The organism is Changpingibacter yushuensis, from assembly GCF_014041995.1.
GTDB lineage: Bacteria > Actinomycetota > Actinomycetes > Actinomycetales > Actinomycetaceae > Changpingibacter > Changpingibacter yushuensis.
Genome location: NZ_CP059492.1, coordinates 2,420,612 through 2,478,282, shown reverse-complemented (window position 1 = coordinate 2,478,282; position 57,671 = coordinate 2,420,612). Strand labels below are relative to the sequence as shown.

Here is a 57,671-nt window from a genome sequence, read left to right as displayed (position 1 = left end):
GCTACGCCGTTCCACTGGTTCAGACCGTGCGCGGCAACTTCGTATCCAGCTGCTTCGAAAGCAGCACGGGGGAACTGTTCAGGTTTGCACTTGGTTTCCTGGAGGAGGAGCACATCGAGGTCCCAACGGTTGAGGACTTCGAGGGCGCGATCTGCCCGAGCTCGGATCGAGTTGATGTTCCACGTGGCGATTCTCATGGCACCAGCCTAGCGGTGGGAGGTGGAGGAGTGGTCTGAGTGCAAACAGGTGCAAGCTAGGCTTGGAGCATGGGAAGTGCACTGGTTACAGGAGCCACCTCGGGTATCGGGCAGGAGCTAGCCTGGGAACTCGCGGCGGAAAACAACGACTTGGTGCTTGTGGCTCGAAACCGCGAGCGCTTGGACGAGGTGGCCGAACGGATTCGTCAGGTGGCCAACGTGCAAGTTGAAGTTCTGCCTGCCGACCTTTCTACTCTTCAGGGTGCGGAGTTGGTGGCGCGCCGGGTCCGGGCTACAGACAAGCCGATTGGTCTGCTGGTGAATAATGCCGGGTTTGGGCTTGGCCAGGATTTTGTAGGTGGTGAGCTGGACCGCGAACTTTGCGCACTGGATACGATGGTCCGGGCGGTGCTCATTACCTGCCATGCGGCAGCTGCAGAGTTCTCTGGGCGTGGATACGGTGGCATCATAAACATCTCATCAATGACATCGCTGACTGCCCAAGGCACATACTCCGCTCACAAAGCATGGGTGCGCACATTCTCAGAAGGATTGGCAGCAAGTCTCAAGGGGAGCGGTGTCACCGTGACTGCAGTTTGTCCTGGGCTTGTGCACACGCAGTTCCATGAACGATCTCAGGTGGACTCCACCCAGTGGTCTGAGCTTGCCTTCACTTCCGCGAATTATGTTGCCCGCACGGCCCTCAATGCGGCACGCCGTGGCACGGTTATCGTGACTCCAACTATCCGCTACAAGATCGCGGCGGCGGCAATAAAGTTTGCACCGCGATCCGTGGTGAGGGCGGTTGCTGGCCCGAAGTTATCGGGGCGCAACTGAGGTGGGGGATTCCCAAGCGACGCCGGCGCGGGCGTCCATTCTGCCGCCCGCTCCGTCCACGATCGACACCGATCGTGGACGGACCGTCCGCATACAGCTCGACCCTGTGGGCAAGTGGGATTCTGTTGTTGCCTGTGTGGCTGGTGGGGGCCCAGACAAACCTACTCAGATCATCGGGCATTGTTCATACATCTTTCTTACGCCTGAGTCACTCACCGCCACCCTTGGGCGCCCTGACATGCTTGGTCGGTTCGGTCTGAGTATGCGCAGGGCGCGGCTTCTCACTCTCCTCATTGATGGGCTTGAGGCGCAGAGCGCTTGCAGCGGTTTCTGGATCTTCGGGTTGCCCAATGCCCAGGGGCCGCAGTTCCTGCCATGTTCAGACCTGATGCCGATGGCAGATCTCTTAGAAACGATTCTGACCCTGGCTCGGGCAATGAGTGGCACGGCCGAATCTGGCCAGATTCTCAGTGCCCTCTCGGATCGCCGGTTCTATCATGGCGGCGGCTGGGAAGGCGGTGTGGCTAGCACCAGCAATAATGCTGACCAGAAGGAGTATTTTCCGTTGTATCTTTCACCGGTCAGCTTGGTGAAATCAGGTGTGATTGGTCAGGTTGCCACGGTGCGGCTCTCAGAAGTTGGCCCAATGCTTGGCGAATACTCCGGAGTGATCATTGAACCTGATGCCGGCTACGCATTGGTGATTCCTAAGGACCAACTTCCCTAGGAACTCACTTCCCTAGGAACTCACTTCCCTAGGAACTCACTTCCCTAGGAACCAGCCGACCTTTCGAACTTGATGTAAGCGTAGATATGGTCAATGCGTTGCTGCACGATAGGGGCAAGTTCACGAAGCAGCCGTTCGCGCGGCATGGAGGCCAGTGGCTCGAGCTTGATGATGTAGCGCATGGTTGCAACACCATAGAGCATTGCCATGGCCAGTTCGATATTGCCTGCTATTTCGTTCTTGCCGCCCAGCTCTTCGCCTACCCGGGAGATAACGTCCGACCGCATATAGTTGCGGAACCGCTGCACCGTAGCGGTATCAGTGATGAGTGCTCTCATGAGCGCCCCCATGGTTTCGCCAGTCAGATGCTCCTCATACATGGTGAGCATGAAGTCAACAAGTCGTTCTCCGGCGCCTTCCCTTCCTGGCAGGATTTGTTCCAGTACTGCTTGTGCGGGGTCCATAGGTAAGTTGAAGCACTCGCGGAACAGGCGTTGCTTGGCCCCGAAATAGTACGCCACAAGTGCCGAGTCGCATCCAGCTCTCCGGGCCACGTTTCTAACTGTCGCGCCTTCGTATCCTTTTTCTAGAAACTCCTCGCGTGCCACCTGAAGAATCCGGCTCCGCACCTCACCGCGCTTAGCCTTTGGGCCGCGGTCTGCCACCCGTGGCTTGCGGCCTTGAACGGGTTCTTGTGGTGTGCCTGGACGTTCAGCTGGAGCGTCCCCTAGGACCGCTATTTTCGCAACGATTTCCTCACGTTTTTTGTCCATGACTTAAGTCCTATGTTTGAGAAATGGCTTGTTTTCAACGATTGTGGGTGCCAATCCAGCAATTCTCGATTCCAAACAAGTCTAATTTCATCATTGTAGAAATTCCAAAAACACTCCCATACGATGAACTTGTCAATCAAAGTCTGGGAGGAATCATGGACAAAACTGGTAACACCAACGTGAGGCTCGGCATCGACGTCGGTTCCACCACGGTGAAGGCGGTAGTCCTTGATGAAAACAAGGTAATCTTCTCCGACTACCGCCGCCACAACGCGGATGTACGCGGCGAACTTGCCCGCCTCCTGTTGGACATTGAAAAAGCACATCCAGGGCTGCGCGCGCATGCAGCCATCACAGGATCAGGCGGCCTATCCACTGCGCATGCCATCGGTGTGCCTTTTGTACAAGAAGTCATTGCGAGTACGGAAGCAACGAGCCGCCTGCACCCGGATGTCGACGTCGTCGTCGAACTTGGCGGTGAAGACGCCAAAATCACGTACTTGCATCCCACTCCGGAACAACGGATGAATGGAACCTGCGCGGGCGGAACAGGTGCGTTTATCGACCAGATGGCCACCTTGCTCCACACTGACGCCTCGGGTCTGGATGAGCTGGCCAGCCGGCACCAGCAGCTCTATCCGATCGCGTCCCGCTGCGGAGTATTCGCGAAGACCGATCTCCAACCGCTCATCAACCAAGGCGCAGCACATGAGGACCTGGCGGCCTCGATCTTTGCCGCAGTGGCAACTCAGACTATTGCGGGCCTCGCGAATGGTCGCCCGATTCGCGGCACAGTGATGTTCTTGGGCGGTCCGCTCCACTTCCTGCCCCAGCTACGCAGGGCTTACGAGGACTTACTGCCAAAAGCTGATGCCTTTATTACCCCCGAAAACGCACAGCTGTACGTGGCGATCGGTGCTGCCCTTCTTGCCGACGACGTCCGCGTCACCAGTTCTGCCACGGTCACGGTGATGGACCAAGACTTGGAGGGAGCCTCACCACTCAAGGGCGATCTGGCAGTGCGCACTCACCAGGAAGCTGCTCCTGAGAAGCCTGTGGGCGGCGAACGGTTGCTCACGGATCTTATTGATGCGCTGACTAACGCTCACGTTGTAGCTGAGTCCAAGCGGATGCGGCCTTTGTTTGTTGACGCCGCCGAACGTGAAGAGTTCCATGATCGTCACGGCCAGGAAGTCATCCCGTCGGCACCAATTTCCGAAGCGCGTGGCCGGTGCTGGCTGGGCATCGACGCCGGATCCACAACTATCAAGGCCGTCATCATTGATGAGGATGAACGAATAGTATTCACCCATTACGCCTCTAATGAGGGTGACCCGGTGCAGGCCGCTGTAGATATCGTGACGAGGATTCGCACAGAGCTGCCTTCCGGAGCAGTGATCGGGCGTGCGTGCTCTACGGGATATGGCGAGGGGCTGGTAGCCACCGCACTCAAGATGGATGAGGGCGAAGTTGAGACAATGGCCCATTTCCGGGCAGCGGAACACATTCTGCCCGGAGTCACCTCGGTGATCGACATTGGTGGCCAAGATATGAAGTACGTGAAGATACGCGATCACGCAGTGGATTCGATCTCCGTGAATGAAGCCTGCTCTTCTGGCTGTGGGTCTTTCCTCCAGACCTTTGCGCAAACCATGGGTACAGACGTCAAGAACTTCGCGCGCGAGGCGATGGAATCTACCAATCCCGTTGATCTAGGAACGCGCTGCACGGTGTTCATGAATTCCTCGGTCAAACAAGCCCAGAAGGAAGGCGCAGACGTACGCGATATATCTGCCGGGTTGTCATACTCAGTGGTGCGCAACGCCCTGTACAAAGTCATCAAGTTGAAGGATCCCTCGGATCTTGGCGAACGGGTTGTGGTCCAAGGGGGAACGTTCCTCAATGATTCGGTTCTGCGTGCCTTTGAGCTTCTTACAGAACGGAAGGTGGTTCGGCCAGACATCGCAGGGCTCATGGGTGCCTACGGTGCGGCGCTGACCGCCCGGATGCACGATTCCGGAGTGGGTGAATCTTCGTTGGCGAGCATCGAGGATTTAGCTGGTTTCGAGGTGACCACCACCCGCAAGACGTGCCGGCTCTGCCAAAATCACTGCAACATGACGATCTCAACCTTCTCCAACGGTGAGCGCCACGTCTCAGGCAACCGCTGTGAACGTGGCGCTTCACTCGAACGCATTCCCAAGAAATCTGAGCTCCCCAACATGTTTGATTGGAAGTTCAAGAGGATGTTCGGCTACCGCCGCTTGACGGAGGCCAAGGCGTTCCGTGGTGACATCGGCATACCGCGTGTGCTCAACATGTACGAAAACTACCCGTTCTGGTTCACCATGCTCACCGAACTGGGATTCCGCGTCATGATTTCCGGCAGGTCTGATCACGATCTGTTTGAAAAGGGTATGGAATCGATTCCATCTGAGAACGTGTGCTATCCAGCCAAGTTGGTTCACGGTCATATCGAATCGCTACTGGACAAGGGAATCACAACGATCTTCTATCCCTGCGTCAGCTACGAGCAGCAGGAGTTCTCCGGTGCAGACAACCACTTCAATTGCCCAGTTGTGGCCACCTACCCCGAAGTAGTCCGAAACAACATGGAAAGGCTTGCTGGGCCAGACATCACTTTCGTCTCTCCGTTCGTCAATCTCGGCAACCGCGAATATCTACCCAAGCACCTAGCAGAAGCCTTCTCCGTATGGAACATCCCCGAAGATGAGATGAAAGCGGCTCTGGACAAGGCGTGGGAAGAGGACGCTACGGTCAAACGCGAGGTTCGCGAGAAGGGTGAGGAATCGCTCGCGTGGATGCGTGCGCACGGAGTTCGGGGGATCGTTTTGGCTGGCAGGCCGTATCATCTTGATCCAGAGATCAACCACGGTATTCCTGAAGTCATCAATGGGCTGGGGATGGGCGTGCTCACAGAGGATTCAGTGTGTGATGGGCGCTTGGAGCGTCCGCTGCGCGTGCGCGACCAGTGGAGCTACCATTCTCGGCTTTACGAAGCTGCGGCTCGCGTAGGCGACGAACCTGACCTAGAGATGGTTCAGCTGAACTCATTCGGGTGTGGCGTAGATGCGATTACTGCGGACCAGGTCCAAGAGATCCTTGAGGGGCGTGGAGACGTCCATACAGTCCTCAAGATTGATGAAGTTTCTAACCTAGGTGCCGCGAAGATCCGCCTCCGTTCCCTAGATGCTGCGCTCGCGGAGCGAGAGAACGTGAGTGTTCCTGCAGGATCGAATGGTGCTGGCGCTGTCTCCAAGCTTGTCGTCCCGGGTGTAAGCAAAGCGGGCAGTAGGACGGGTGGAAGCGGCCCAGGGGTGGAAGTGGCTGCCAGTACGGCAACAGTTCTGACGTATGCCACCAATAACTCAGCCGGCAACGCTGATGCCGAGCCGGTGCGTGTTTCGGATCATGGCGCCACCCGTGCAGCAGGCTCCACGGCGGCTAAGTTCACCAAGCAAATGCGGGCAGAGGGATGGGAAGTTCTTGTACCTCAGATGGCTCCCATTCAGTTCCGCCTCCTGGCCCCTGTGCTGCGCAAGTCTGGGCTCAATGTGCGTGTACTGGAACATACTGATGCGGTTTCGATGGAGACTGGGCTGAAGTACGTGAACAATGACGCCTGCTATCCGGCAATCGTAGTGATTGGGCAGCTTATCGAGGAGTTCATCTCCGGGCGAGCAGATCCGGACCGAACGGCGGTGGCGATTACCCAGACGGGTGGAATGTGCCGTGCTACCAACTACACTGCTCTGCTTCGCAAGGGCTTGAAGGACGCGGGGTACGAACAGGTTCCCGTGATTGCCGCTTCATTGCAAGGTATCGAGGATAATCCAGGTTTTGAGCTGACTATGCCACTGATTCATAAGGCCATTCAGGCGGTCGTGTTGGGTGATATGTTGCAGGCAATGCTGCTGCGTGTACGCCCGTATGAGTCGGAGCAGGGAGCATCGATGGCGCTCTACCAACGTTGGGATGAGATCTGCCAAGAATGGGTCACCGGCGGCGGATACTCGGCAACCTGGGGCGGAAAACTCTCCTTCCACTCACTCGTCAAGAGGTGTGTGGCAGAGTTTGATGCACTCGAGCTGCGCGATATTCCTCGCAAACCACGCGTGGGATTGGTTGGTGAGATCCTCGTCAAGTTCCATCCAGATGCCAACAATCACGCTGTGGACGTCATAGAAGCCGAGGGGTGTGAGGCTGAGCTACCCGGACTCATGCAGTTCTTCCACAACGCGATGGCTTCAGCAAAGTGGAATGAACGTAATCTGGGAATGGGTGGCAAAGTCCGGTGGCTCAAACCACTAGGACTGTGGGCAATGCAGAAGTACGAAGCCCCCGTTATGGCCGCCTTCGAGCGGACCGATGGGAAGTTTGAACCGCATCGATCCATTCAGGAAATGGCATCCCGTTCCACCGAGATAGCTCGCATGGGTAACCAAGCAGGCGAAGGCTGGTACTTGACGGCAGAGATGGTGGACATGATCGAACATGGCTGCCCGAATATTATCTGTGCACAGCCATTTGCCTGCTTACCTAACCATATCGTTGGCAAGGGAATGTTCCGCGCGTTGCGCAACAAGTATCCGCAGGCGAACATTGTGGCAGTTGACTACGATCCCGGCGCTTCCGAGGTCAACCAGCTTAACCGGATCAAGCTCATGCTCTCCACTGCCATCATGCACAAAGATGGGGTTCTAGCATCTGGTGTGGATGGGATATCCGAATCGGAGCACATTGTGTGGGACGCCGCCGCCGAGGTACCCGACACCAATGCGTCATCCTGTGGTTGTGGCGGAGGTGCTGGACCCTTCGACTCGGATAGTTCGGGCGCACCGCAAAGAGGCAGTCGAATCCCGCTTCCGCTCAACATCGCCTGATTAAACCCTCTCCCGTTTCTGTGGAGACACAGAAACGGGAGAGATGTCCCCGAACGATATGTCGCGGTAGTGCATCACTCTCAATCAATAAAGTGCATAGAGCCCTATCGACGCTGCGAATATCAAAGGATATGCGCGTCGACCACGAGAACTATATGGATTGCAGGTGATGTGAGTGCGCGAGCTTTTTAGGCCAGCATTGGTGCTAGCCACGGTAGTAGCTCTAACAGGATGTGCCGGGGGGGTCTCGCTTCGGATGGAACCGATTCACGTTCAGGTCTTGAGGAGATTGGGGTAAACCTCGGCGCTGACGTCGATGTTGATACTGGCGTAGTCACGTTGCCAGCTGACAGGTTCCGCATCACAAATGTGGAGAGTGACATTCTGGGGGCGGCGCGTAGTGGCGCTGTGGCCGCCTGTGCACGGAACAAGGGTCTCACATGGACGGGGTGGGACATTAGGGGGCGGGGACTATTCTGCGAGTCATATTTGGCACGTATTTGGGCCCTGGCGGCAGCAAGATGCTGAGAAGTTTGGGTTCATGGTTCCAATGAGTGATGCAGGCTTAATGGCGCGGGGCCTGATTCCAAAATCTGAGGACTACACGGAACCAACTACTCCCAATACTCAGCTTTCACAAGCACAGATTGAAGAGGTAGGTAGTACCTGTTCATCTGATCCTCAGGCCAAAGAGTTTGCTGAGGAAGATCTGGTCGTATCGAGTCCATGGTCGGATGAAATGGCTCAGGTTGATGTCGCAGTCAATCGCGACCCTCGGTCCCTCGAAGTGTTTGATGAGCTCGCACAATGCTATTCCGGTCAAGGATTGACGTTTGATGAGGATTTTCCTGGTTATGTGATTGGTGCTGACAGGGAGACGATCAGCGAAGACCAGATCACGATGGCTCTTTAGGTAGCAGATTGCCAGAGTCAAGTGGATTCCACTCGTCGTCTGGCAGATATTTGGGCAGATCTCCAGGCCCCCATCATCACGAAGTACGTGAGCGAGCTAGCCTCTGCGAGACGGGACATTGACGAGGCAGTTTCTAAGGCCAAAACATTCATCTCTACCCATCCGGAGCTCTACGTTGACCAGTGAATATTCCGAAGGTGAAGAAGTAGCTTTTCAGGGTTTAGCAACTGGAAACAAGCGGCGCTTTGTGTGGATTCTCGCCACAGTATGCATATGTGCTGCGCTGACCTTGGGCGCATTTGTTGCCGGGAGCAGGATACATTCGGCCAATGAGGCTGCAATCGCCAATGCGCAACATATACCTGTTGTCAGCGCTGAGGTTGAGGAACGAACGGTGGCTCTTCCGCAGCCGGCGGTTTCCGGAAAAGTTGCCCTTGGTACATCGTGGTCCGTAACCATGACGGAATCGGAAGGAAAGCTTCCAGTTGTCACAGGAGTGGCAACATCCGCTGGTGGCACGTTGGCAAGTGGCTCGGTGCTCGCGTCCGTTTCAGGGCGCCCCGTCTTTGCGCTTGAGCTTCCATTCGATCTGTACCGGGATATAGCTGGAGGATCCTCTGGAGACGATGTTGCTGAGCTCCAACGCGCTCTTATGCGCCTTGGTTTGTGTTCCGGTTCGATCGACGGCGAGTACGGTGCAAGAACTGCCAGCAGTGTTGAAGCCTTGTACAAACGTGCAGGGCTGAATGCGCCGAGCCCGGACGCTCTTGCGCTCACGGACCTTGCAACAGCCAAGAGTACGCTGGCTGAAGCACAAGCAGCCGCAGCAGCTGCCCCGGAAGATACGAGCGCGCAAAAGACCGTCACGGCTGCACTGGCGGATGTGGCCGCGAAGCAGCTCGCGGCGCTGACTCCTGTGAGGATGGCTGAGATTGTCTCCCTACCCGGATCTTCGGCCACCGTGGTATCGGTGGCCGCGGTGAATACTCGAGTTGGTGAGACCCCGTTGGCTGAACTTCGTAGCGGCGCCACCACTGCCAGCGCTCGCATCTCCGTGGGTGACAAGGAAACCTTCGCCGTGGGCACGAAGGTTTCTGTGGTGGCTACCAGCGACGAAGCTCTTGTGGCATCAGGAACAGTCACTGCGGTGGGTAGCTATGAGCAGGCTGATCCCGATGGGGGCAAGGATGTGCCCGGCTATGACATCACCATTGCTGTGGATGAGTCAGGGGAGTTCAGCGATGATCAAGAGGTTCAGATCACTACCGGTGAGGCTGAAGAGGCATCTGGCATCGCAGTTCCGGTCACGGCGTTGCGCCAAGATGGTGATACCACGTATGTGATACTCACGGAATCGAATGAACACATAGCGGTTTCGGTATCGCTGACTTCTGACTGCTATGCATTGGTGGAGAACACCAGGTTGAAGGTTGGTGACAAGGTGGTTGTCTCACAATCATGAACCTCATTCATATGGAAGAGATTTGTAAGACGTACGAGGTGCATCCGCCCATAGACGTGCTCAAAAGCGTGAACTTGGATGTTGCTGCAGGTGAGCGAGTTGCAATTGTGGGCCATTCAGGGGCTGGAAAGTCCACACTTCTCAACGTCATTGGTCTTTTGGATACGCCATCTGGCGGATCATACGAGCTGGCTGGCGAGGCCACAGCGGCCATGCGAGCCCGTGGGCGCGATCGGATGCGAGCATCCCTCATCGGTTTCGCTTTTCAGGACTTTCACGTGTTGGGCCACCGAACAGTCCGGGAGAACCTCGAACTCAAGCTAGCGATTAGCTCGATGCCCCTAACTCAGCGAAGCGAAGCTGTGAACAGCGTTTTAGATGCAGTTGGTCTGAATCACCGCGCTGAGGCCTTGACTCGGTTGCTCTCTGGTGGTGAGAAACAGCGCGTTGCCATTGCGCGGGCCATCATCGGCAGCCCACAGGTTCTGCTTGCCGATGAGCCGACGGGAAACCTCGATGAGGCCAACGCCCGCGGTGTACTCGATCTATTTGACGCGCAGGCGGAACGTGGGGTCGCCGTCGTGGTCATCACGCACGACGAACGTATCGCCCACTGGGCGGATCGTGAGTTGCACTTGGTGGATGGAGTTATCCGTCCATGAGGAGTCGCAAAACAGGCGAATACAGCCAGAACAACGAACGGGCGGCCACGAACGTACGATCGGGAGGGTCGGGGCATATGCGCTCGTGGACGCGACGCCTTCGGGACCAGATAGTTGACGTGGCGATTGAGCTCTCCTCGCGCATGTCGCGCACGATGCTCATGACCAGCGCCGTGGCCTTTAGTACGGGTGCCATGTTGATGTCAGTCGGAATCTCGGAGAATGCGGCCTTTCAGGTGGATGCGGATATAGCCGCATCCGCGGACCGTGACGTGGTGGTAGCGCCAGCGGAAACTCAGCATGGATGCTTGATGGTGAACTCAACGTGGCTCTGGTAGGAGAGACCGCCGCAAGAAAACTTGGCATTACGCAGTCCGTGGATCTGCGCGGTATCAGTGTGATGATAAACGGCACAGACTATTCGGTAGTTGGTTTCATATCGGGTGAGAATGCATTTTCGGACGCCTTGGTTATTCCATACTCCTGCGCGCTTCAGCTAGTTGGTGGAGACAAATGGTCTGAAGTACTCATCCGCTCAGCTTTGGGAGCCGGAAGTCAGATTTCGAACGTGGCTCGCGTGGCTATTCTGCCAAGCAGTCCTGAGAAGTTGACCGTCTCACAAGTAGTAGCCCACGGCGAGATGCGGGATACCGTTTCTGATCAGTTGACTAAGCAAGCCACCTGGATTGGTGGCTTTCTCCTGATTCTGACGATTCTTCTGATAACTAACTCAATGATCGTCTCAGTGACCGCGCGAACTACCGAGATCGGCGTGCGAAGGGCACTGGGTGCCTCGCGATCCTCTGTGGCCGGCGTATTCTGGGTGGAAGGAGCACTGATCGGCGCGCTGGGAGGTTTAGCTGGAGCAGCCGTGGCGTTCATTGCTGTGGACGTAGTCGCAATCCTCAACCAATGGACTGCCCACCTCAACCCCGTGTGGATCGCTATTGGCCCCGGTCTAGGAATGATGGTTGGCATTCTCGCATCCGCCTATCCCGCGCTTCGGGCGGCGGCCATTCAACCGGCAATTGCGGTTCGCTCAGACTAGGCGCTTCTCACGTCCGCATTGGTTCGGAGAAGAGAACAACTCCTCGTGGAGGCCATCCAGCCACCACTTTCCCAGTATGTGTGTTCTACTACCGAATCCGTGCTCGCATTCCCGACCTTGCCATTGAGTTGTATGTGGGCGCCTGTGACTCTGTGCCGCACTGTGGATGGACGTGGCAAGTTCGCGGATCCGATTCAGCTAGGCTGGGACCGTGAACGATTCCCACATCAAGCGCCTCATTGAACTTGTAAGCGAACTTGCCATCCAGCGTGGCGAGTTCACGCTGGCCTCTGGTCGCACATCAAGCTATTACGTGGATATGCGCCGGGCCACCCTTCACCACGAAGCAGGTCCGCTCATTGGGCATGTCATGCTCGATATGCTTGAAGAAGCAGGCTTTGGCGCTGGGGAAGTGGATGCGGTAGGTGGCCTCACGATGGGCGCGGATCCTGTAGCGGCCGCGATCATGCATGCCGCGGCCTCCCGTGGCCTAGACATCGACGCATTCGTTGTGCGCAAAGAAGCCAAGGATCACGGTATGAAGCGCCAGATTGAGGGCCCAAGCATTGAAGGCCGCAACGTGGTCATTCTTGAGGACACCTCCACCACAGGTGGTTCGCCCATTCAGGCTTTGGAGGCGGCGCGTAACGCGGGTGCCAACGTGCTCGCGGTCGCCGTCGTCGTTGATCGGGCAACCGGGGCAAAGGAGAAGATCGAGGCGCACGGGATCCCCTATTTCGCGGCCCTGCACCTCGAAGATCTTGGACTTGAACCACAGGTCTAGTTTCAGCGGGAGGCGGGTGCTGACGTGGTTGCTCTAGAGGCTATCCACGCCAGCGATCTTGATGTCTGAGTGTGTTGTGCACTTTCTTCCTTGCCTTGCTTCTTGCCCCGGTTCAAGCGTCTGATTCTGCGCTTGCGGCCTTCGCTCTTGCGGCCCTGATGTTTCTAGCCGTCGGAAGCGCAGCAATTGCCACTTGGGTGGCTGTGGTTCACGACCGTTTTGTCCTCATTTCTTTCGTCTCGACTCTCGTCCTTACACTTGGGGCGTCATTCGTGCCTGTGGATTCCCTTCCACACGGGCTTGAAGTAGTGGCACGGTTGAACCCCTTCACCTACGTTATTGATGGCGTGCGTGCGCCTCTTCTGGGAGATTCCACGCTTTTACGTTCGTTGCATGAGTTGGGTGTTATTGCCGCACTGTGCTGCGCAGTCTGGCTGGCAGCGTGGGCTCTGACGCGGCGAAATGTTGATTTGTCGCAGGTGAGCCGTAACCTGTGACCTATTCTTGGTAGGCGCCCACGTCTTGCAAGGCGCCCGACTTCGCGTTGGCTCTTGGTTGGACGCCGAGTTACGACGTGGTCACGCGTTGCGCCACGCATGACCACGAGACTGGCTCGGTGAATAGTCATGGTGTGATGCACCGGATGAGGGCCTAAGGATTGATGTGCACGGGGTACCCTATTCTGTGGCGCTGCACTGCACCCTGAGGATCTTGGACTTGAACGGCAAGTCTGACCTTGCAGTGTGGCGGGCAAGTTGTGGTCAGATGCTAGGAGCCAAAGGATCTTCTATGTCAGAAACTGAAGATGCTGCGCTGGATATACAACCGGCTGCAGGTCCGGATGGCATGATGGATGACCCCGCGTTTGATGAGGATGCCGCCTACCAGCGCAGGCCGGGTGCACGGATCATCGGAGTTGGCCCTATGGCTAGGCCGTGGCCGGAAGATCCCCGCCTTGATCCACAACTGCTGGAACATGGGGATCACCGAAATATCTTGGACCGGTACCGGTACTGGTCGGTCGAAGCGATCAGGCAGGATCTTGACACTCACCGCTCCAAACTGCACATCGCAATTGAGAATCTAGAACATGACCTCAACATCGGTTCGATCGTGCGTTCAGGCAACGCGTTCAATGTGGGTGGGGTTCACATTGTGGGCAGGCGGCGCTGGAATAAACGTGGCGCCATGGTGACAGACAGATATGTGGACGTCTACTATCATCCCGATGCCCGAGATTTGGCCAATTGGGCCACGGAGAATGGATACCAGTTGGTGGCCATCGACAATCCGGAGCACTCCACGCGGTTAGAGGATACGAAGCTTCCAGAGAACTGCCTGCTGGTATTTGGCCAGGAGTCGGCAGGTATTTCAGAAGAGATGGCGGCCGTATGTGGAGCTGCGGTGCGAATCGAACAGTATGGTTCTACGCGGTCGCTCAACGTGGCAGCTGCTGCTGCTATCGCAATCCACTGGTGGATTTCCCAGTGGCGGGCCTGAACCTGACGTACGGTGGCTCAACGTTCCTCCGAGATCCGGGTCACAGAAGTTGGGTGGAAAAGAGGCCCTAAGGACTTTCACTTCTTGGGTTGTGAAGTGAGAGAATGTAGATGTCCTGGAATCAATCGAAGGAGAGTTTTCCGTGCCTATCGCAACCCCCGAGGTCTATGGCGAAATGCTGGACCGCGCGAAGGCTGGCAAGTTTGCCTACCCCGCGATCAACGTAACATCGTCTCAGACACTTACTGCAGCAATCCGCGGCTTTGCGGAGGCGGAGTCTGACGGCATCCTGCAGGTGTCCGTTGGTGGCGCCGAATACTGGTCAGGTTCAACCATCAAGGACCGCATTGCCGGCACCTTGGCCATGGCCGCCTACGCCCGTGAGATTGCCAAGAACTACGATGTGACCGTAGCTCTGCACACCGATCACTGCGCAAAGCAGAACCTCGCTTCGTGGACCGAAGCCATCATGGATCTTGAAATCGAAGAGGTCAAGGCTGGCCGTTTGCCTTGGTACCAGTCCCACATGTGGGATGGTTCGGCAATCCCGCTTGATGAGAACCTCGAGATCGCAAAGCGTCTCCTTGACAAGGCTGTTGCTTCCAAGACCATCCTCGAAATTGAGGTCGGCGCAGTTGGTGGCGAAGAAGACGGCGTTGTTGGCGAGATCAATGACAAGCTGTACACGTCCACTGCCGATGGCATCAAGACTGTCGAAGCCCTTGGGCTGGGCGAAAAGGGACGTTACCTGACCGCTCTGACCTTCGGCAACGTGCATGGCGCCTACAAGCCTGGCCATGTGAAGCTGCGCCCAGAACTGCTCGGCACAATCCAGGCTGAAGTTGGCGAACACTTCAACGCTGGCGATCGTCCATTCGATTTGGTCATGCACGGTGGCTCTGGCTCAACCGAAGAAGAGATCGCAACTGCTGTGGCAAACGGCGTCATCAAGATGAACGTTGACACCGATACCCAGTACGCCTTCACTCGCCCAGTGGCCGACTGGATGTACAAGAACTACGACGGCGTCCTCAAGATCGACGGCGAAGTTGGCAACAAGAAGACCTACGATCCTCGCGCATGGGGTAAGGCTGGCGAAGCTGGCATGGCAGCTCGCGTAGTCGAAGCGTGTGAGCGACTTGGATCCACAGGCACCAAGATGAAGTGATTTCACTTCTCAAGTGACTGATTGTGGGGCGGCCTTCGGGCCGCCCCACTCTCGTTTATGCGCCTTGCCTGTTGGGATCGCCCCTAGTCCGTGAGCTCAAGCAGCATCACGGAGTGCATTAATCGTCTTGGCCTGAATTAGAGCAGCCATGTAGCTAATGAATGCGAAGCCAATAATCACCATGAACCAGGCGACGGCCACTCGTGAACCCGGGAGGAAGGCAAACAACACAACTGGAAGTGCAAGAACTAGCAGACAGAGGATAGTCTGCACCAACTTGCCGATCGCAAGCATGGCTGCGTTTCCCACATGTCCGCCAACGGAGTTGGTGAAGAAGGCTTGAAGGGGCAGAAGCCAAACAAGGATGGCAAGCAGTACGACGAGCCCAATCACGAGGACTCCGGTTAGTGCTCCTGCCGTACTGGGACTGGAGATGCCACCCAGCAGCCAGTTTTCAAGCCACGCGAGAATCACGATGACTAGGGTTGGAATCCACCAACCAAAGGACTGAATGAGGTTGCTTCGGAACGAACGCCACCACGTCCGCATGATGTATGAATCCTCCTCGCGTGCCATTTCCATGGTCACGCGAGCGCAAGCCGTCAGCGAAGCGCCTGCGGTGACAATGGGGATGCATCCTGCAAGAGTGGCAAGGTTGACCAACACCAGATCTGTGGCTGCTGAAAGAGCCTTGTAGAACGAGGAGTCAGGTGCGAGCAAGCCAGCCATGGTGCCTTTCCTTTAGGTGAAACGAGCGGAGGCGGGCAGTGCAAACTGTCCGCCTCCAGAGTAGCTGTGGGGTCTGGGAGGCTGCGCGCCTCCCAGACCCTTGTTCCTCGCCAGGCCGGTGGCGAGGAACAGTTTGTGTCCGATCAGCCCTTCACGGCACCAGCAGCCACACCTTCGATGATGTGTTTCTGGGCAGCGAGATAGAAGACGACGATCGGAATGATGGCTAGCACCAGCATGGCCATCTGAGCACCCATGTCGCGATTTCCGTTGGATCCGACGAGCATCTGGATAACCACGGGAATAGTGCGGTACTTCTCGTTCTGCCCAATCACCAAATAGGGGAGGAGGTAATCGTTCCATACCCACATGGCGTTGAGGATCGCCACGGTGATGGCCGTGGGCTTGAGGAGTGGCATGACTACTCTGAAGTAGTTTTGCAGCGGAGAACATCCGTCAATCAAAGCTGCTTCCTCAATTTCCAACGGAATCGACTTCACAAACCCGGAATAAAGGAACACGGAGAGGCCTGCACCGAATCCCAAGTAGAGCACCACCATGCCCCACGGAGTTGCGAGGTTGAGCATGTCGGCCACCTTGACGGTGGGGAACATGACCATTTGGAAAGGAGCGATCATTGAGAAGGCAAACATGTAGTAGATCGCCGAGGTCCACCACGTCTTCACCCGGGTGATGTAGTACGCCGTCATTGCACAGAAGAACACAATGACGATAACGGATACCACTGTGATGAACGCCGAGACGCCGATTGCTCGTGCGAATCCGGAGAGCGAAAGACCCGTTGCGTAGTTGTCCCAACCCACGAATGTATCGCCAGTTGGAATCGAGAACGGGCTGTCAGAGATGTAGAACTTGCCTTTGAACGAGTTCAGCAGAATGAACAGCAAAGGCACCATGTACACAACGGAAAGAAGCGTAAGGAAAACCGTCAACGCCAACCGAGAAGCGCTCGATTCACGCTTACGGCCCTGTGGCATGGGTTTCTTGGCAGCAAGTTCCTTTGTCAGAATCGGAGTGGCGGTTGCGGTGCTCACTGATCTACCTCCCTCTGGCGAGTGGCTCGCAGCTGTATAAGTGCGATGACCGAGACAATCAAGAAGAACACAACAGCTTTAGCCTGAGCGATACCTTCTTGACCAACCTTTGTGTACATCGTGCTAACGATGTTGAGGGCGGCCATTTGGGTTTGATCGAGCGGAGCGCCGTTGGTCAAGGCCAAGTTCTGGTCATAGAGCTTGAACGTGTTCGCCAATGTGAGGAACAGGCAGATCGTGATCGAAGGCATCACCATGGGGATCGTGACATTGCGAAGCGTCTGCCACCGGCCTGCGCCGTCGATCTCTGCGGCTTCGAGGAGTTCCGGTGGAATGTTCTGAAGCCCAGCAATATAGATGATCATCATGTACCCCATGAGCTGCCAGTTGATCAGCATGATCATGCCGGCGAAGCCCAGCCGCCAATCCAGCATAATCGTCATGTTCCATTGGCGCAGAATGGCGTTGAGCATGACCTGCCACGTGTAGCCCAGAACGATTCCGCCAATGAGGTTTGGCATGAAGAAGATTGTTCGGAACACGTTGGTGCCACGAAGTTTCCTTGTGAGCAAGTACGCGAGTACAAACGCGCCGATGTTAACTGTGACGATTGAGACCGCAGAAACGAGAACCGTGAACAGCAAGGCTTGGGTGAATCCTTGGCGATCCGTGAAAACCTGCGCGTAGTTCGATGTGCCGACCCATTCAGCGTTTGTCAGCGTGGTGAAGTCGGTGAAAGACAAATACAGGCCCAGCGCAAATGGAACGAGGAACGCGATCGCAAATGCGAGGATGGTGGGCCCAGTGAAAACTGCGAAGTACTTCTTGAGAGATCTGGTCATTTCCTTCTCCTGTCGCGAGCGGATAGCTCACGCCGGCCTAGAAGAATCGTCGGGGGAGGTTCAACCGATGATCCTCCCCCAACAGTTCAATTATCAGTTACCAGCCTTCTGGGCAGCCCATTCGGAAACGAAGTAGTCCTTGACTGAACTCCATTCCACTTGGCCAGCGGCGTACTGTGCCAACTGTTGGCCCAGGCCATCCTTGAAGTCCTGGCTTGGGAAGGTTGTGAAGACCCAGTTGATGTTGGTCAGGGAATCGTTGTTCATGTACTCAACGACTTCCTTGCCCAGCGGATCCTCGGGTGCCAGGGACTCGAACGTGGTGAATGGTGCGATGAAACCGAGTTCATCGGAGACCAGCTTGGTGCCTTCGTCTGATGTGAAGAGCCAGTTGAGGAAGTCGATCGATGCCTGCTGATCGGCCTCAGGAGCTTGGGAGTTCACTGTCATGAAGTTTTCGGTACCAATGGCGATGCCGTTGTTCTCCTCGCCTTCCACGCCGGTGTAGATCGGCAGGAAGTGGATGTCACCCTCTTGGACGGTATTACCTTCGACGTCGGCGATCTGGCTCCACCCCCAGTTGCCGTTCTGAACCATAGCTGCTTGCCCAAGCGCGAACTCGGACATCGAATCAGTCACGGTCGCTGCGCCGGTGAGTGCTGGATCGATTGTCGAATCGGTCAAGTAGAGGTCGAAGATGTTCTTGAAGTTGTCTGAGTAGGTTAGTTCTAGGGTGTCAGAATCCTGAACGCCCAAGTCCTTGTACTCGTAATAGACAGGGTAATTGGCCAAGTGTGTCTGCCAACGCCAATCCTCGCCTGAGGCAAGTGAGGTGGAAGCGAAGACACCCTTGATTCCCAGTTCGTCCTTCTTGGCTTGCATGTCATCTGATACGGCCTTGAGAGTGGCGAAGTTGTTGATTTCGTCGATCGACGTCACAACTGCGCCATCAAGGGCAAAGTACTTCTGCATGATGGCATCGTTGTAGATGATGCCATAACCTTCGGTGGCGAACGGGACGCCATAGATCTTGCCATCGCTGGAGACGGCCATGCTCGAGTCTGTGAGGGCCTTCGTGTAGTCCGCATTCGTGACGTCGAGCGCGTAATCCTTCCATGTCTGATATCCAACGGGGCCGTTCATGTTGAACAGTGTTGGTCCATCTGACTTGGCAAGTTCGGTCTTGAGTGTTTCTTCGTAAGTTCCAGATGCGGCAGTCACGATCTTGACTGGTACGCCGGTCTCCTCTTCGTACTTGGCCGCGACGGACTTCCAGGCGTCCTCGGATTCGGGCTTGAAGTTGAGGTAGTAGACGGAACCTTCATCTGATGAGCCGTTGCTTGAACCTGAATCATCGCTTGAGCAGGCAGCAAGACTACCAAGAGCCATTGCTCCAATTGCGCTGATCGCGGCGTACTTCTTCATGCGGCGCATGTTTATGCCCTCCTTTGGACATGATGTTGAGCAGTGTGCGGACTGCTCGCGGAGTAGTTTCTCCAATCCGACGGGGTGAAACCTGATCGGTGTGGTTACAGTCTAGCCACACTTTGAAACTCTTGCCGAAAAAAGTTGCAGAATTGTGACCTCAGATTTCTAGTTCGTCGTGATGTGCACCTCCCTGCGCACCTTTGGCTAGTTATTAGTCAGAAACGCGGGTGACCCGCCGAGCCCGCCGGAGCACTTGCGTGAGCGCGAAATGCGTAGGAACCGTACGAATTCCGCACTAAGGTGCGGAAGAGCGTGTTTAGTTGCAGGAGTGGTTACAGTCACTCTTGCAAGTAGAAAGGCGGGGCACTTCATGTGAAGTGCCCCGCCTCCCGCGGTGGTTCGCCGCATCTAGTTCATAGTGGTGCCTCAGACTGCCGTTGCTTCGAGCTTCCACACTTGGCTGGCATAGTCGGAGATGGTGCGATCAGATGAGAAGCGGCCGGATTCGCAGATGTTTATCCAGCACTTACGGGCCCAACTGATCTGGTCCCGGTAATCGGCCGCCATCTGGTCCCGGGTCTCGCGGTAGTCCGCGAAGTCCCCGAGCAGGTAGTAGACGTCCGCAGGCTCCCAAGAAGTGCCATCGAGCAAGGTGGCGAGCAGATCGTGGAAGTCGCCTGTTCCGCCATCGTCCAGAGTCCCGTCAACAAGAGCATCCAAAACCCTCTTGAGGCCAGGGACGGACTCGTAGGCCTCCCGTGGTTGGTAGTTCTTACGCAACTCGGGGAGCTCATCCTCAGTTGCGCCGAAAATGTAGGCGTTCTCGCTGCCCACAGCCTCCAGAATCTCCACATTTGCGCCGTCAAGCGTTCCGAGCGTCAGAGCGCCATTCATCATGAACTTCATGTTCGATGTTCCGGACGCTTCCTTGCCTGCCATGGAGATCTGCTCTGAGATATCTGCTGCAGGAATGATGTATTCGGCGGGGGTCACGTTGTAGTTCTCTACGAACACTACTGCGAGTTTGCCTTCCATCTCCGGATCAGAGTTGACCACGCGGCCCACCTCGTTGATGAGCTTGATGATGGCCTTGGCTCGCTTGTAGCCAGGCGCCGCTTTTGCTCCAAAGATGAACACTCGAGGAGTCACATCGAGGTTCGGATCGTCCTTGATGCGGTAAAACAGATCCAGAATGTAGATCGCGTTGAGTAGCTGGCGCTTGTACTCGTGAAGACGCTTGATCTGAACATCGTAGATTGCGTCAACCGGAATCTTGACTCCTTGGCGCTTTTCAATCCATTGCGCAAACCGCACCTTGTTCTCGTGCTTGATGTTCATCAACTCGGCCAACACGGCGTCGTCGTCGGCCTTGCCAACAATCGTCTTTAGCTGGTCAAGATCGCGAACCCATGCGTCTGAACCTAGTTCGCGCGCGAGCAATGCTGAGAGCTTCGGGTTGCAGCTGTTGAGCCAGCGCCTCTGCGTAACTCCGTTGGTTTTGTTGTTGAACTTTGCTGGCCAGATGTCATACCAGTCATGGAGGGTCTCGCGTTTGAGAATCTCCGTGTGTAGTGCGGCCACTCCGTTGATAGAGAAGGATGCGTAGCAGGCGATCCACGCCATGTGCACCAGTCCGCCCGAAAGAGGGGCCATGTAGTCGATCTTGCCGGGATGGTAACCGGCTTCGCCAAGTTCAAGGCGGAAGCGGCGGTCAATCTCAACCACGATCTCGAAGATGCGGGGGAAGAGCTTCTGGAAGATTGAGGTTTCCCAAGTCTCCAGTGCTTCAGTCAGCACGGTGTGGTTTGTGTAGGCGAACGTTGATTGGACGATGGCCCAAGCCTGCTTCCACGTCATGCCTTCCTCATCTAGGAGGATGCGCATGAGCTCAGGGATTGCAAGAACAGGGTGGGTGTCATTGAGCTGGATCGAGTAGTAGGTGCCGAAGTCTGAGAGATCCGCTCCGTGTTCATCCTTGTAGCGCTCGACCATTGTCTGGAGTGAGGCGGAGACGAAGAAGTACTGCTGGCGAACGCGCAGGACCTTTCCTTCATACGTAGTGTCGTTCGGGTAGAGAACACGGCACAGATCGGCAACGCGCTCACGTTCCACAATAGCGTCGGTGAAACGCTGGGAGTTGAAGGCGTCGTAATCAAATTCTTCGATCGGTTCGGACTTCCACAGGCGCAAAGTGTTGACATTCTTTGTGCCGTAACCAACGATCGGCATGTCGTAAGGGATGGCCCGAACGTTCATATCGGCAAAGTTGACGTACTTGGCTTCTTCTTCGCGGCGGATAACGAAAGGGTAGCCTTCTTCCATCCAGGGGTCGGGGTGCTCGTTCTGGAATCCGTTGTCGATAGTCTGCTTGAACAAGCCATAGCGATACAGGATGCCGTAACCCGTCACAGGCAAGTCGAGTGTTGCACACGAATCGAGGAAGCAGGCTGCGAGGCGGCCAAGGCCACCGTTTCCCAGCGCTGCATCGTGTTCGGCGTCGAGTACGTCGGAGAGGTCCTGGCCGTAGGAGGCTAGCGCCTCCTTGGCTTCGTTGATGATCCCTAGATTGGTGAGATTGTTGAGAAGTGCGCGTCCCATAAGGAACTCGGCTGAGAAGTATGCCTCCTGCCGCACATGTGAATAGGCCTGAGTTGTGGCTTCCCAATTGGTGGCAAGGTGCTCGACCACAAGCTGGGACAAACCGCTCCAATACTCAATTGGAGTGGAGCTGCTAGCAGTCTTGCCGGATACTGAGCGGACGAATGCGCCCAGCGACTGTGAGAGATCCGTGGACATAAGGCTGTATCTCCTTGCGAAATTTCTTACATATGTAGCCATATGAAGCGTAACCGACAATGCGGGAAATCTTTAGCTCCACGCGCGCCCTCAGGTCAGCCCTGAAAGAAAAGACGGAGATTGTGTACGTCCTCCATTGCTAGGACGCGTGATTCTGCAACGCCAGCGTTCCGCCAAGCTGCCCTAATTTTATCGAACACATTGTTTCGCCGGCGGTGCCGTCTCACTTTCTGGCTACTCGTTGGGTCACGTCTCACGTGTTGACCGTCTTTGCCGCTGTGATGTCCACATCGTAGGATTGGAAAGTAAAGCGGCACGGCCCCTTTACACATGGCATGAGCGAAGGAGGGGCAGATGCCTGCGGTCATCATTCTCGGCGCCCAATGGGGCGACGAGGGTAAAGGAAAAGCTACTGATCAGCTCGGAACGAGGGCTGAGTACGTGGTCAAATACAACGGTGGAAACAACGCTGGGCACACGGTCGTGGTGGACGGCGAAAAGTTCGCACTGCACCTGCTCCCATCAGGCATTCTCTCAGAGACGTGCACTCCCGTAATTGGCAACGGGGTAGTAGTGGACCTCGGCGTGCTCTTCGAAGAGATCAATGATCTCGAATCTCGCGGGGTTGACACGTCCAAACTACGGATCTCTGCGAACGCCCACGTCATCACTAGCTATGGCCGGTCCTTCGACGGACTTTCGGAAAAGGCTCTGGGAAACGCCAAGATCGGCACAACCGGCCGCGGAATTGGCCCGACCTACTCGGACAAGGCAGCCCGCCTCGGGATCCGGATCCAAGATCTCTTCCACCCAGAAGAGCTGGACCGCAAGGTTCGTGCCGCGCTCGCGCAGAAGAACCCGCTCTTGTCCGCCTTTGACGAACCAACGGTTGTTGCCGACGACGTCGTCGCCGATCTGTTGTCATACGCCGAACGTGTTCGTCCCATGGTTTGCGACGTCACCCTTGAACTCAACGATGCGCTTGATGAGCACAAGACTGTGGTCTTCGAAGGTGGCCAGTCCACAATGCTGGATATCGATCACGGCACATACCCATACGTGACATCCTCCAATGCCACCTCGGGTGGCGCATGCACGGGATCTGGCGTGGGCCCCACTCGCATTGATCGAGTTGTTGGGGTCATGAAGGCCTACGTTACGCGAGTTGGTGAAGGGCCATTCCCGACAGAGCTTTTGGATGAGCAAGGGGAGTGGTTGCGTCAGACGGGTGGCGAATTTGGTGTTACCACAGGCAGGCCTCGTCGCTGTGGTTGGTATGACGCCCCAGTTGCACGCTATGCGGCCCGCGTGAACGGCCTAACTGACATCGTGTTGACCAAGCTGGATGTGCTCTCCGGGCTCGAGCAGATCCCGGTGTGCGTTGCCTACGATGTGGATGGCGTTCGGGTTGACGAAGTGCCGGCTGCGCAGGTGGACTTCCAAAAGGCAACGCCCATCTATGAATACGTTCCTGGCTGGGACGAGGACATTACCAGTGCCACAAGCTTTGAGGAACTGCCAGAGGCAGCTCGTTCGTATGTGCACTACCTCGAGCAGGTCTCCAAGTGCCGCATCAGTTCCATTGGCGTGGGTGCGGAGCGCGAGAAGACCATCGTCATCAGAGATCTGCTGGACTGATAGAGTCGCGGGCTCGGCGGTTCAGTGACTGTGCAGGTGACTTGGCTGCTGATCTTGCTGAACCTTTGCCAGCTCGAACACCGCATGTTGTACGGATAAAAGTGTGGTGGGTGGGAACGAACTGAATGTTCGTTCCCACCCACCACACTTCGTACTTAGGCGTTACCGGTTTTCGTTAGCCGGCGGCTGTTCGCCGTCGTCGTACTGACCGGGCTGATCGTATTGGCTTGGGTCCGCAGTTGGGCTGCCATAGCCGGCCTGATCGGCTGACGGATCAGGCTGGCCATACTGTTGTTCGCTTGGCTTACCAAACTGCTGTTCGTAGCTATCGGTCGGATAGTTTTGGCCCTGCTGGCCCTGCTGGCCCTGCTGGCCCTGCTGGCCCTGCTGGCCGTACTGATCCGCTTGCTGGCCGGCGCCCTGCTGCGGATAGCCTTGACCGAATTGAGTGGTCTGCTGACCGTAACCCTGCTGGCCGTAGCCTTGCTGACCAGCGTTTTGCTGCGGGAAGCTCTGGCCGTAACCAGCTTGACCGTAACCAGTCTGACCGTAACCAGTCTGACCGTACGGCGCTGGCTGTTGGCCATACTGAGCTGGGCCAACACCGTATGAGTTGGGGCCTCCCAATGTAGGTGGTGTCTTCTTTCGCTTCGCGACGATAAGAACGACGGCGATGATGAGGGCAATTACGACTAGTGCGATGAGCCCCCAAACCCAACCAGCAACGTGGCTCGAAGAGTAGTTGTCATCACCGATCCCGTTCTCGCCATCGGTGGCAGTTCCGCCATCACCGCTTGAACCAGTCTTGAGGCCAGTTATGGAGACTTCTGAGACCAGCACAGAGACATCGGTGTAGGTGACGGTGTTGCCGTCAATGGTTCCACCTTCGCTGGCGTCTGTGATGGGGCCGGGCATGGTGACGCTCAAGCTGAAGGTCATGGATCCCAATTGGTCTAGGTCATCTTGAGTGAGTCCGCCAATGTCGTCGGCCGTGAGGTTTAGGGTGAAGCTATCGCCATTGTCCACAAGGAAAGTGCCATCCACGGCGTCATATGCGGTGGTGGTGAAGCGGCAGCCGAGATCGTCGCCAGTCGAGATGTCCTCGATGTTCACGGTACCTTCGCCATCTAGGTCGAGGTCCTCTCCGAACATTGACTCCATGTCTGAACAAGTCATCCCTAAACCGGAGAACAAGCCTTCGTCGTCGATCATGTCCATCGTCATGGTGAGGCCACCATCTGATGTCACTTCAAGAGTGTTCTCGGATCTGCAAGCCGAGAGGAATAGCATCAACGGGAGGAGGAGAATTGCAAGAATTCTCTTCTGGTTCTTCGTGGTGCTGATCATCGTGGTGGTTCCCTTCTGTGATCGGCAAGTAACGAGTCAAATCTACCGGACGAGTGCACGCTGAGTCTCCCAACGTCTGCAGTCTGGTGAGCACTGACCAACTGAAGTGGTGTCGATCTGATCAACGGGAAAGGTCATTTCTTCTGCATAATTGGGCTGCGGCGGTGGTCCTGACGGTACGTGGCACGGTCACATATTCGGCCGAACAGGTGACGGGTCTGCGTGGGTATAGGTGTTGTGGCGTGGCACACAGTGGCCCAAAATGGCCAGAATGTGGCGCTATTGCAACGAATACGGGGATAGGTCAAAGGGACCCGGGACGAAATACTGGAGGAAACCCACACTGAGTCGTTAACAATAGACAGTGTTCGTGTTGCGGAACAGTGCAGCGCTGCACATCGCTCTCTAAGGAAGGAAATGCGATGACATCCGACAAGACATACTCTGTTGAGGAAGTTCGCGCCGGTGCACCGGCGGACGCTCCGGAAGAATTGGTTGCTTGGGTTACAGAACAGGCTAACCTCGCTAAGCCAGACTCGATTTACTGGGCCGATGGCAGTGACGAGGAATGGGACCGTCTCACCACCGAAATGGTTGAGGGTGGCACTTTCACCCGGCTGAACCCTGAGAAGCGCCCCAACTGTTTCCTTGCCCGCTCACTACCCTCCGACGTGGCCCGCGTTGAGTCGCGCACGTTCATCTGCTGTGAGAAGGAAGAGGATGCTGGCCCCACCAACCATTGGGCCGATCCTGCCGAAATGCGCGCAACTCTTAAGGAGAAGTTCGACGGCGTCATGCGTGGCCGCACGATGTACGTTGTACCGTTCTCCATGGGTCCGCTTGGTGGCCCTATTTCTCAACTTGGGATTGAGATCACTGACTCCGCTTACGTCGTCGTCTCAATGCGGATCATGACTCGCATGGGTGCTGCTGCACTCAAGCTCATCGGCGAAGGCAAGCCGTGGGTTCCGGCCCTCCACTCGGTGGGTTACCCGCTCCGCGATGCCGATGGCACCACCCGCGAGGAAGTGGCTTGGCCATGCAACGATGACAAGTACATCACCCACTTCCCCGAGACCAACGAAATCATCTCCTATGGTTCCGGCTATGGCGGCAACGCACTGCTGGGCAAGAAGTGCTTTGCACTGCGCATCGCTTCGACCATGGCTCGCCGCGATGGCTGGATGGCAGAGCACATGCTCATCCTTCGCCTCACGGAAGAAGCAACTGGCAAGCAGTTCCATGTCACTGCCGCCTTCCCTTCGGCTTGTGGTAAGACCAACCTCGCCATGCTTCAGCCCACCATCCCGGGCTACAAGGTCTCCACTGTTGGTGATGACATCGCGTGGATGCGCCCAGGAGCTGACGGCCGCCTGTACGCGATCAACCCAGAAGCTGGATTCTTCGGCGTTGCACCTGGTACCTCCTACCACACCAACCCCATGGCTATGGACACCATGAAGGCCAACTCCATCTTCACGAACGTTGCCCTGACGGACGACGGCGACGTGTGGTGGGAAGGCATCGACGCTCCGCTTCCGGATCACCTGATTGATTGGCTCGGCAACGATTACACGCCAGCGGATGCAGCAGACGGAAAGAAGGCTGCACATCCCAACAGCCGCTTCACGGTGCCTGCTGAGCAGTGCCCAATCATCTGCGAGGATTGGGAAGCCCCGGCAGGCGTTCCGATCGACGCCATCCTGTTCGGAGGCCGCCGCGCCACCAACGTGCCACTCGTTGCCGAGCAGTACGACCCGGCACACGGCGTGTTCATTGGCGCTTCGGTTGCTTCCGAAGTGACAGCTGCCGCCACGGACGTCAAGGCTGGCTCGCTGCGCCACGATCCCTTCGCCATGCTCCCCTTCTGTGGCTACAACATGGCCGACTACTGGGGTCACTGGCTTGAGATGCAGGCGAAGCTTGGCAGCAAGTTCCCGAAGATCTATCAGGTCAACTGGTTCCGCAAGGACGAAGAGGGTCACTTCATGTGGCCGGGCTACGGCGATAACTCGCGCGTGCTCGATTGGATCGTCCGCCGTGCCGGTGGCGAAGTCGAGGCTATCGATGGTGTAACTGGCCGCTACCCGAAGATCGAAGACTTCAACCTGGACGGACTCGATATCGACGAGGCGAAGTGGAACAAGCTCTTCGAAATCAACCCTGCTGCTTGGGCAGCCGAGTTGGATGACACGGAGGAGTACTTCACTCAGTTCGGTGACAAGCTGCCTGCAGAGATCACGGCAGAACTCGGTAAGTTCCGCGAGCGTATCGCAGCGGCGCAAGCCTGATCTGAGAATCGCTAGCTAGAGAAGTGGGCCCGGATACACGTGTATCCGGGCCTACTTCGCATCCGGCAGCCGTCCTCATGGTCGGCCCATTCGGCCAGTTCATACAGTCAGCCCGTTCGGCCAGCTCATACAGTCAACCCATTCGGCCAGCCCGTACAGCCAACTCAGGAGAGCACGATTTCCGGCATGTTTGGCGCACAGAGTACAAGGCAGGCCGCAGCATTCAATCCGGCAAGCGTTGCGATCGTTTCTTCGAATCTGGATTCAGGGACGATGCCCTCTGTGATGAGTGCTTCCACGCCAGACTCAAACGCCCACACATCTATATCAAACGCTTGAGGCACGGGTTCGTTGATGCCGGCTTTTGTTTGATCGGTGTGCGCGCTTCGGGGCACAAATGCTGCGGTTGTGTCAGGTTTGTGCTCCGCCAAACGGTTGGCCATTCGTTTGGCCATGACTTGTGCGAATCGTGCTTTGTCTAGGGTGGTGTGCGGCCGAGTGTTGGCCACGATTGCCACTTCGAAGTGCTTCCCGGTGAGAACAGGAGTGGCATCTTGGGCAAATTCGCTCAGGGTGCCGAGCAGCGAAGGGCCGCTGGGTACTTGACTGGCCAGTGCGCGCGCTCTCGCGCGGGTCTGGTGGGAGATGACCGAAGTATCGAATCCCCACCTATTGATGAGGTGCACTAGGCCGGAAGGTTGTTCGGCAAAAACCTGCAGAATGCGTCCCATTCCGTCAGCTGCACCGCAGCCACATGCGGGTTGCACCGCCGAATCGTCAACGTGTCCGGAGATTGGGGTGCCAGAGGCTCGAAAGCTGCCACACAGTGTTGCCAGCGATCCGAGTAGTCCTGGCCCGCCGAGACCTCCAGTCAGTACACCGCTCATCCAGAGAGATAAGGTTCCACCTGCACTATGCGGGAAAGGTGACGATGCCGCGCCGAGGGCCGGACGTCCGTCAATGCAGCTGGCGGGAACGTCACCTGCTGTGGGCACGAGTGCATCTGTCAAGGGTGGTGCCAGCGTGGCATCTTCGGTCAAGTCAATCCAGCGTTGCGAGGGCGCGATGGATCCGCGTGCGCTTTCTAGCATGGTGCAAGTCTAGGGTGTCGAGCGCCACTCACACAGACCCGGTGTGTGCGATGTCCAGAAAGCGGGTTGCCACCAACTGCCCAGCCAGTCTGCCTCGTCAGCCCGTAGATCTCATGTCAACCAGACTCACCATCACTCACTATGTGGACCAGAATCATCCACATAGTGAGTCAAAACTGGTGGTCCGTACATCAGTGACGCGGACTGGACTAGGCTGGATTCGTGAAGATACTTCTGGTTGGCTCAGGCGGCCGCGAACACGCAATTGCCCGCGCTCTTCATTCTGACGCATCGGTAACCGAACTCTTTATCGCACCTGGTAATCCGGCCACGGCTGCTCTGGGTACGAACCTTGCACTGAACGACATCCTCGATGGTGAGGCAGTCGCCGCGTTGGCTGTGAGACACGAGGTGGACCTCGTCGTCGTCGGACCAGAAGCACCACTTGTGGCGGGAGTAGCGGATCACGTTCGCGCTGCCGGAATTCCAGTGTTCGGTCCTTCGGGAGATGCGGCACGGCTTGAGGGTTCCAAGGCCTTCGCCAAAGAGATAATGGCGCTGGCTCAGGTGCCAACCGCAATGGCGCATGTGTGCACCACACTCGACCAGGTGGAAGCGGCGTTTGATGCCTTTGGTGCTCCATATGTGGTGAAAGATGACGGTCTTGCAGCGGGCAAGGGCGTGGTGGTTACCAACGATCGCGGTGAGGCCCGCGCTCACGCAGAGGCATGCTTGGCCAAGAACCACGAGGATGCGCCTCAGGTTGTTATCGAGGAGTTCCTCGACGGCCCCGAGGTCTCCCTCTTCTGCATCTGCGATGGCAAGCGAGTTATTCCTCTCGAGCCTGCGCAGGATTTCAAACGTGCATACGATGCTAATGAAGGCCCCAACACCGGTGGTATGGGATCATATTCGCCGCTTGCGTGGGCACCGGAAGGGCTGGTGGACGACGTCGTCGCCAGAGTTGCCCAGCCGGTCGTGGACCTCATGGCTAAGCGTGGAACACCTTTCGTAGGGCTCCTGTACTGTGGTTTGGCGCTCACGTCACGCGGTTTACGGGTGGTGGAGTTCAACGTACGTTTTGGCGATCCTGAGACCCAAGTTGTGTTGCCGCGCCTGAAGACTCCGCTGGGTCAGCTTCTTCTGGCCGCTGCCACAGGTTCGTTGCCCAAGGCAAAGCTTGACTGGACCAAGCAAGGAGCTGTGGCCGTAGTGCTTGCTGCCCACGGATATCCGGCGTTCGTTCGAACGGGCGATGCCATTGAGGGTATTGCCGCCGCAGAATCAGTTCCAGGCGCTCACGTGATTCAAGCGGGCACCGCGATCCGTGACGGCAAACTGGTGGCACAAGGCGGGCGGGTACTCGCAGTTGTTGGCGTTGGAGAAGGTATCTCCGGCGCTCGCGAGACCGCGTATCAAGCTCTCCGGGCCATCACGTTGGAGGGTTCTCACTTCCGCACAGACATAGCTGCGGGCATGGAATAGAATCCGAAGCAAGATAACTTTGGGACTGATCTCACATTCAGGCGGCGTTACGCCGCGCTTGCACAACCACTCAGTATTACAACAAACAAGGGGAATGGAATGTCGGAGAGCCAAGGTCATCGCAATCTCGAAGGCTGGACCCACATCTATTCGGGCAAGGTCCGTGACATCTACTGCCCAACCTCGGCATCCACGCACAGTGGCACCGATACCTTTCTCATCGTCGCCTCGGACCGCATCAGCGCATATGATTACGTGCTTCCAACCCAGATTCCAGACAAGGGCGCGATCCTGACCCAACTCTCGCTGTGGTGGTTTGATCAGCTTTCGGATCTCACGGAGAACCATGTGCTCAGCACAAACGTTCCAGAAGAAGTGCGTGGCCGCGCCATGATCACGAAGCGGTTGGATATGTTTCCTATCGAGTGCGTGGTGCGTGGCTACCTGACGGGAAGCGGACTTTCCGAATACAAGGAATCGGGTGCCGTGTGTGGCGTCGCGTTGCCAGTGGGTTTGAGCGAGGCCTCCCAACTCGATTTCCCCATCTTCACTCCGGCGGCAAAAGCGAAGCTGGGTGACCATGATGAGAACATCACGTTCACGGAGACGGTCGAACGCATTGGGGCCGCCGCACACGAACTGCGCTCCACCTCCATTCTCTTGTACCAGCGAGCTCATGAGATTGCTCTTCAGCGTGGCATCATCATCGCCGATACGAAGTTTGAGTTTGGAAAGTCAGCAGAGACGAGTTCTTCAGAAATCATTCTTGGCGACGAAGTCCTTACCCCGGATTCGTCACGGTTCTGGTATGCGGATGGTTACGAAGCAGGTTCGGTTCAGCCCTCACTCGACAAGCAGTTTGTCAGGGATTGGTTGACGTCACCCGCTTCGGGTTGGGATCGCACGTCTGGTGAACTGCCGCCTGCTTTGCCCGACGACGTCGTCGAAAGAACTCGCGATCGCTACGTTGAAGCGTACGAAACACTGACGGGGCAGAACTGGCAGTAATCCGTGACTCGTGTCGCACGCGAACGAGTATCTATCTCTCGTGCCGTTCTCATAGAATGGACACATACGCGCTCAAAGCTTCCAAATATCGAGACAAGGAGGAGCGGCGTGGGACGCATCATTGTAGAGGTCATGCCAAAACCGGAGATTCTGGATCCGCAAGGAAAGGCCGTCCGTGGTGCACTACCGCGGCAAGGCATCGACGTCTTCACAGATGTCCGTCAGGGTAAGCGCTTCGAACTGAGTGTTGATGGTCCCGTCACCGCTGCAGCACTTGAGGACGCCCGCAAGGCCGCAGATGCAGTTCTTTCCAACCCCATCATCGAAGATGTTGTAGCCGTCTACGATGCGGAGGCCGCCAAGTGAAGGTTGGAGTTGTCACCTTCCCTGGCACACTTGATGATCAGGATGCGGCGCGGGCCATCCGCTTGGCGGGTGGGGAACCCGTAGCACTGTGGCACGCCTCCGACGATCTCCACGCAGTTGATGCCGTGGTGCTTCCCGGCGGTTTCTCGTACGGCGACTACCTGCGCTGTGGGGCCATCGCGGCACTTGCTCCAGCTGTGAAGTCCATTGTGGAAGCGGCGCACAAAGGTATGCCCGTGCTTGGAATCTGCAATGGTTTCCAAGTACTGTGCGAATCCCACTTGCTTCCCGGGGCACTCATCCGCAACGAACACCAGCGGTTCATTTGCCGGGAGCAGGAGCTGGTGGTGGAAAATGCCAGCACGGCATTCACATACGATTTCGAACAAGGCGAACGAATCGTGATCCCGCTGAAGAATGGCGAGGGCAACTTTCAAGCCGATTCTGATACGGTTTCGCGGCTCGAGGGCGAAGGTCGCGTGGTCTTCCGCTACGCAGGCCTGAACCCGAATGGTTCAGTGAATGATATCGCCGGGATCTGCTCCGAACAGGGCAACATCGTGGGCCTCATGCCCCACCCTGAACATGCAGTTGAGGCAGGCTTTGGTACCCGAGGATCTGGTGGTCCACGTTCAGGCACCGACGGCCTCCGCTTCTTCACGAGCGTGCTGAGCGCGCTGGTCAGCTGAAACGCCCACCATCCTCACAATCCATGACGGTTACCGGCGCACAGGCGCCAACCAAGGAGAATCCATGGCCGCCGATCAGCCAGTAGATCAGACCATCTCGCAAACATACGACACGATCGAGGATGCAGCGGCATCCCCGGACCAGCAGATGCCGTGGGCAGAGCTGGGCCTCAAGCCTGAAGAATACGCAAAGATCTGTTCGCTCTTGAGCAGGCGCCCAACGAACGCCGAACTCGCTATGTATTCGGTTATGTGGTCCGAGCACTGCTCCTACAAGTCCTCCAAAAAGCACCTTGGTGAACAGTTTGGCGGAAAGACCACTGAGGAGATGCGTGAACACCTGCTCGTGGGAATGGGTCAGAACGCTGGAGTGGTAGATATCGGTGACGGATGGGCGGTCACCTTCAAGGTGGAGTCTCATAACCATCCAAGCTTTGTGGAGCCCTATCAAGGAGCTGCAACAGGCGTTGGTGGCATTGTTCGCGACATCATCGCGATGGGTGCCCGGCCTGTGGCAGTCATGGATCAGCTTCGCTTCGGTGCGATCGACAATCCTGATACTGCACGAGTCGTGCATGGAGTTGTGGCCGGCGTTGGTGGCTACGGCAACTGCTTAGGCCTGCCCAACATCGGTGGTGAGACGGAGTTTGACCCGTCCTACCAAGGAAATCCGTTGGTTAATGCCCTCTGCATTGGTGTGCTGCGCCACGATGCCATCCATCTGGCCAATGCCGAAGGTGCAGGAAACAAGGTAGTGCTTTTTGGTGCGCGCACAGGCGGTGACGGAATCGGCGGAGCCTCTATCCTCGCTTCGGAGACCTTCGAGGAAGGAATGCCTACCAAGCGTCCTTCAGTCCAAGTGGGTGACCCCTTCATGGAGAAGGTGCTCATCGAATGCTGCCTTGAGTTGTTCGAAGCCGACGTGGTGGAGGCAATTCAGGATCTAGGTGCTGCAGGAATCTCGTGTGCGACCAGCGAGCTGGCCGCAAACGGTGGAACTGGCATGCACGTTGACCTAGAGAAGGTGCTCCTGCGCGATCCGACCCTGACCGCGGGCGAGATCCTCATGAGCGAATCTCAGGAGCGCATGATGGCGATCGTTACTCCCGAAAAGCTTGATGAGTTCCTTGCCATCACCAGCAAATGGGATGTTGAGACGGCCGTGATCGGTGAAGTCACCGGCGAAGGACGCCTAGTCATTGATCATTATGGCCACCGCATCGTGGATGTGGATCCATCCACTGTGGCCGTCGATGGGCCTGTCTACGATCGCCCATACGCGCGGCCCGGATGGCAGGATGCCCTCCAAGCGGATACAACCCAGGAGTTGGAACGCCCGGCAACGATTAGCGAGCTGCGTGACCAGATTCTGGCTGTCCTCACAAACGTTAACCAAGCAAGCAAGGGGTGGGTGACCAATCAATACGACAGGTTTGTTCGTGGCAACACTGCGTTGTCGCAACCGGACGATGCCGGAGTGGTCCGCGTTGATGAAGCCACTGGCCGCGGCATCGCACTCTCCACTGACGCCAATGGTTGGTACACAAAACTAGATCCGTATGTCGGAGCGCAGCAGGCACTAGCGGAGTCTTATCGCAATGTATGCACAGTTGGCGCAACTCCTCTTGCGATCACGGACTGCCTGAACTTCGGCAACCCGGAAGACCCGGATGCTATGTGGCAACTGGTGACAGCCATGACCGGCCTCGCCGATGCGTGCAAGGTGATGGGTGTGCCGGTCACGGGCGGCAACGTTTCGCTGTACAACTCCTCAGGTACGGTGAAAGGCACCCCGACCTCTTCAATCAATCCCACACCCGTGGTTGGCGTGCTGGGCGTGATGGAAGACGTCACGAAGGCCACTTCGTCCGGTTTCCAGAAGGAAGGCTCCGTGCTTTTCCAGCTCGGTGGGACTTATGACGAGTTCGACGGATCGGCGTGGGCCAGGATAGTCCACGACCACTTGGGCGGACTGCCACCCAAGGTGGACTTGGAAGCAGAGATGGCCTTGGGCCGTGTCTTGCTTGCTCTCCACGCGGCAGACTCCTCTGAACTTGGTCCGGTCATCGAATCGGCACATGACATCTCCAATGGCGGCCTTATCCAGACGCTGGTGGATATGGCAGTGAATGGGGGAATGGGAGCAACGATTGATCTCACGGCTCTGTGTAGCCGCGATGCGATTGATTCATTCACGGCGCTACTCAGCGAATCGCAGGCCCGCGTGGTGATCGCAGTTCCTGAAGGATTCGTGGGTCTGGTGAATGCTGCCGCTGAGGCCGAGTCCGTTCCCGTTGTTCGGCTAGGGACCACCGGCGGTGATCTTTTGGCCATCAGCGCTGTCGAGACTGTGGGATGGGCGAGTTCAGAGACTTTGGTTTTCGATGTTGGTGAGCTAGCCGCGACCTCCGATTCCGTTCTGGAGTCAATCTTCGGCTGACGATTGCTTGTGTAGAAGGGGCGACGGCGCGCGTGCGGCGTCGCCCCTTTTGTGCCCGAAGTTACGTCACTATTGTGTTACGGACGAGTTACCAACAGAATTTGCTTGATTTTCTGTTTGCGGCATGCATTCTGGACAGGTGGCGCGATTGTTGGATTACGGGTGTCCATATTCTTGAAGTCCCAGCGTAATGATCGTGAATCATGAGATGATCTGTCCGATATTTGATACTGATGGTTTGGTGCCGAAGCCCGCTCCCCGAAGGACGACCTCCCGGCTGACTGCGCCGAGCACAACGATTTAGGGAGTCCTTGATGGATCAGAGAATTGAGCGCGTCTACGAAACCGTTGTGACCCGGAACCCTGTTGAACCAGAGTTTCTGCAGGCTGTGCGTGAAGTTCTGGAGTCCTTGGAACCTGTGATCGCATCCAGACCCGAGTATTCGGATATGGCCATTCTCGAACGGATTGTGGAGCCGGAACGCCAGATCATTTTCCGGGTTCCGTGGGTCGACGACGAAGGCCACGTTCGCGTCAACCGTGGGTTCCGTGTGCAATTCAACTCGGCGCTCGGCCCGTACAAGGGAGGCCTGAGATTCCATCCATCGGTCAACCTAGGCATCATTAAGTTTCTTGGCTTTGAGCAGGTGTTCAAGAATGCGCTGACAGGGCAGGGCATTGGTGGAGGCAAGGGTGGTTCGGACTTCGACCCGCATGGGAAGTCCGACATGGAGGTCATGCGCTTCTGCCAGTCCTTCATGACGGAGCTGCATCGCCACATTGGTCTGAACACGGATGTTCCAGCAGGAGATATCGGTGTTGGAGGGCGTGAGATCGGCTTTCTGTTTGGGCAGTACAAGAGGATTCAGAACAGCTTCGACGCCGGGGTGTTGACCGGAAAGTCTCTCAGCTGGGGAGGTTCGCTTGCGCGCCCCGAAGCGACGGGCTATGGAACTGTGCGCTTTGCACAGTCAATGCTTGGCACGGAGGGTGATTCACTCGAAGGCAAGACCGTCATCGTATCCGGCTCCGGAAATGTAGCCACCTTTGCTATCGAGCGCGCACAAGCTTATGGTGCCACGGTGGTCTCGTGTTCGGACTCATCCGGTGCAGTCTACGATTCGGCGGGGATCGATCTTGAATTGCTTCGGCAGATCAAAGAGGTAGATCGGGGACGCGTGGCAGATTATGCGGCACTACGCCCTACTGCTCAGTACCATTCCGGCAAGAACGTCTGGTCTATTCCGGCTGACGTCGCACTGCCATGTGCAACACAGAACGAGATCAACGATCACGATGCGGCTCGGCTGATCGGTAACGGAGTCAAGCTTGTTGCCGAGGGCGCCAACATGCCTTCCACCCCTGAAGCTATTGAGGCTTATCGCGAGGCCGGTGTGAAGTACGCACCTGGCAAGGCTTCGAACGCAGGCGGTGTGGCAACGTCGGCTCTTGAGATGCAACAGAACTCCGCACGTCAACAGTGGTCGTTTGAGGACGTGTGTGCCAAGCTCGATGCGATCATGATTGACATCCACGATACGTGCTTGGCGACTGCGGAGAACTTCGGCCACCCGGGAGATTACGTTCTTGGAGCAAATGTATCCGGATTCCAACGGGTTGCTGATGCGATGCTTGAGCAGGGAGTTAACTAGCGTTTAATAGTTATAGTGCATTCTGGCGCTGCTGTGAGGCGTCGGGCGTTTTCTCAGGCAATCCTCTCTCTTTTTGTTGGTCTTCAGTTCATCAGTCCGTATGACGTAGGCGGCAATTAGTGGATAGAGTAAGTCCGTCCACGTCTCGCACACAGAAGGGGCATTCATGTCCGACGCACCACGTCGCGCCGGCCGTTCAGTAGGAGCAGTGGCAGTTTTCGCAGTTGCCGCCACTGGACTCACTGCGCTGCCAGCAAATGCAGAACCCGACAGCACTGTCACAATCGATATTGCAGCTATCTCTGACTTCCACGGCCACATCGAAAACGCATCCACGTTGGCCACGTATGTCAACCAGATGAAGGACGCCAATCCTGACACCATCTTCGCCGCGAATGGCGATCTGGTTGGAGGTTCGGCCTTTGTCTCCTCGATCCAACAGGATCAGCCCACAATTGATATTCTCAACGCCATGGGGCTCGAGGTTTCCTCAACAGGAAACCACGAATACGACCGTGGCTACAGTGATTTGCTCGGCCGAATTGGGCCTGCTGCTCAATGGCCATACATTGTCTCCAATGTATCCGGCGTGGATACAACGGAGTTTGCTCCCACCTACACGGTCACCACACCTTCGGGCGTTGACGTGGCATTCGTAGGTGCGGTCACTGACGAGCTTCCAACGCTTGTTTCGCCTGCAGGCATTGCCGGACTCACTGTGACCGATCCGGTCGCAGCAGTGAATGCGCAGGCAGTGCTCCTCAAGGACGGCAATGACGCAAACGGTGAAGCCGACGTCGTTATTGCCCTCATCCACGAAACAACGAGCGTTGCCAAGAACGTTGGCTCCAACGTGGACGCCGTCGTCGCCGGACATACCCATCAGGACGATAGTGCTGTAACGGCTTCCGGAGCCCCAGTAATCGAGCCGGGTTCATACGGCCAGTACGCAGGGCATATCTCGGTGTCGTATGACACCACGGCCGGTGCTGTCACCAACGCGACAGCGGAAGTGGATACGCTCGGTAACCTCGGCCTTGCCAAGGATGCGGATATCGAGGCGATGTATCAGCAGGCTAAGTCGGTCTCTGATGGCCTAGGTTCTGGAACCGCTGGAACCATCGTGGGTGGCGCAGATCGCGGAACCAACGACGGCACCAAGGCGAGCTTGGGTACCAACCGCGGTACCGAAATGACCGCCGGCAACATGATTGCGCAGGCGTTCTACGAGTACTCGCAGTCGATGAGCAAGACCGCCGACTTCGGAATCATGAACCCGGGTGGTGTGCGTGCCGATATCGATGCGGACGGCAATGGCACTGTCACGCTGGGCGAATCGTACACGGCACAGCCTTTCGGCAACTCATATGGCATCGTGGATTTGACAGCCGCGCAGGTGTACACGCTGCTCGAACAGCAATGGGCAGACGCGTCAACTCAGACATCGCGCCCCATTCTTCAGCTCGGCATCTCTGATTCACTGAGCTACACATACACCGCGGACGCTTCGTTCGGACACCACATCAAGCAGGTCTTCCTTGATGGCGCCGTTCTCGATCGCAACGACACAACCACGCTGTACACGGTTGCATCGAACGCATTCCTTCTGGCGGGAGGCGACGGCTTCACAGTATTCAAGGCCGGCGTTAACTACCAGGACACGGGCATCATTGATAACGATGTTTTCAATGAGTTCCTCGCCGCTAACCCGGGCTACGTGGTGGACTACGCTCAGCGCAACATCGCCATTACCGGCGAAGACACGCTGGTTGCGGGCGAAGGTACAACGATCTCGCTGGCTTCGCTCTCCATGACCTACGCAACAGCGTTGCAGCCGCTGCCACGTACAGTCACAGTCGCTCTTGATGGCGAAACGATTGGACGGGCCGGTGTGAACAACACTGTTACGCCGAAACTGAATGAAACCGGTAAGGCCACGGTCTCCGTGGTTGTTCCCGACGACGTCTTGGGTGGCGAACATGCCTTGACGATCATTGCGGGCCCCACCGAGATCACAATTCCCGTTCAGGTTGAAGGCCTCACGTTGGCAACACCCGAAGCTCCTAGCTTCTCTGGCAACGTTGTGACGATTCCTTCAGTGGAGGGCGTTGTGTACACCGTTGATGGCGAAGAGGTCACGGGAAGTATCGAACTGACGGCTGAGAACCCAACTGTCACAGTCGAGGCTTACGCTGCTGACGGCTATGTACTGGACGGCGATTCTGCCTCTGAGTGGAGTTTTGCATACGACAATGGCGTATCGCCTATTGCCGACACGTCCAAGGGCCGCAACGTGTTCTTCTCCACTGACTTCGTGCACGGCGTAGTCGACTTCGCAATGACGGTTTCCGGTGCTGATCAGATCCTCTCTGGCGATTGGAATAGCGACGGTATCGACACCATCGCCATCCGCAAGGGCCGCACCTACACCTTCTTTGATTCGAACCGCACGGGCGCTGGATCGTACTCCGTTGTTTACGGTGGCGCGGGCTCCACACCTGTTGTTGGCGACTTCAATGGTGACGGATTCGATGATCTTGCGGTTCGCTCCGCAGGAACTAACACCTTCAACATCAAGTACTCCGTGAGTGGACGTATCTCCGGTGGTCAGGCTGACCGTTCATTCGGATACGGCCGAGCCTCCGATGCGATTCTTGCGGGCGACTGGAACGGCGACGGCTCTGCCACCATTGGTGTGCAGCGTGGCAACCGCTTCCTCCTCAAGAACACTCTTGCCGGTGGCGTTGCGGACGTCTCATTCGTCTACGGTCGTTCCAGCGATGTTGCCGTGACAGGCGACTTCGATGGCGATGGCACGGATACTGTTTCAGTGGTTCGTGGTGCTCGCGTGTACGTGAATAACGCACTCGCCGGTGGCTCAGCCGAAACGCTCTTCACCTTCGGACGCGCCACAGATCAGCGCGTCGCAGGCGATTGGTTCGGCACGGGCACTGACACGATCGCTGTATACCGTCGATGACCTCGGCGCGTGGGTGCGCTTTGGCGCACCCACGCGGAGGACTACTTAGCAGTTGGGCTGGGATTCACCGAATCCCAGCCCAACTGCGCGAACGGGCACCTTTTTGGATTTCATCGCCCCGTTCGCTCTCACCCCCTTTGGGTTTCACCCCCCGCTCGCTCTCACCCCCTTTGGGTTTCACCCCCCCCGCTCGCTCTCACCCCCGCCACGGTTAGGCTTGTTTTCATGGCACGACGAATCGATACGGCCGATGGGATGCGGCTTCTTGCACTTGCTCACCACAGAGGAGTTGACTCTCTGAGCAAAGCCGATGTGAAGATGGCGGGCCGTTTTGCTCTGGAAGAGATCGCCGAACGCCACCCCGGGCACAGTGTTGAGGTGCGCGTTCCATTCTGTGGCGCGGTACAGATTGGTGAGGGCCCAGCGCATCGGCGCGGAACGCCTCCTAACGTTGTGGAGATGGCGTTGACTACCTGGTTGGGGCTGTGCATTGGCACACGTCGCTGGGAGGAGGCTCAGGTCTCCGGTTCGGTGGATGCATCCGGAATTCGGGCTGATCTAGCCGAATTCTTGCCACTCTTTTCAGAGGCAACACTTAATCGATGGTGAGCGCAGCACACTCGCAGGCCTCACAATCTCGCAATGTGGATGGACTGACAGGCGATTACGCCCAAAGTGTGGGACGATTGCAACGTGAATGGTGATGGGCGTCTGACAGCCGAACTGTTTCCTGAAGAAAAGCCGCAAGATGAATGTGGTGTATTTGGAGTATTTGCTCCAGGAGAGCCAGTTGCACAGCTCGCCTACTACGGCTTGTATTCGCTACAACACCGTGGCCAGGAGGCCGCCGGAATTGCGGTCTCTGACGGCGGCAACATTCTGGTATACAAGGATCTTGGCCTTATCTCACAGGTGTTCAATGATGAAAATCTTGCAACGCTTCACGGGCACATCGGCGTTGGGCATGTGCGCTATGCAACCACTGGAAAGTCAGTGTGGGAGAACTCCCAACCAACGCTCGGGCCCACAGAGTTCGGCACAGTTGCACTTGCCCACAACGGCAACCTAACCAATACCAAAGAGCTTATGGCTAAGGTGCGTAAACTCTCCGGCACGGACCTGCGCGGAGAGTTGGGCCGCGGAAGCTCAACTGATACCGCAGTCATGACGGCCCTCCTTGGAATCGAAAAGGGAGCCGAATCGTTGGAAGGTGCGGCACTTAAGGTTTTCCCGCAACTTGAAGGCGCATTCTCTGTGGCGTTCATGGACGAAAACACGCTGTACGCCGCCCGCGATCGCCAAGGTTTCCGGCCACTCGTTTTGGGGCGCGTTGGAAACGGGTGGGTAATCGCTTCTGAGACCGCCGCACTGGACATCGTAGGAGCCACCTTTGAGCGCGAAGTGGAGCCAGGGGAGTTCATTGCCATTGACGAATCGGGTGTGCGCTCCCATCGGTGGGCAGAGCCCAAGCGTTCCGGCTGCATCTTCGAATACGTTTACCTGGCGCGCCCGGACACGTCCATTTCCGAGCGCTCAATCAACTCTGCGAGGTTGGCGATGGGCCGCGCGCTCGCTGCCGAATATCCAGTGGAAGCCGATCTGGTGATCGCCACACCAGATTCCGGAACCCCTGCGGCCATTGGATATGCACAGGCCTCCGGCATCCCATTCGGGCAAGGATTGGTCAAGAACGCATACGTTGGCCGCACGTTCATTCAGCCCACCCAACTCAGCCGCCAGCGCGGAATCCAACTGAAGCTCAATCCGCTGAAGGAAGTCATTAAAGGGCGCCGACTCGTCGTCGTCGACGATTCCATCGTGCGCGGCAATACGCAGCGAGCACTGGTGAAGATGCTGCGCGACGCTGGCGCGGCCGAAGTTCACATCCGGATCTCATCGCCTCCTGTCCGTTGGCCATGCTTCTTCGGAATCGACTTTCCCACTCGCGGCGAACTTATCGCCAATGGCATGACGACCAACGAGCTCTGCGAATCGCTAGGCGCCGACTCGCTCGGATACATCAGCCTAGAAGGCATGATCCACGCTACCGAACAAGCAGAAGGCGACTTGTGCACGGCATGTTTCACGGGCAGGTACCCGGTGGACGTAACCAGCGCCGCTGAACTGAGCGGCTCCGATCTGATGGAGGTCCTGTGACCAAGGAGAATGCGTACGCAGCAGCCGGCGTAGATACGGCGGCGGGGGACCTCGCTGTCGAGTTGATGAAGGCGGCAGTAGGGCGGACCATGACCTCAAGCGTTGTGGGGGGCGTTGGCGGCTTCGCGGGAATGGTGGACGTCAGCGAACTAAAGAACTACCGCAGGCCACTCCTTGCCACCTCCACCGACGGCGTGGGTACCAAGATCGCCATCGCTCAGGCAATGGACATCCACGATACGATCGGCCAAGACCTAGTAGGTATGGTGGTTGACGACATCGTGGTGGTTGGCGCAAAACCACTGCTCATGACTGACTACATTGCCTGCGGGCATGTGGTTCCCGAACGCATTGCAGACATCGTTCGTGGCATAGCTGAGGCCTGTGAATCCGTGGGTGTGCCACTTCTTGGCGGCGAGACAGCAGAACACCCAGGGATCATGGCTCCCGACGATTACGACATTGCGGGTGCCGCAACGGGTGTAATCGACGCAGATAAGGTGCTTGGCGCCGAACGTGTGCGCTCAGGCGACGTCCTTGTGGCAATGGCATCTTCGGGCCTCCACTCGAACGGGTATTCCTTGGTCCGCAAGATCGTGGCGGACTCTGGGTGGGCGTTGGATCGCGAGGTCAGCGAATTTGGCCACACGCTAGGGGAGGAACTCTTGGTTCCCACTCGCCTCTACACAGCGCTGTGCCTCTCCATTGCTGACGCCGCCGACGTGCACGCATACTCACACATCACCGGAGGCGGCCTAGCTGCGAACTTGGCTCGGGTCGTGCCCGCCACACTCACCGCACGCGTTTCGCGCGAAACGATTGTGGTCCCACCCGTGTTCCAGGTTTTGCGCGAACTTGGTCAGATCACGTGGGAAGACATCGAGGACACCCTCAACCTAGGTGTTGGAATGATCGCTGTGGTTTCGCCAGATTCTGCGGACGCCGTGGTTGAGCTTTCACGCGCGGCTGGGGTTCCAGCGTGGGTAGTTGGCGACGTCGTCGCTCAGGACAGCGAGCGAGAGACCGCAGCTTCAACGCGCACACGGCTCGTCAGCGGCACAAAAGGCGTCTCGGCTGGAGCAGTACGCATCTCGGGTGACTACGCGCTCTGAGGAGCACTCTGTGTAGCCCAGTGGAGCCTTTTTGCTTAGCGGAGCCTGAGGGGCACCCTGAACAGGTAGGGCATGAAGGGCCCTTTTTACTCAGTGTGGCCCGAGGGGCTCTCTGAACCGGTAGGGGCACGAGGGAGCCACTCCGTGCTCAGTGTGGCCCGAGGGCCACACTGTAGCAATTAATGCCTAGGGAACCACTCCGTGCTGAATGAAGCTTGCGTGGGAGGCTCTGAGCGTACGGCGAAGGGGCGGGATTGCTCCCGCCCCTTCATCCAGTATGTTTCCTCAGCGCTCTATCTATGACGACTGCTTCGGATCTTCTTCGTCCCAATCGTCCGTTGCCGGAGGAACGTCGTAGTAGTCCTCGTCGTCTTCGTCCTGATCATCGGAACTGTAAGAGGCCTTGAGCTCGCGCTCGAGTGCTTGATAGTCCGTATCCGGAGCGTAGTACTTGAGATCCCGGGCTACCTTACGCTGCTTAGCCTTCTGACGGCCGCGCCCCATGGCTCGACCCCCTTCGTCTCATCGTGGGGAAGACTTATAAGCGTCCCCATGGGCAAATCCGTTCGTTGCAAACCTTACCGCTAACACATGCTGAGATGCTACGTGGCCCGCCATGAGACGGGCAACAAACGCAAAATCTCAGCGGGTGAGATGAAAGGTCCGCAGGGGAGCGCCGGTGGTGCTCCATGTATGAGTCTAGCGATGTTACCGCTTGTGCCTTCGAGCAAGAATCGCAATGAGACTGGCCGCGCCAGCTACGGCACCAGCCAGATATGCGAGTGCTTGGGAATCGCCAGACTTGGCATCTTCTATTGTTTCCTTGGCCTTTGCGGAGGCGGTGGAAGCGAACTCGGACGCTGTGAACGCAAACGCGCTCGCTTTCTCAACAGCTGCTTCGGATAGGTCGGAAGCCTTCTCTTTAGCTTGTTCAGCGGCGTCTTTCGCGAGCGTCTTGGGGTCAAGCCTGCCTGCAAGTTCGTTGACTGTGACTGCCATTTCTTCGCGAGTGCGTTGGAGGTCTGCTTCGATCTGTGCGGTCGAGCGGACGCTTGCTTCGGGATCGGTTGGTTCGGTGCTCACTTGTTCAGTCCCTTCTTGAATGCTGCTACGTCTTGTTCGAGCCCACCTTTGGGGTCAACCACATGCTTCTTCGAAGCTTTGAACTGTGCGCCGCCAATCGCGACCAGAATCAGGGTGATGAGCAGCAGAATGCCTGCCACAATGAGGAAAGATGCCCACCATGGAAGGATAAGTGCGAATGCCGCTACGGCGGCAAAGAGGAGAAGGGTAAATGCGAAGACGGCTAGCACCGCACCAATGGCAATCAGGACGCCGCCAACGCCAATGTTGGTGATCTTCGCCTTGAGGTTTGCCTGGGCGTAGGCAATTTCATCGCGCACAAGGGATGATGCTTGTTCGGAGACTTGTGCGATGAGTTCGCCGATTGTGCGTTCTCGGCGCGTCTTCGCGCCTGCATCCGCCCCTGTGGATGAAGCGGGTTCGGTTTCCATGATGAGCAACTCCTTCTGTGTGCGGGCAACTTCCAGATTCGGTCAATAAGACCGGCTGTGGCCGGCTATCCCTATTCTTGCCGAATTGTGACATATTGGCGACTTCGAGGGCGAGGAACATCTGGGTATGTGGAAGGTTGGTTCCGTCCACAACCAGAGGAAGAGACTTGTGTCACAGTTCAGAAGGTGCGACCATGGGTTGTCCGAACAATGACCGAAGGAGAAGACCATGGGATTTCTAGGATGGATAGTGTTGGGGCTTATCGCTGGATCTATTGCGAAGGCGATTTGGAAGGATGCGGCTCCCGGAGGCTGGCTCGGATCACTTGTGGTTGGAGTAATCGGCGCAGCTCTTGGTGGGTGGCTAGGCTCCATCATCTTCAATGTTGGTTTGGAAGATTTCTGGAGCATCCAGACGTGGCTGCTGGCGATAGTAGGTTCGATTGTCGTACTGGTGATCTATGGTTTCTTAACGGGAAGAAAGAGTTAGGAAAGAAGAGCTCAAGATAGGCCAAATAGCGGGCTAGTGGACGTTAACTCGCGGTTGGGCCGCGCAGTTGTGAACAAGCGGTTGGGCCGCGCAGTTGTGGCCGCGGGGACTAGCCTTCGCGCAGTATCACTGCGTGAGACTTGGCTCGAGTGAGCGCCACGTAAAGCAGGTCATTCCAGCTGAGTCCATGTTCTGCGGCCCAGCGTTGGGAGTCCTGGCCCACATCGGTTAGCACGATGGCGCTCACTTCGATGCCTTTGAGTGCTGATATTGAACCATAACGGATGTGTTGAGGTGAGATCCCGAGGTTGGCTTGGAGCCATCGGAGGTCCGCAGCGTTCGCATTTGTGTGTTCATCTAGTGCTCGTTGCGCAAGTGAGTGAGTGCCTCGTGGGCTGAGGACGACGACGTCGGCGTTCCCATACTGTTGGGTCAGAAGCTTCAATACAGAGACGAGGCTATGCGTTGAAGTATCGGGTGTGACTGCAATTTGGTCTGCGCCACCAGGTGTGTGCGCTGGCAGTAAGTAGCTCGTGAATCCGAATGGATGCCCGAGGATCTGCTCTGACTCGTGGATGAGGTTTGGGGCATGACGGCAGTTGCGTTGTATTCGTGCCAGCACTAGGTCGGGCAGTAGAGCTTTCAGAGTTGCGTAAGGGTCCACGTATGCGGATTCAGGCTGCATGATCTGCTGGTGTGCATCGCCGGCCAGAACGAAGTGCACATCGGGGCCCGCAAGCGCTAAGAGGAAATCGAGGAGGCGGGGGCTTGCGGCGATGTCTTGAAACTCGTCTACTACAATGTTGCGGAACCCGCGAAGCTGTGGGCGGGTGGCAAGTCCCGCAATGGCAAGACGGGGGAGCATGTCCTCATACCAATCCCTCGTTGCCGAAGAGGGATGTTCATCCAGCCCCGCGGCCCGCAGCATGAGTGAACCAAGATCGCACACAGATGAGGGGCCCCGCAGCGTACTGACCTGTTCACGCAGTTGCTCTGCCATTGCGAGGTTCCAGCATGTAACAAGGGTGCGTTCGCCGCGCTTGATGGCGCTGAGCGCGGCCTGAAGGGCTAGATAACTCTTACCTGACCCAGCCGGGCCGTCAAAGTAGACAGCGCGGTTCGCTTCCACGAGGTCGAGCGCAAAACGTTGCTCTGCTAGCGCCTGAGCCTCCAGAACCTGCCTTTCGAAGAAAGCATCGCGGGAGTCTCTCTCAATTGTGAAATCGCCGCGCAACGATTGCTCGATTGTGTGGCATTTGTTTGGCGTGAGGGAGGAAGGTGTGTAAACCACATCCTTAGCCTTTGAGAACCAAGCAATAGTTTCTTTGAGGACTCTTTCAATCGCTGCTGCGGGCCGCGTCAGATCGTCTGCCCAGGCGAGTTCCCACTCAAAGAAATCCAGATGCGATGGGCTCTGATTGTCAAAGTGATGGCGCCCAAGGGAGGTAAACCAGACAAGTCTGGCGAAAGGTTCGTCTCCATCAATGGCACCTTCGCGCAGAAGGAAAGAACGTATGCTGCCGGTGGCGCCGTCGATCTGCGTAAATGGATTCTTGTGAGTGGCTGGAGTGCCGGGCAGATCCCATTCTCCATCGTGGTACGTGACCGATTGAGGCGATTTTGCCTCAACAACCACTATGCCCTGCCCTGGTACTACCACCACGAAATCCGCTTCACCCATGAGCTTTGTGGTGTGCTGCCTGATAACTAGCGAGTGGAATACCAACCAATCTGGCCGATCCAGAATGCCTTCCAGGGCGTTAAAGATACGCCGTTCGGAGTTGTTGGTGGAGTTGCGGTAGTTCGCGGGAATCATGTGCGGCATACGAGTAACACCAAGCTTGGGTCAACGGAACATGATGGATCAGAATGCGGCCAGAATACGTTGCTTCTGCGCTTCGAATTCGGCTTCCGTAAGGACACCGGCGGTACGTAGTTGGCCAAGCTGTTCGAGCTGCGCGAGCATGGAAGCTGTATCAGGTACAGACTGAGGTTGGGATGTGGCCGCGACTTGAGGAGCCGTTGGTGGCTGGGGCGGCGCAGCTTGTGCTGCCGCAGAATCTTGTGCAGCCCAGCGTTGCTGCTGCCTGCGGTGAGTGTTGCCGATGACCCGAGTGGCTACATGTGCACGTGCGGCTGTGCGAAACAGGCTCATTGAAGGTCTCCTTCTTCGAGTGAAACTTCGAGATCTGAGATGGCAATACCACCGGAGAAAAGTTCGGTGCCTCCGACCTTGGCCCACGCTGCGGCCGCGGCGGACAGAGTTAGGTCTTCATAGACAACGGCCACGGCGAGTTGGGTATCCGTAAGCTCTGCGGAGATCGAGTTGAGATCCTCTGTATCAAGGATCCCGGATTCAATGCCAGCGAGGGCGGCACGTTCTGCAGGTGAGCAGGTGATATCAGTTAACTCTAGCTTCGTAGGCTCACCGGCGCTGCCGCGTGCGATCACCTCGATGTCGATGAGATCAATGAGACCCTGACCAGCTCGGTCAAGGATTGCGCGTAGACCTGCGCTCAAATCAGCTGACCGTTCGGATACGAATACGGCGTACCCGATGGGTCCCGAGAATTGTTCAGTCGCCACGGAAGTTTCCCTTCTAAACGGGGTTCGAGTTCTTCAGTGCTGTCGCTTGTCAAAGAAGACGCTGCGATGCACCACCATAACTGCCACATTGAGTGGATACTCATGATGGAATCGCGACGCAGTGATGAGGTTTTGAGCCGCGTGCCCTGTTGCCTCACAGTGTAGCTGGCAGAAGCGACAGGTTCGGTGCCTATCGTTTGATCACTACATGTGGCGTTACCGCGGAGCCTAAAAAATCCTGAGGAATCGGAACTTCCGATCCGAACTAACCTGATCCCTGTATCGTTCGTCAGAGCATGTCTCGTGATCCTCTACCATGCCTGATGTGGCTCGGTCACTGATGGTCCACGCAGGATCAATCTGGGCGGCCTTCGGTCCAGGCACAGTAGGAGAACGGCTCTGGCGGAGTGGTGAACCTGTGACCGCCGAGAAGAATCGCGGCGGCTCGCAGAGTAGCCGGATCGGTTTCTGCTGGGAATATCGGGATTTCACCGCTGGGGATCTGAGTGCGCAGGCTGATGACCCATTCATCCCATATATGGCCCAGATTTCGGCACTTACGTTAGCGTTTGCGAGTGTTTCGCCCGATTCCCACGCGCGGACCGAACGCTCACCGACTCTGAGTTTATCGGCCAGTTCAGCCTGCTCGATGCCCATTGCAGTGCGTAATGCCCGCATGACTAGACCACTCATCCGCGCACCCGTGAGTTGCGCGTCATGCTCGGCCACCCACGCGGCGCGGCCAATCGTCCACGCTCGTGTGAAAGATGCTTTGAGGATTGCGTGGGAGGATTCGTCTCGGTCCTGATCAGTCTGGTTTGCCTGTTCGGCTTGCTTGATGCCCTGTTCCGTGGCCCTCGCCGCCTTCCATCCAGATTTCGCGCTGACGTAGGCCAAGCGTGCCCAGAACGTGTCAACATCGGGGAACTGTCCGGTCAAGGTGAGAGCTGCATCGGCGGACGGGCACCGGTCGAGAGTGCGAATTTGAGCTTTCGTGATGATCCCGGAGTAGGTTGGGAGCCACCGCAATGCGTCTTCTTGCGTGCCGTCGGAGTCTGTGGGGACTACACCAAGCGTACTGGTCAGGCCAATACTCTCGATGGCCATATCCTGATCCTGCTGTGCCATTGTTCGGGTCCGTCCTGACCTTTTCGGGGCGGTGGAACTAGTTTCCTTGCCTCGGGCTCTAATGATGTTGCGCATCGTTAGCAGTTTGCAGGCGGATAGTGATCGACCAGTCTTTGTAGCGCAATGCGATCGCCACGTCCTTGAAGGACTACCGATCCAGCCGACACACCGAGCGCCTTGTGAGCACTGTTAAGGCTTATAGGACAGAACGTGTTGGTTTCTGTTAGTAAGTGTTGTGCCAGGTTCCGGTGTGGTGGAAGTCTGTCCAGTTCACGCCGGTGCCCCAACGGTTGATGGTGTTGTGGGCGTGGGTGCGGTGGTGTGTGGTGGCGAAGATCGCGGCGATCTGGGTGTCCGTGACTGTGATCGCCAAGAGACGGGCGGGGCTAGCCGGGTTCTCGGTATGGCGATCGCACCACCACAAAACGGCTTTGATCTGATGGTCGAGCGGCATGCCCCGGTGTTCTCTGAGCAAGGCTCGTAACCTCGTGTTGATCCCGCCTTCGATCTGGTTGTTGGTAGCCGGGATCGGCTCACCTGCCACCTGCAGGTCAGGTTCGAGATAGGTGAACAGGGTTCCTTTCCTAGCCAGAGTGTTGATCGAGTTACGAGCCTGGATCAGACGGCCATGAGTGGGCACGTATGTTCCTGATGAAAGGTGGGTCTGCTGGGCCAGAAACGTTTGCCACCTGTCATTCCAGGTGGTGAGTTCACCCAGCCACGCCACCGACTCCTCTCGCGTCTGAATGGTCAGGAGGGCCCGGGCCAGGCCGTAGAGTTCTACGCCCGCATTGGTGCGTGGCCGGGTGGTGGTCGTGCGTTTGATGGTGCTGAAGGCGTGGAAGGTGCAGCGTTGGATCCGCGTGGTGGGCCACGTCTTGGCTATGGCCGAGGCGATTCCTGATCCTCCGTCACAGACCACCACGTCAGGGGGTGCAATACGAGAGAACAATGCCGCCCATGAGGCACTGGTCTCCCCTCGGGCCACATACCATCCCACGACATGATCCTTCGTGCAGGCGATCAGGACGACAAGCTTGTGGGAGAGGTAGATCCCGTCCACGAAGACAACATGGTGGACCTCGTCCACTAGAGGCGAGAGAGGCCATAGTGGCCAGAAGTGGGCGAATCTGCGCCGAGCATTCCTTCCTTGACCGGGCATGTCGGCATACCGGGTGCGTCCGGTGACATAGTCCAAGAAGGCTGCCAGATCACGAGCGTGAATATCATTGCGGCGGGTCAAGGTCGACGAGCAGGCTTTACATCGGAAACGTTGGCGTCCCCAAGCAGTTGTTCCATGCTTGATCATTGTCTGGCCACAGATGTCACATCGAGGATTTCCCATCCCCCAAGTCAACCGACTTCAAATCCGACTTTCCCGCACCACCATGCCGAAAAGTCGCGTTAAAACCAACACGAAATGTCCAACCAAAAAGTCGAGTCACATCGACTTTTTCACGCTAAAACAGCTAAACACCAACGAAAAACGACAAAACCAGCAACACGAACGGTCCTATAGGCCGAGAGTTTCCACAGGGTGGGGTGGAATTGTCTTGTGTGTACTTCTGTGTGTACCTGCGAAGATTTCGGGCTGTTGGATTTGTGTCCAGACGTAGCAAAACCCCCGGTAATCCGGGGGTTTCAAGCTGTGGCTCCGAGGGGCGTCGATCCCCTGACCTTTCGATTTTCAGTCGAACGCTCTACCAACTGAGCTACAGAGCCAGATAGTGAAATACCCGGTTTCCCGGGTATTTCATCTGCGACCCCGACGGGACTTGAACCCGCGACCTCCGCCGTGACAGGGCGGCGCGCTAACCAACTGCGCTACGGGGCCAATACTTTGAGGTATTGACCTCTGTACCCCCAACCAGGTTCGAACTGGTGTCGCCGCCGTGAAAGGGCGGTGTCCTAGACCACTAGACGATGGGGGCCTAAGAAGGCTAGAAGCCTTACTTCCGAACGTTCCCGCTTGGTGGAACTCCTAAAGCTTAGACAATGAATCGGTGATAGGACAAATCGAGTTCATGTGCGCTGAGTCACGGGCTGGAAAAACGTTGCCACCTCAAGGAATTGTCAGCCCATTAGCCTAGCCTTATCTACATGGGAGTTCCTGAGGGCATTTGGTCAGTAGTACAAAAAGGCGTGGCCGTGGCGGCCGCTTCAAGTTCAACCACGCCGCCGTCGTCCACAACTACTACGGACCCAGCGTTACCGGCTGCTGGGGAGGTAGTGAGCGCAACGGTGGACACAATCGCTGTGCTGCTGGGAATGGGCGCGGGCCTACTTGTAGGCCTGCTGGCCGCATTCGCGCTACAAGGCTTTCTGACCTATGTCGGAAGGCGGCGCCCCATCGCACGCACCACTATCCGGGCGGTCAGTAAACCCCTCAAGTTGCTGCTCTCCATGTTGGGAATATGGATTGGGATGCGGCTTTCATGGCCTGTGGAATCCGGTGAGGACGCGCCCGCGTTGCGCAGTTCCGGCGAACATCTGTTCCTCATCTTGGTGATTGTGGCAACCACGTGGCTGGTGGCGGCCCTTGTTGACGGCATGGAACGTACTGTCCTGCGGGAGATGCAGAACACAGGTGCATCTAGGTATCGCAAGGCACAGACGCAGCTTCAGATCATCCACCGAATCATCATGGTGTGTATTTGGGTGCTCGGATTCGGGCTGATCCTCATGACCTTCAACTCTGCCCGGACCATTGGAGCCACACTCTTTACCTCCGCAGGGTTGTTTTCGGTGGTTCTGGGCATTGCCGCCCAGTCCACGCTGGGGAATGTGTTTGCAGGACTCCAATTGGCTTTCTCCGATTCGATCAGGATGGGTGACATCGTGGTCTGGGAAGAAGAGTTCACCACCGTCGAGGAAATCACTTTGACCTACGTGGTGCTCAAAGTGTGGGATGGGCGCAGGTTGATCGTGCCGTCGTCGTTGATGACAACAAAGACCTTTGAGAACTGGACGCGGCGTACTCCCGATCTGCTCGGCTACGTTGATTTTGATCTGGACTGGAGCGTGCCGTTACCCGCCATGAGGGCGAAGCTCAACGAGATTCTGGCGGCTACCGACCTGTGGGATGGCGATACGGGGATTCTCCAAGTGCGTGATGCCACGGGATCCAAGCTTCAGGTCTCAGTGCTACTTTCGGCGGAGAACTCGTCCAAGTTGACAGATATCAAGTACTACGTGCGCGAACACCTAGTCCGGTGGATACAAGATCAGGCCCCGCAGGCGATTCCACATTGCCGCAGTCTGGCGGCACCAGATCCGGACGCGGAAGCGATAGCCGAAGGAGCCGCGCAATCAGACCGCGTGACAGACCTAGAGAAGGCCCGCGCGGGACTGTCGGCGGATCCTCATGAAGCTGCCGGTACTTTGGATTCCGAAACTGAGGAGGATTCGCACCCTACGGACCAAGGCGCCGGATCCCTGCCCGATGAAGCAGTCGTGGGTGGCATCATCGTTCCGAAGGCTGCAGTTGAGGATATGACGGCCACCGTGGTCATGGATCTTTCCGAACTTGGAATCGATGGACCCGAACGGGTGCCGGTATCTCAACGTGATGTCACGGCGGTGTTGGCCCGTGACGCGATTGCGGGCGGCGGGCCCAAGACTGGCCAAACACCCGGCCACGAGTCCTCAATCTTCACGGGATCCGTGCAGGCCGAGAAGCGCGGCCGCGACTTCGCTGGACCAGGGGAAGATGCCCTGCGGGAACGCGAGAGCACACTTGAAAAGCGCAAGGCACAAGAAGCGGATCGGGCTCGTAAGGCGGAGGCCGGCACCAAATCAGAGGCCAGCACCAAAGTGGAGGCCGGCACCAAATCAGAAGCCAGCACCAAGTCAGCGGATACCGCCAGATGAGGAGGCGCCACCGCGGCACCAGCACGTGGCGAAAAGGGAGACCCCCTCGATCCTTCCAGATCCACTGAAGAAGCCGATGGAGACGGGAAGGACTGATTGTGGGACGATTGAGGTGTGAGCACTAAACCCAATCTTCCACAAACTCCTGACGAATGGCGCGTTGTCCTGAACCCATTGGAGTTCCACGTGCTTCGCGAAGCGGGCACAGAGAAGCCATTCACTGGCGAACTGCTGGACGAGGACCGCGAGGGCATCTACCGGTGCCGTGCATGTGGAGCTGAACTGTTCCGTTCCGAGACGAAGTTCGATGCCGGTTGTGGGTGGCCGAGCTTCTACGATCCGATCAATTCGGACGCAGTCACTACCGACGTCGATTACAAGCTTGGCTATGCCCGCACGGAGGTACGCTGCAAGAATTGTGGCTCACACCTTGGTCACGTCTTTCCTGATGCACCAGATATGCCAACCGGCCAGCGCTACTGTATGAACTCGGTTTCCTTAACATTTGACACATTGCCAGACCCAAATGCAGACGGTGAAAGCGATTCCGGCCAGCGGCAATGAGTGGAATTCTCGTATCCTTTTGGGCGCTCATTGCGCTCATGGGAGTTGGATACCTTCTTGCCAGATTTGGGGTCACACGCCCGGGAGCTGACAAGGCACTAACTAGCCTTGCCTTCGCGGGCCTCATGCCTGCGCTGCTATTCCAGACCATGGCGAACTCGGATCCCGCCGAGGTGTTCTCCCAAGGGGCGCTCGCGAATGTGCTGGGTGCGGCGATTCTCGGAGTTGTCTTCATTCTCATCGCTAGATACGTGTTGGGGATGCGTGGCGGGGAAGTCACGATTGGGGCGCTGTGTTCGTGTTACACGAACGCGGGTAACCTAGGCGTCGCGTTCCTCATGGCAGTAACTGGCGATGCGAGCGCTGCAGCACCCATTTTCCTGTTCCAACTGTGCGTGCTTGTTCCTATTTCGTTCGCAGTGTTGGATTATCAGTCCGGACGGCCAGGAATGACGTGGATGCGAACGTTGCTTGGTCCGTTCACCAATCCTCCCGTTCTTGGTGTGATATTCGGACTCATTGTGGCGTTGGCTGGTTGGAATCTTCCGGACGTGATCACCAAGCCCGTGGGTATGCTCTCAGATGCCGCGATCCCGGTGGTGCTCATTGCCATGGGAATCTCGTGGCGAGGTGCTCAGGTGCCTGCGCTGAAGCGCGAGTCTATTCCGTTATTCCTCGCTGTGACTTTGCGCTGTTTAGGTGGACCAGCCATCACATTCGCATTAGGCTCGTTGTTTGGCCTGACGGAAAGTGCTTTGCTTGCTGCGACCGTCGCGGGAGCATTTCCCACCGCGAACAACGTTTTTGTGTATGCGCACCGGTTCAACACCGGAGTTACATTGGCACGGGACGCAGTTCTCATATCCACGTTTGTCAGCCTCGCAGTGATTCTGATCATCACCGCCCTCTTCCACATTTAGTGGGAGTGAATATACGGAGCATCTCTGCCCTAACCGCAGCGCTGCTCATGCCTTGAACTCGGAGTTTTCAATGAAGTCGCGCGTGGCGCCAGCGTTGTTGTTGGGATCTGGTTTTTCCCAGTACATCGGAGCATCTTTAGCCGTAGGGCTGTTCGCGTCAGCGCCCGCAGCCGCCGTTGGCTGGGCCCGGATTCTGGTGGGAGCCACGATATTGCTGTTGTGGCGCCACAGAATGCCACGCACGGCGCTCGGCACCATCGACTGGCGCGGGCTCGGACAAGCCGCATTGTTTGGGCTCACCTTGGGCGGCATGAATCTCGCGTTCTATGTGGCCATCGATCACATCGCTATGGGAACCGCCGTGGCATTGGAGTACATCGGTCCTGTCTTGCTCGCTGCAGTGACAGGCCGTGGTTGGAAGGTCCGCACGGGTATCGTGCTGGCATGTTTTGGCGTGTTTCTCATTTCATGGGCGGGAGTAGATCTGTCTGATCCGGCCGTCGCCGTTGGTGTAGCTTTCGCGTTCGCAGCGGGCGCGTTGTGGGCGTTGTATATGTGGCTCGGGCGCAAGGTGGCCACAGGTGCGAATGCGCTAGATTCGTTAGCGTGGGCAATGGTTGTTGCGGCACTCGTTTACGCGCCCTTGGGAGCCGGACATATGGGTTCAATCCTTACAGATTGGACCTTGATAGCCACAATGGTGGCGGTAGGCATTCTTTCTTCCGTGCTTCCTTACGTGATCGACCAAGTAGTTATGCACCGCGTTCCAGCGGCCACTTTTGCCTTACTTAATTCATTACTCCCGGCCACGAGCCTGGTGGTTGGCGTGATCATGCTTGGCCAGGTTCCAAACCTTGCGGAGTTGGGTGGCTTGATAGCGATATCGACGGCGGTTGCTTTGGCAACGCTTCCTGAGCGCCGTAGATCGAAGATTGTGAAGGTTAGCACCGCCACCAGCCAGAGTGGAGCTATCGCGAAGCCTGTGAATACCTCCGGCGAGCCCTCAGATACCATGAAAGAACAGACCAACGCCGATTCTTACGACAAGGTCGTTCTTGGTGCGTAAGGCTGGCCCGCCAGATCTTTCAGTTCCGGGTTATGCGAGTGGAACACCATCCGCAGCGCCACTTACGTCGAGTAGCGAGCCAGCATCATCAGGGCCGTTTGACGTCGTCGGGCTAGACTGCCCTTATGCAGGAGAGTGACTCGGGTGCTATGAGGAAAGCCCTCGTCGTCGACGACGAAGCAGACCTCGCCAAACTCGTCGCAGCGTACTTAGAACGCGATGGGTTCACCGTCAACATCAGCGGTGATGGCATGGAGGCACTCGCCATAGCCAAGCAGACGGACCCTGATTTGGTTGTGTTGGACCTAGGGCTCCCGGGTATGGATGGCATGGAAGTGTGCCGCGAGATTCGAGCGTTTTCGGACTGCTACATCCTTATGCTCACTGCGCGCACGGACGAGGCGGCCACGCTTGCCGGGCTTGGCGTTGGCGCCGATGACTATATGACTAAGCCATTCAGTCCGCGTGAAGTTGTGGCGCGCACTCGCGTTTTGTTCAGGCGTCCACGAACCTCTGCGGCTCTCAGTAAACGCCTCGTATTCGGCGGGATGGAGATCGATCTTGCACGGCGATCGGTCCATGTGGCAGGGCAAGAGATCGACCTGACAAAAACGGAGTTTGACGTGCTGGCCTTCCTTGCCGGCGCGCCTGAGCAGGCCCATTCCCGCGAGAGCATTCTGGCAGGTATTTGGGGAGAGTCGTGGGTGGGCGATCCGCGGGCGATCGATGTTCACGTTACCCATATTCGAGCAAAAATCGGCCCTGATGGTCCGGACTATGTCGAAACGGTTCGGGGGGTGGGCTACCGCTTAGGAGACGGTCGGTCGGAGGGCGGTCGGCCGGAAGATGGTCAGCCAGAAGATGGTCAGCCAGAAGGCGGTCAGTTCGGATCCCCTGAGACGTCCGCGGTTCAGAATCTGGCTGGCGGGCAACAAGTCGGTGAATCATGAGTGAAAGCGACGGCCTGAGAAAGCGCGCAGGTTTTGGTAGCGGACTCATAGTGGCAATTGCCGCGGTGGTGATAGTGGGGCTGCTGACGTCGTGGGCCGTGGCCAGTGCTGTTGGGCCTTCGATCTTTCGGGACCATTTGGCCCAATCAGGAGAGTCGGATCCGCATGTCATTTCCCATGCCGACATGGCTTTCAAGACTGCGGGCACGCTTTCGGTAGTGATTGCGGGTGCTGCGGCGCTCGCGGCATCGATCTTTGTGGGGGTTCTGATTAGCCGGCGCCTTTCGCGTTCGCTTGGCGCAGCGAGTGAAGTCGCTCAACGCGTGAGTGCGGGCGATTACGAAGAACGAATGGAGAATCCGCTGATGGGGAGGGAGTTCACGGCACTGTCCGAAGCCGTGAACTCGATGGCTGGCGAGCTAGCCAGCGTTGAGGCGTCGCGGCGCTCTGCATTGGGGGATTTGGGCCACGAGATGCGCACGCCCATCGCGGCGATACGCGGGTACTTGGAGGCAGTGGACGACGGCGTTCGCGAGTTGGACTCTGCCACGATGGATGTGCTCTTGCGCAACGTTGCCCGCCTAGAGCGGCTATCCGTTGATATTGCGGATGTCACTGAGGCCGAAGAGGGCCGCTTGGCAATGGTGATGGACCGGGTGGATTTGCCTGCGCTCCTTCGAGGCGCGGTCGCTGATGCTCAGTCTGCGAGCCAGCGGGGCCAGATCAGCGTGGAGCTCGAGATCTCCCCTCAGGCAGAAGAAGCCCGTGTTAACGCCGATTCCGCCCGGCTTGCTCAAGTCTTCAGTAACCTCTTCGAGAACGGCCTTGGGCACGCGCATAGCAAGATCGTGGTTGATCTTGTGACGGTTGGTTCACAGGCTGTTGTCACCGTATCCGACGACGGCGAAGGCATCCCTCCTGAACATGTCGGTCACGTTTTTGAACGGTTCTACCGGGTGGATTCTGCACGCGATAGAGAGCGCGGGGGATCGGGTATTGGGCTCGCGGTGGTGAAGGCGTTGGTGGAAGCACATGGGGGCCGAGTCTCGGCAGTTAGTAGCGGCAAGGGCGAGGGCGCCACTTTCGTGGTGACCCTCCCACTGGCATAGGAAGGTCCTCCGTGGAAACCGCGTGCGGTTTCGTGGCAGCGAGCCTCCCGCTGGCATTGCTGAGTCTTGTGCTAAGGGTTCGCTAAGGAACGCTGAAATGGCGTCGTTTGGCTGGCGAAGCTGCGGGCTGTGCTGGAGTCTTGAAGGGTCGGAGGTGGAAAGATGACAGGCCCAACCAAGCAACGCCGCAATGCATCCAAGAATTCACAGGACATTATCCAGGCCGTCCCCATCGCAGGGATGACGTGCACGGCATGCGAAGTTCGTGTCAGTCGAGCGATCCAGCGTGTACCTGGAGTGTTAGCCGCCCGTGTTTCTGCAAAGGCTGGTGAGGCGCTGGTAGTGTGCTCAGGCCCGTTGGATATGGACGCTGTGACCCGTGTAGTTGAGAAGGCCGGCTACCGGGTAGCAGAGGACAATCGGCGCTGGCTCAGCCGCGATTCGAAGCTATGGCGTGACGTGGCGCTTGCGGTGGCATGCGTGGTGTTGGCAGTTCTTGTGTGGCGGGTGACGGGACTCTCCGCAGTTGGGGATTCGCTTAGCCGTTCGGCATTAGGTGGAAACCTACTTTTTGTGGTGTTACTTGGCGTGGCGGCCAGCGTCTCCACATGCATGGCCCTCGTGGGCGGCATCGTAATGGGAATCTCAGCTCGCTTCGCTCAAACCCACCCTGAAGCGACTCCTGCACAGCGTCTGCGCCCACAGGCCATGTTCAACCTTGGGCGAGTGGTCGGCTTCGCACTGCTTGGCGCTCTGGTGGGCGCACTCGGCGGAGCGATCAATGTGAACGGCATAGCGCTCGGACTCCTCATGGTCGTCGTAGCGGTTGTTATGGGAATACTTGGGGTGAAGCTGACAGGGATGTCACCAAGGCTCGCCACGTACTCGTTCACGCTGCCGTCGTCGTGGACTTCGTGGATGTACAACGGAACTGATGGTTCCTACAAGGATTCCAGCGCAATGCTTATGGGTGCGGCTTCCTTCTTCTTGCCCTGCGGATTCACGCAGGCGGTTCAGGTCTACGCGTTGTCCACAGGCAGCCCGCTGCAAGCCGGGCTAACCATGGCACTCTTCGCTGTTGGTACCACGCCTGGACTGATGGGGGTGGGCGCGCTTTCTGGTATCGCAAAAGGGGAGCGCGGCGCGCGAATCTTCAGATGGGTGGGCGTCGTGGTGATTGCCTTCGCAGCGCTTAACTTAAGCAACGGGTTCGCACTGATAGGGCCATTTGACGGCACGAGTGCGACGGCACAGGCCGGCACGCGAACCAGCAACGTTACCGATGTTGACGGCGTTCAAGTGGCTCGCGTGGAGGTCTCGGCCAGTGGCTATTCTCCCAGCCAAACAGTGGTGTATGCAGATGAGCCGGTCAAATGGGAGATCGTTGCCACAG

General features: G+C 57.2%; 49 protein-coding genes and 3 tRNA genes (2 of these 52 running past the window's edge). 32 read left to right on the top strand and 20 right to left on the bottom strand.

Translation table 11 applies throughout. The features are described 5' to 3' along the window. Window positions 1–197, bottom strand: partial view of an exodeoxyribonuclease III gene (locus H2O17_RS10675; protein ID WP_182049651.1) — the 5' portion only. Its footprint begins 613 nt before the window's first position; 197 of the gene's 810 nt are visible here — the first part of the coding sequence; it begins with the start codon at window positions 195–197; its stop codon lies beyond the left edge, outside the window. 69 nt (window positions 198–266) lie between these two features. Between H2O17_RS10675 and H2O17_RS10670 the strand changes: the two genes are divergently transcribed. Beyond that, window positions 267–1,034 carry an SDR family NAD(P)-dependent oxidoreductase gene (locus tag H2O17_RS10670; protein WP_182049650.1) on the top strand — a complete coding sequence of 256 codons (768 nt, stop codon included), beginning with the start codon at window positions 267–269 and terminating at the stop codon, window positions 1,032–1,034. A 1-nt stretch (window position 1,035) separates the two neighbouring features. Beyond that, window positions 1,036–1,761, top strand: coding sequence for a hypothetical protein (locus tag H2O17_RS10665; protein WP_182049649.1), 726 nt, complete (start codon window positions 1,036–1,038; stop codon window positions 1,759–1,761). 44 nt (window positions 1,762–1,805) lie between these two features. Here the strand turns inward: H2O17_RS10665 and H2O17_RS10660 are convergent, their stop codons facing one another. Continuing rightward, window positions 1,806–2,534, bottom strand: coding sequence for a TetR/AcrR family transcriptional regulator (locus H2O17_RS10660; RefSeq protein WP_246311245.1), 729 nt, complete (start codon window positions 2,532–2,534; stop codon window positions 1,806–1,808). Between the two features lie 155 nt (window positions 2,535–2,689). Here H2O17_RS10660 and H2O17_RS10655 point away from each other — a divergent pair, with 155 nt between their 5' ends. The 10 genes from H2O17_RS10655 to fbaA all read left to right on the top strand — a co-directional run bounded on the left by H2O17_RS10655 (window position 2,690) and on the right by fbaA (window position 14,975). Next, on the top strand, window positions 2,690–7,438 hold the full coding sequence (locus H2O17_RS10655; protein ID WP_246311244.1) for an acyl-CoA dehydratase activase-related protein: 4,749 nt from the start codon (window positions 2,690–2,692) through the stop codon (window positions 7,436–7,438). Between the two features lie 541 nt (window positions 7,439–7,979). Then, window positions 7,980–8,351 (top strand): hypothetical protein, encoded by a 372-nt coding sequence (locus H2O17_RS10650; protein ID WP_182049648.1) that lies wholly within the window; start codon window positions 7,980–7,982, stop codon window positions 8,349–8,351. A gap of 175 nt (window positions 8,352–8,526) precedes the next feature. Continuing rightward, the gene (locus tag H2O17_RS10645) at window positions 8,527–9,813 is read left to right on the top strand and encodes a peptidoglycan-binding domain-containing protein (RefSeq protein WP_182049647.1); all 1,287 of its coding nucleotides are present in this window, start codon (window positions 8,527–8,529) and stop codon (window positions 9,811–9,813) included. Continuing rightward, the gene (locus H2O17_RS10640) at window positions 9,810–10,475 is read left to right on the top strand and encodes an ABC transporter ATP-binding protein (protein WP_182049646.1); all 666 of its coding nucleotides are present in this window, start codon (window positions 9,810–9,812) and stop codon (window positions 10,473–10,475) included. Before H2O17_RS10645 ends, H2O17_RS10640 begins: the two co-directional genes overlap by 4 nt. Further along, a complete protein-coding gene (locus H2O17_RS10635; protein WP_182049645.1) occupies window positions 10,472–10,813 on the top strand; it encodes a hypothetical protein in 342 nt (113 codons plus the stop codon). Before H2O17_RS10640 ends, H2O17_RS10635 begins: the two co-directional genes overlap by 4 nt. Further along, window positions 10,780–11,523 (top strand): ABC transporter permease, encoded by a 744-nt coding sequence (locus H2O17_RS10630; protein WP_182049644.1) that lies wholly within the window; start codon window positions 10,780–10,782, stop codon window positions 11,521–11,523. Before H2O17_RS10635 ends, H2O17_RS10630 begins: the two co-directional genes overlap by 34 nt. 211 nt (window positions 11,524–11,734) lie before the next feature. Next, window positions 11,735–12,307 carry an orotate phosphoribosyltransferase gene (gene pyrE / locus H2O17_RS10625; protein WP_182049643.1) on the top strand — a complete coding sequence of 191 codons (573 nt, stop codon included), beginning with the start codon at window positions 11,735–11,737 and terminating at the stop codon, window positions 12,305–12,307. A gap of 71 nt (window positions 12,308–12,378) precedes the next feature. Next, entirely contained in the window at window positions 12,379–12,804 is a 426-nt protein-coding gene (locus H2O17_RS10620; RefSeq protein WP_182049642.1) for an ABC transporter permease, read from the top strand. A gap of 292 nt (window positions 12,805–13,096) precedes the next feature. Further along, window positions 13,097–13,807, top strand: a complete 711-nt coding sequence (locus tag H2O17_RS10615; RefSeq protein ID WP_220456769.1) for a TrmH family RNA methyltransferase — start codon at window positions 13,097–13,099, stop codon at window positions 13,805–13,807. Window positions 13,808–13,949: 142 nt separating this feature from the next. Then, window positions 13,950–14,975, top strand: a complete 1,026-nt coding sequence (fbaA, locus tag H2O17_RS10610) for a class II fructose-bisphosphate aldolase (protein WP_182049641.1) — start codon at window positions 13,950–13,952, stop codon at window positions 14,973–14,975. A gap of 96 nt (window positions 14,976–15,071) precedes the next feature. Here the strand turns inward: fbaA and H2O17_RS10605 are convergent, their stop codons facing one another. The 5 genes from H2O17_RS10605 to H2O17_RS10585 form a co-directional block, all read right to left on the bottom strand. Next, complete coding sequence (locus H2O17_RS10605) at window positions 15,072–15,704, bottom strand: MusI family membrane protein (protein ID WP_182049640.1); 633 nt, start codon at window positions 15,702–15,704, stop codon at window positions 15,072–15,074. Window positions 15,705–15,847: 143 nt separating this feature from the next. Continuing rightward, window positions 15,848–16,759: a carbohydrate ABC transporter permease gene (locus tag H2O17_RS10600; protein WP_394367343.1), complete on the bottom strand. Its 912-nt coding sequence runs from the start codon at window positions 16,757–16,759 to the stop codon at window positions 15,848–15,850. Next, window positions 16,756–17,601 (bottom strand): carbohydrate ABC transporter permease, encoded by an 846-nt coding sequence (locus H2O17_RS10595; protein ID WP_182049639.1) that lies wholly within the window; start codon window positions 17,599–17,601, stop codon window positions 16,756–16,758. Before H2O17_RS10595 ends, H2O17_RS10600 begins: the two co-directional genes overlap by 4 nt. Before the next feature lie 93 nt (window positions 17,602–17,694). Further along, on the bottom strand, window positions 17,695–19,035 hold the full coding sequence (locus H2O17_RS10590) for an ABC transporter substrate-binding protein (protein ID WP_182049638.1): 1,341 nt from the start codon (window positions 19,033–19,035) through the stop codon (window positions 17,695–17,697). 420 nt (window positions 19,036–19,455) lie between these two features. Next, window positions 19,456–21,825, bottom strand: a complete 2,370-nt coding sequence (locus H2O17_RS10585) for a glycogen/starch/alpha-glucan phosphorylase (protein ID WP_182049637.1) — start codon at window positions 21,823–21,825, stop codon at window positions 19,456–19,458. A 354-nt stretch (window positions 21,826–22,179) separates the two neighbouring features. On the opposite strand from H2O17_RS10585, the gene H2O17_RS10580 reads away from it, so the two are divergent. Next, complete coding sequence (locus H2O17_RS10580) at window positions 22,180–23,463, top strand: adenylosuccinate synthase (protein ID WP_182049636.1); 1,284 nt, start codon at window positions 22,180–22,182, stop codon at window positions 23,461–23,463. Window positions 23,464–23,625: 162 nt separating this feature from the next. On the opposite strand, the gene H2O17_RS10575 is transcribed toward H2O17_RS10580, so the two are convergent. Beyond that, complete coding sequence (locus H2O17_RS10575) at window positions 23,626–24,711, bottom strand: LppM family (lipo)protein (RefSeq protein WP_182049635.1); 1,086 nt, start codon at window positions 24,709–24,711, stop codon at window positions 23,626–23,628. Window positions 24,712–25,232: 521 nt separating this feature from the next. On the opposite strand from H2O17_RS10575, the gene H2O17_RS10570 reads away from it, so the two are divergent. Further along, window positions 25,233–27,101 carry a phosphoenolpyruvate carboxykinase (GTP) gene (locus H2O17_RS10570; protein WP_182049634.1) on the top strand — a complete coding sequence of 623 codons (1,869 nt, stop codon included), beginning with the start codon at window positions 25,233–25,235 and terminating at the stop codon, window positions 27,099–27,101. A 164-nt stretch (window positions 27,102–27,265) separates the two neighbouring features. Here H2O17_RS10570 and H2O17_RS10565 read toward each other — a convergent pair whose 3' ends face one another. Further along, window positions 27,266–28,192 carry a hypothetical protein gene (locus H2O17_RS10565; protein WP_182049633.1) on the bottom strand — a complete coding sequence of 309 codons (927 nt, stop codon included), beginning with the start codon at window positions 28,190–28,192 and terminating at the stop codon, window positions 27,266–27,268. A 222-nt stretch (window positions 28,193–28,414) separates the two neighbouring features. On the opposite strand from H2O17_RS10565, the gene purD reads away from it, so the two are divergent. From purD to purM, 10 genes are all read left to right on the top strand, one after another. Beyond that, window positions 28,415–29,677, top strand: a complete 1,263-nt coding sequence (purD, locus tag H2O17_RS10560; RefSeq protein ID WP_182049632.1) for a phosphoribosylamine--glycine ligase — start codon at window positions 28,415–28,417, stop codon at window positions 29,675–29,677. A 99-nt stretch (window positions 29,678–29,776) separates the two neighbouring features. Continuing rightward, window positions 29,777–30,685: a phosphoribosylaminoimidazolesuccinocarboxamide synthase gene (locus H2O17_RS10555; protein WP_182049631.1), complete on the top strand. Its 909-nt coding sequence runs from the start codon at window positions 29,777–29,779 to the stop codon at window positions 30,683–30,685. 108 nt (window positions 30,686–30,793) lie between these two features. Continuing rightward, window positions 30,794–31,051, top strand: a complete 258-nt coding sequence (locus H2O17_RS10550; RefSeq protein WP_182049630.1) for a phosphoribosylformylglycinamidine synthase subunit PurS — start codon at window positions 30,794–30,796, stop codon at window positions 31,049–31,051. Beyond that, on the top strand, window positions 31,048–31,740 hold the full coding sequence (gene purQ, locus H2O17_RS10545) for a phosphoribosylformylglycinamidine synthase subunit PurQ (protein ID WP_182049629.1): 693 nt from the start codon (window positions 31,048–31,050) through the stop codon (window positions 31,738–31,740). Before H2O17_RS10550 ends, purQ begins: the two co-directional genes overlap by 4 nt. A 64-nt stretch (window positions 31,741–31,804) precedes the next feature. After that, window positions 31,805–34,180: a phosphoribosylformylglycinamidine synthase subunit PurL gene (gene purL / locus H2O17_RS10540; protein ID WP_182049628.1), complete on the top strand. Its 2,376-nt coding sequence runs from the start codon at window positions 31,805–31,807 to the stop codon at window positions 34,178–34,180. A gap of 314 nt (window positions 34,181–34,494) precedes the next feature. Next, complete coding sequence (gdhA, locus tag H2O17_RS10535; protein WP_182049627.1) at window positions 34,495–35,832, top strand: NADP-specific glutamate dehydrogenase; 1,338 nt, start codon at window positions 34,495–34,497, stop codon at window positions 35,830–35,832. Between the two features lie 166 nt (window positions 35,833–35,998). Further along, on the top strand, window positions 35,999–38,812 hold the full coding sequence (locus H2O17_RS10530; RefSeq protein ID WP_182049626.1) for a 5'-nucleotidase C-terminal domain-containing protein: 2,814 nt from the start codon (window positions 35,999–36,001) through the stop codon (window positions 38,810–38,812). 225 nt (window positions 38,813–39,037) lie between these two features. Further along, window positions 39,038–39,421, top strand: a complete 384-nt coding sequence (locus H2O17_RS10525; RefSeq protein ID WP_246311243.1) for a sterol carrier family protein — start codon at window positions 39,038–39,040, stop codon at window positions 39,419–39,421. Window positions 39,422–39,505: 84 nt separating this feature from the next. After that, window positions 39,506–40,969 carry an amidophosphoribosyltransferase gene (gene purF, locus H2O17_RS10520; RefSeq protein ID WP_182049625.1) on the top strand — a complete coding sequence of 488 codons (1,464 nt, stop codon included), beginning with the start codon at window positions 39,506–39,508 and terminating at the stop codon, window positions 40,967–40,969. Beyond that, window positions 40,966–42,081 carry a phosphoribosylformylglycinamidine cyclo-ligase gene (purM, locus tag H2O17_RS10515; protein WP_182049624.1) on the top strand — a complete coding sequence of 372 codons (1,116 nt, stop codon included), beginning with the start codon at window positions 40,966–40,968 and terminating at the stop codon, window positions 42,079–42,081. Before purF ends, purM begins: the two co-directional genes overlap by 4 nt. Before the next feature lie 297 nt (window positions 42,082–42,378). Here purM and H2O17_RS10510 read toward each other — a convergent pair whose 3' ends face one another. The 3 genes from H2O17_RS10510 to H2O17_RS10500 all read right to left on the bottom strand — a co-directional run bounded on the left by H2O17_RS10510 (window position 42,379) and on the right by H2O17_RS10500 (window position 43,595). Further along, complete coding sequence (locus tag H2O17_RS10510; protein WP_182049623.1) at window positions 42,379–42,585, bottom strand: DUF3073 family protein; 207 nt, start codon at window positions 42,583–42,585, stop codon at window positions 42,379–42,381. Between the two features lie 204 nt (window positions 42,586–42,789). Then, a complete protein-coding gene (locus H2O17_RS10505) occupies window positions 42,790–43,164 on the bottom strand; it encodes a DUF3618 domain-containing protein (protein WP_182049622.1) in 375 nt (124 codons plus the stop codon). After that, window positions 43,161–43,595, bottom strand: coding sequence for a phage holin family protein (locus H2O17_RS10500; RefSeq protein ID WP_182049621.1), 435 nt, complete (start codon window positions 43,593–43,595; stop codon window positions 43,161–43,163). Before H2O17_RS10500 ends, H2O17_RS10505 begins: the two co-directional genes overlap by 4 nt. 229 nt (window positions 43,596–43,824) lie before the next feature. Between H2O17_RS10500 and H2O17_RS10495 the strand changes: the two genes are divergently transcribed. Next, window positions 43,825–44,085 carry a GlsB/YeaQ/YmgE family stress response membrane protein gene (locus H2O17_RS10495; protein WP_182049620.1) on the top strand — a complete coding sequence of 87 codons (261 nt, stop codon included), beginning with the start codon at window positions 43,825–43,827 and terminating at the stop codon, window positions 44,083–44,085. A gap of 109 nt (window positions 44,086–44,194) precedes the next feature. On the opposite strand, the gene H2O17_RS10490 is transcribed toward H2O17_RS10495, so the two are convergent. From H2O17_RS10490 to H2O17_RS10455, 8 genes are all read right to left on the bottom strand, one after another. Continuing rightward, a complete protein-coding gene (locus tag H2O17_RS10490; protein WP_182049619.1) occupies window positions 44,195–45,901 on the bottom strand; it encodes an NERD domain-containing protein/DEAD/DEAH box helicase in 1,707 nt (568 codons plus the stop codon). A 48-nt stretch (window positions 45,902–45,949) separates the two neighbouring features. Continuing rightward, entirely contained in the window at window positions 45,950–46,240 is a 291-nt protein-coding gene (locus H2O17_RS10485) for an SHOCT domain-containing protein (RefSeq protein ID WP_182049618.1), read from the bottom strand. Then, complete coding sequence (locus H2O17_RS10480) at window positions 46,237–46,671, bottom strand: DUF6325 family protein (protein ID WP_182049617.1); 435 nt, start codon at window positions 46,669–46,671, stop codon at window positions 46,237–46,239. The genes H2O17_RS10485 and H2O17_RS10480 overlap by 4 nt, the downstream gene beginning before the upstream one ends. Window positions 46,672–46,899: 228 nt before the next feature. Then, on the bottom strand, window positions 46,900–47,799 hold the full coding sequence (locus H2O17_RS10475) for a helix-turn-helix domain-containing protein (protein WP_182049616.1): 900 nt from the start codon (window positions 47,797–47,799) through the stop codon (window positions 46,900–46,902). A 223-nt stretch (window positions 47,800–48,022) separates the two neighbouring features. Beyond that, window positions 48,023–49,144 (bottom strand): IS1249 family transposase, encoded by a 1,122-nt coding sequence (locus H2O17_RS10470; protein WP_182049615.1) that lies wholly within the window; start codon window positions 49,142–49,144, stop codon window positions 48,023–48,025. 304 nt (window positions 49,145–49,448) lie between these two features. Further along, a tRNA-Phe gene (locus H2O17_RS10465) sits at window positions 49,449–49,521 on the bottom strand. Window positions 49,522–49,559: 38 nt separating this feature from the next. Continuing rightward, window positions 49,560–49,633 (bottom strand) — tRNA-Asp (locus tag H2O17_RS10460). 24 nt (window positions 49,634–49,657) lie between these two features. Next, window positions 49,658–49,730: transfer RNA gene (locus H2O17_RS10455), tRNA-Glu, on the bottom strand. Window positions 49,731–49,899: 169 nt separating this feature from the next. Here H2O17_RS10455 and H2O17_RS10450 point away from each other — a divergent pair. The 7 genes from H2O17_RS10450 to H2O17_RS10420 form a co-directional block, all read left to right on the top strand. Then, window positions 49,900–51,669, top strand: coding sequence for a mechanosensitive ion channel family protein (locus tag H2O17_RS10450; protein WP_182049614.1), 1,770 nt, complete (start codon window positions 49,900–49,902; stop codon window positions 51,667–51,669). A gap of 114 nt (window positions 51,670–51,783) precedes the next feature. Further along, window positions 51,784–52,233, top strand: a complete 450-nt coding sequence (gene msrB / locus H2O17_RS10445; protein WP_182049613.1) for a peptide-methionine (R)-S-oxide reductase MsrB — start codon at window positions 51,784–51,786, stop codon at window positions 52,231–52,233. Further along, window positions 52,230–53,153: an AEC family transporter gene (locus tag H2O17_RS10440; protein WP_182049612.1), complete on the top strand. Its 924-nt coding sequence runs from the start codon at window positions 52,230–52,232 to the stop codon at window positions 53,151–53,153. Before msrB ends, H2O17_RS10440 begins: the two co-directional genes overlap by 4 nt. Before the next feature lie 70 nt (window positions 53,154–53,223). Then, window positions 53,224–54,219 carry an EamA family transporter gene (locus H2O17_RS10435; protein ID WP_182049611.1) on the top strand — a complete coding sequence of 332 codons (996 nt, stop codon included), beginning with the start codon at window positions 53,224–53,226 and terminating at the stop codon, window positions 54,217–54,219. Window positions 54,220–54,344: 125 nt separating this feature from the next. Next, entirely contained in the window at window positions 54,345–55,169 is an 825-nt protein-coding gene (locus tag H2O17_RS10430) for a response regulator transcription factor (RefSeq protein WP_182049610.1), read from the top strand. After that, window positions 55,166–56,278: a sensor histidine kinase gene (locus H2O17_RS10425; RefSeq protein WP_182049609.1), complete on the top strand. Its 1,113-nt coding sequence runs from the start codon at window positions 55,166–55,168 to the stop codon at window positions 56,276–56,278. Before H2O17_RS10430 ends, H2O17_RS10425 begins: the two co-directional genes overlap by 4 nt. A 162-nt stretch (window positions 56,279–56,440) precedes the next feature. Next, window positions 56,441–57,671, top strand: partial view of an urease accessory protein UreH domain-containing protein gene (locus tag H2O17_RS10420; RefSeq protein ID WP_182049608.1) — the 5' portion only. It continues 176 nt past the right edge of the window; the window shows 1,231 of its 1,407 coding nt (coding positions 1–1,231); the start codon lies at window positions 56,441–56,443; its stop codon lies off the right edge, out of view.

What these genes read in the sequence shown, in the direction of transcription:
- H2O17_RS10670 (WP_182049650.1), top strand. Translation starts at nt 267, where the DNA reads ATGGGAAGTGCACTGGTTACAGGAGCCACCTCGGGTATCGGGCAGGAG.
- H2O17_RS10660 (WP_246311245.1), bottom strand. Translation starts at nt 2,534, where the DNA reads ATGGACAAAAAACGTGAGGAAATCGTTGCGAAAATAGCGGTCCTAGGG.
- H2O17_RS10655 (WP_246311244.1), top strand. Translation starts at nt 2,690, where the DNA reads ATGGACAAAACTGGTAACACCAACGTGAGGCTCGGCATCGACGTCGGT.
- H2O17_RS10650 (WP_182049648.1), top strand. Translation starts at nt 7,980, where the DNA reads ATGGTTCCAATGAGTGATGCAGGCTTAATGGCGCGGGGCCTGATTCCA.
- H2O17_RS10640 (WP_182049646.1), top strand. Translation starts at nt 9,810, where the DNA reads ATGAACCTCATTCATATGGAAGAGATTTGTAAGACGTACGAGGTGCAT.
- H2O17_RS10635 (WP_182049645.1), top strand. Translation starts at nt 10,472, where the DNA reads ATGAGGAGTCGCAAAACAGGCGAATACAGCCAGAACAACGAACGGGCG.
- H2O17_RS10630 (WP_182049644.1), top strand. Translation starts at nt 10,780, where the DNA reads ATGCTTGATGGTGAACTCAACGTGGCTCTGGTAGGAGAGACCGCCGCA.
- H2O17_RS10615 (WP_220456769.1), top strand. Translation starts at nt 13,097, where the DNA reads ATGTCAGAAACTGAAGATGCTGCGCTGGATATACAACCGGCTGCAGGT.
- H2O17_RS10605 (WP_182049640.1), bottom strand. Translation starts at nt 15,704, where the DNA reads ATGGCTGGCTTGCTCGCACCTGACTCCTCGTTCTACAAGGCTCTTTCA.
- H2O17_RS10595 (WP_182049639.1), bottom strand. Translation starts at nt 17,601, where the DNA reads ATGACCAGATCTCTCAAGAAGTACTTCGCAGTTTTCACTGGGCCCACC.
- H2O17_RS10590 (WP_182049638.1), bottom strand. Translation starts at nt 19,035, where the DNA reads ATGCGCCGCATGAAGAAGTACGCCGCGATCAGCGCAATTGGAGCAATG.
- H2O17_RS10585 (WP_182049637.1), bottom strand. Translation starts at nt 21,825, where the DNA reads ATGTCCACGGATCTCTCACAGTCGCTGGGCGCATTCGTCCGCTCAGTA.
- H2O17_RS10580 (WP_182049636.1), top strand. Translation starts at nt 22,180, where the DNA reads ATGCCTGCGGTCATCATTCTCGGCGCCCAATGGGGCGACGAGGGTAAA.
- H2O17_RS10570 (WP_182049634.1), top strand. Translation starts at nt 25,233, where the DNA reads ATGACATCCGACAAGACATACTCTGTTGAGGAAGTTCGCGCCGGTGCA.
- H2O17_RS10565 (WP_182049633.1), bottom strand. Translation starts at nt 28,192, where the DNA reads ATGCTAGAAAGCGCACGCGGATCCATCGCGCCCTCGCAACGCTGGATT.
- H2O17_RS10555 (WP_182049631.1), top strand. Translation starts at nt 29,777, where the DNA reads ATGTCGGAGAGCCAAGGTCATCGCAATCTCGAAGGCTGGACCCACATC.
- purL (WP_182049628.1), top strand. Translation starts at nt 31,805, where the DNA reads ATGGCCGCCGATCAGCCAGTAGATCAGACCATCTCGCAAACATACGAC.
- gdhA (WP_182049627.1), top strand. Translation starts at nt 34,495, where the DNA reads ATGGATCAGAGAATTGAGCGCGTCTACGAAACCGTTGTGACCCGGAAC.
- H2O17_RS10530 (WP_182049626.1), top strand. Translation starts at nt 35,999, where the DNA reads ATGTCCGACGCACCACGTCGCGCCGGCCGTTCAGTAGGAGCAGTGGCA.
- H2O17_RS10525 (WP_246311243.1), top strand. Translation starts at nt 39,038, where the DNA reads ATGGCACGACGAATCGATACGGCCGATGGGATGCGGCTTCTTGCACTT.
- H2O17_RS10510 (WP_182049623.1), bottom strand. Translation starts at nt 42,585, where the DNA reads ATGGGGCGCGGCCGTCAGAAGGCTAAGCAGCGTAAGGTAGCCCGGGAT.
- H2O17_RS10500 (WP_182049621.1), bottom strand. Translation starts at nt 43,595, where the DNA reads ATGGAAACCGAACCCGCTTCATCCACAGGGGCGGATGCAGGCGCGAAG.
- H2O17_RS10495 (WP_182049620.1), top strand. Translation starts at nt 43,825, where the DNA reads ATGGGATTTCTAGGATGGATAGTGTTGGGGCTTATCGCTGGATCTATT.
- H2O17_RS10490 (WP_182049619.1), bottom strand. Translation starts at nt 45,901, where the DNA reads ATGATTCCCGCGAACTACCGCAACTCCACCAACAACTCCGAACGGCGT.
- H2O17_RS10485 (WP_182049618.1), bottom strand. Translation starts at nt 46,240, where the DNA reads ATGAGCCTGTTTCGCACAGCCGCACGTGCACATGTAGCCACTCGGGTC.
- H2O17_RS10475 (WP_182049616.1), bottom strand. Translation starts at nt 47,799, where the DNA reads ATGGCACAGCAGGATCAGGATATGGCCATCGAGAGTATTGGCCTGACC.
- H2O17_RS10470 (WP_182049615.1), bottom strand. Translation starts at nt 49,144, where the DNA reads ATGGGAAATCCTCGATGTGACATCTGTGGCCAGACAATGATCAAGCAT.
- H2O17_RS10450 (WP_182049614.1), top strand. Translation starts at nt 49,900, where the DNA reads ATGGGAGTTCCTGAGGGCATTTGGTCAGTAGTACAAAAAGGCGTGGCC.
- H2O17_RS10440 (WP_182049612.1), top strand. Translation starts at nt 52,230, where the DNA reads ATGAGTGGAATTCTCGTATCCTTTTGGGCGCTCATTGCGCTCATGGGA.
- H2O17_RS10435 (WP_182049611.1), top strand. Translation starts at nt 53,224, where the DNA reads ATGAAGTCGCGCGTGGCGCCAGCGTTGTTGTTGGGATCTGGTTTTTCC.
- H2O17_RS10430 (WP_182049610.1), top strand. Translation starts at nt 54,345, where the DNA reads ATGCAGGAGAGTGACTCGGGTGCTATGAGGAAAGCCCTCGTCGTCGAC.
- H2O17_RS10425 (WP_182049609.1), top strand. Translation starts at nt 55,166, where the DNA reads ATGAGTGAAAGCGACGGCCTGAGAAAGCGCGCAGGTTTTGGTAGCGGA.